This window comes from Deinococcus betulae, assembly GCF_020166395.1.
In the GTDB taxonomy this organism is placed as follows: Bacteria; Deinococcota; Deinococci; order Deinococcales; family Deinococcaceae; genus Deinococcus; species Deinococcus betulae.
Genome location: NZ_JAIQXU010000020.1, coordinates 54,991 through 99,008, shown reverse-complemented (window position 1 = coordinate 99,008; position 44,018 = coordinate 54,991). Strand labels below are relative to the sequence as shown.

General features: G+C 62.4%; 43 protein-coding genes. 2 read left to right on the top strand and 41 right to left on the bottom strand.

What is annotated here, in order from left to right; translation table 11 throughout:
* The 24 genes from K7W42_RS15290 to K7W42_RS15175 all read right to left on the bottom strand — a co-directional run.
* On the bottom strand, positions 1-1,495 hold a 1,495-nt coding region (locus K7W42_RS15290; RefSeq protein ID WP_224575689.1), incomplete at its 3' end, for an AAA family ATPase.
* Between the two features lie 30 nt (positions 1,496-1,525).
* Positions 1,526-2,134 carry a hypothetical protein gene (locus K7W42_RS15285; protein ID WP_157459584.1) on the bottom strand — a complete coding sequence of 203 codons (609 nt, stop codon included), beginning with the start codon at positions 2,132-2,134 and terminating at the stop codon, positions 1,526-1,528.
* A 35-nt stretch (positions 2,135-2,169) separates the two neighbouring features.
* On the bottom strand, positions 2,170-2,574 hold the full coding sequence (locus K7W42_RS15280; RefSeq protein ID WP_157459585.1) for a hypothetical protein: 405 nt from the start codon (positions 2,572-2,574) through the stop codon (positions 2,170-2,172).
* A gap of 31 nt (positions 2,575-2,605) precedes the next feature.
* The gene (locus K7W42_RS15275) at positions 2,606-2,968 is read right to left on the bottom strand and encodes a hypothetical protein (RefSeq protein ID WP_157459586.1); all 363 of its coding nucleotides are present in this window, start codon (positions 2,966-2,968) and stop codon (positions 2,606-2,608) included.
* Positions 2,965-3,162, bottom strand: a complete 198-nt coding sequence (locus K7W42_RS15270; protein WP_157459587.1) for a hypothetical protein — start codon at positions 3,160-3,162, stop codon at positions 2,965-2,967. The genes K7W42_RS15275 and K7W42_RS15270 overlap by 4 nt, the downstream gene beginning before the upstream one ends.
* A gap of 51 nt (positions 3,163-3,213) precedes the next feature.
* On the bottom strand, positions 3,214-3,501 hold the full coding sequence (locus K7W42_RS15265) for a hypothetical protein (protein WP_157459588.1): 288 nt from the start codon (positions 3,499-3,501) through the stop codon (positions 3,214-3,216).
* Positions 3,498-4,202 (bottom strand): hypothetical protein, encoded by a 705-nt coding sequence (locus K7W42_RS15260; protein ID WP_157459589.1) that lies wholly within the window; start codon positions 4,200-4,202, stop codon positions 3,498-3,500. Before K7W42_RS15260 ends, K7W42_RS15265 begins: the two co-directional genes overlap by 4 nt.
* 51 nt (positions 4,203-4,253) lie before the next feature.
* Complete coding sequence (locus K7W42_RS15255; protein ID WP_224575688.1) at positions 4,254-4,727, bottom strand: hypothetical protein; 474 nt, start codon at positions 4,725-4,727, stop codon at positions 4,254-4,256.
* Positions 4,728-4,838: 111 nt separating this feature from the next.
* On the bottom strand, positions 4,839-5,711 hold the full coding sequence (locus K7W42_RS15250; protein ID WP_157459590.1) for a ParB/RepB/Spo0J family partition protein: 873 nt from the start codon (positions 5,709-5,711) through the stop codon (positions 4,839-4,841).
* A 14-nt stretch (positions 5,712-5,725) separates the two neighbouring features.
* Positions 5,726-5,947, bottom strand: a complete 222-nt coding sequence (locus K7W42_RS15245) for a hypothetical protein (RefSeq protein WP_157459591.1) — start codon at positions 5,945-5,947, stop codon at positions 5,726-5,728.
* A 183-nt stretch (positions 5,948-6,130) separates the two neighbouring features.
* The gene (locus K7W42_RS15240) at positions 6,131-6,580 is read right to left on the bottom strand and encodes a hypothetical protein (protein ID WP_157459592.1); all 450 of its coding nucleotides are present in this window, start codon (positions 6,578-6,580) and stop codon (positions 6,131-6,133) included.
* 59 nt (positions 6,581-6,639) lie between these two features.
* Positions 6,640-6,822, bottom strand: a complete 183-nt coding sequence (locus K7W42_RS15235) for a hypothetical protein (protein ID WP_157459593.1) — start codon at positions 6,820-6,822, stop codon at positions 6,640-6,642.
* Between the two features lie 163 nt (positions 6,823-6,985).
* Positions 6,986-7,693 (bottom strand): single-stranded DNA-binding protein, encoded by a 708-nt coding sequence (gene ssb / locus K7W42_RS15230; RefSeq protein ID WP_157459594.1) that lies wholly within the window; start codon positions 7,691-7,693, stop codon positions 6,986-6,988.
* Positions 7,694-7,769: 76 nt separating this feature from the next.
* Positions 7,770-8,399: a hypothetical protein gene (locus K7W42_RS15225; protein WP_157459595.1), complete on the bottom strand. Its 630-nt coding sequence runs from the start codon at positions 8,397-8,399 to the stop codon at positions 7,770-7,772.
* A gap of 72 nt (positions 8,400-8,471) precedes the next feature.
* Complete coding sequence (locus K7W42_RS15220; protein WP_157459596.1) at positions 8,472-8,885, bottom strand: hypothetical protein; 414 nt, start codon at positions 8,883-8,885, stop codon at positions 8,472-8,474.
* Positions 8,886-9,276: 391 nt separating this feature from the next.
* Positions 9,277-10,224 carry an AAA family ATPase gene (locus tag K7W42_RS15215; protein WP_157459597.1) on the bottom strand — a complete coding sequence of 316 codons (948 nt, stop codon included), beginning with the start codon at positions 10,222-10,224 and terminating at the stop codon, positions 9,277-9,279.
* 16 nt (positions 10,225-10,240) lie between these two features.
* The gene (locus K7W42_RS15210; protein ID WP_198170632.1) at positions 10,241-10,621 is read right to left on the bottom strand and encodes a lytic transglycosylase domain-containing protein; all 381 of its coding nucleotides are present in this window, start codon (positions 10,619-10,621) and stop codon (positions 10,241-10,243) included.
* A gap of 421 nt (positions 10,622-11,042) precedes the next feature.
* Positions 11,043-11,579 carry a phospholipase D-like domain-containing protein gene (locus K7W42_RS15205; RefSeq protein WP_157459599.1) on the bottom strand — a complete coding sequence of 179 codons (537 nt, stop codon included), beginning with the start codon at positions 11,577-11,579 and terminating at the stop codon, positions 11,043-11,045.
* A complete protein-coding gene (locus K7W42_RS15200) occupies positions 11,576-14,683 on the bottom strand; it encodes a type IV secretory system conjugative DNA transfer family protein (protein ID WP_157459600.1) in 3,108 nt (1,035 codons plus the stop codon). Before K7W42_RS15200 ends, K7W42_RS15205 begins: the two co-directional genes overlap by 4 nt.
* A 66-nt stretch (positions 14,684-14,749) precedes the next feature.
* Complete coding sequence (locus tag K7W42_RS15195) at positions 14,750-16,318, bottom strand: hypothetical protein (protein ID WP_224575687.1); 1,569 nt, start codon at positions 16,316-16,318, stop codon at positions 14,750-14,752.
* Between the two features lie 41 nt (positions 16,319-16,359).
* On the bottom strand, positions 16,360-17,292 hold the full coding sequence (locus K7W42_RS15190) for a hypothetical protein (RefSeq protein ID WP_157459602.1): 933 nt from the start codon (positions 17,290-17,292) through the stop codon (positions 16,360-16,362).
* A gap of 11 nt (positions 17,293-17,303) precedes the next feature.
* Entirely contained in the window at positions 17,304-19,772 is a 2,469-nt protein-coding gene (locus K7W42_RS15185; RefSeq protein WP_198170634.1) for a VirB4 family type IV secretion system protein, read from the bottom strand.
* A 154-nt stretch (positions 19,773-19,926) separates the two neighbouring features.
* Positions 19,927-20,283 (bottom strand): hypothetical protein, encoded by a 357-nt coding sequence (locus K7W42_RS15180; protein WP_157459604.1) that lies wholly within the window; start codon positions 20,281-20,283, stop codon positions 19,927-19,929.
* Between the two features lie 22 nt (positions 20,284-20,305).
* Entirely contained in the window at positions 20,306-20,701 is a 396-nt protein-coding gene (locus K7W42_RS15175) for a hypothetical protein (RefSeq protein WP_157459605.1), read from the bottom strand.
* A gap of 1,578 nt (positions 20,702-22,279) precedes the next feature.
* Here K7W42_RS15175 and K7W42_RS15170 point away from each other — a divergent pair.
* On the top strand, positions 22,280-22,804 hold the full coding sequence (locus K7W42_RS15170) for a hypothetical protein (protein ID WP_157459606.1): 525 nt from the start codon (positions 22,280-22,282) through the stop codon (positions 22,802-22,804).
* Positions 22,791-23,363: a replication-relaxation family protein gene (locus K7W42_RS15165; protein ID WP_157459607.1), complete on the top strand. Its 573-nt coding sequence runs from the start codon at positions 22,791-22,793 to the stop codon at positions 23,361-23,363. The genes K7W42_RS15170 and K7W42_RS15165 overlap by 14 nt, the downstream gene beginning before the upstream one ends.
* Here K7W42_RS15165 and K7W42_RS15160 read toward each other — a convergent pair.
* The 17 genes from K7W42_RS15160 to K7W42_RS15080 form a co-directional block, all read right to left on the bottom strand.
* A complete protein-coding gene (locus tag K7W42_RS15160; RefSeq protein ID WP_157459608.1) occupies positions 23,269-24,021 on the bottom strand; it encodes a hypothetical protein in 753 nt (250 codons plus the stop codon). The genes K7W42_RS15165 and K7W42_RS15160 overlap by 95 nt on opposite strands.
* Complete coding sequence (locus K7W42_RS15155) at positions 23,970-24,518, bottom strand: hypothetical protein (protein ID WP_198170636.1); 549 nt, start codon at positions 24,516-24,518, stop codon at positions 23,970-23,972. Before K7W42_RS15155 ends, K7W42_RS15160 begins: the two co-directional genes overlap by 52 nt.
* A 2-nt stretch (positions 24,519-24,520) precedes the next feature.
* Positions 24,521-25,045 (bottom strand): phospholipase D-like domain-containing protein, encoded by a 525-nt coding sequence (locus K7W42_RS15150; protein ID WP_157459609.1) that lies wholly within the window; start codon positions 25,043-25,045, stop codon positions 24,521-24,523.
* Positions 25,042-26,427, bottom strand: a complete 1,386-nt coding sequence (locus tag K7W42_RS15145; RefSeq protein ID WP_224575686.1) for a hypothetical protein — start codon at positions 26,425-26,427, stop codon at positions 25,042-25,044. The genes K7W42_RS15150 and K7W42_RS15145 overlap by 4 nt, the downstream gene beginning before the upstream one ends.
* Before the next feature lie 55 nt (positions 26,428-26,482).
* On the bottom strand, positions 26,483-27,319 hold the full coding sequence (locus tag K7W42_RS15140) for a hypothetical protein (RefSeq protein ID WP_157459611.1): 837 nt from the start codon (positions 27,317-27,319) through the stop codon (positions 26,483-26,485).
* A 110-nt stretch (positions 27,320-27,429) separates the two neighbouring features.
* The gene (locus K7W42_RS15135; protein WP_157459612.1) at positions 27,430-28,491 is read right to left on the bottom strand and encodes a hypothetical protein; all 1,062 of its coding nucleotides are present in this window, start codon (positions 28,489-28,491) and stop codon (positions 27,430-27,432) included.
* Positions 28,492-28,584: 93 nt separating this feature from the next.
* Entirely contained in the window at positions 28,585-29,817 is a 1,233-nt protein-coding gene (locus K7W42_RS15130; RefSeq protein ID WP_198170638.1) for a bifunctional DNA primase/polymerase, read from the bottom strand.
* Positions 29,804-30,646, bottom strand: a complete 843-nt coding sequence (locus K7W42_RS15125; RefSeq protein WP_157459614.1) for a GspE/PulE/PilB domain-containing protein — start codon at positions 30,644-30,646, stop codon at positions 29,804-29,806. Before K7W42_RS15125 ends, K7W42_RS15130 begins: the two co-directional genes overlap by 14 nt.
* Positions 30,643-31,476 (bottom strand): hypothetical protein, encoded by an 834-nt coding sequence (locus tag K7W42_RS15120; protein WP_157459615.1) that lies wholly within the window; start codon positions 31,474-31,476, stop codon positions 30,643-30,645. Before K7W42_RS15120 ends, K7W42_RS15125 begins: the two co-directional genes overlap by 4 nt.
* Positions 31,477-32,818: 1,342 nt before the next feature.
* A complete protein-coding gene (locus tag K7W42_RS15115; protein ID WP_224575685.1) occupies positions 32,819-35,650 on the bottom strand; it encodes an AAA family ATPase in 2,832 nt (943 codons plus the stop codon).
* Between the two features lie 59 nt (positions 35,651-35,709).
* Positions 35,710-35,940 (bottom strand): hypothetical protein, encoded by a 231-nt coding sequence (locus K7W42_RS15110; protein ID WP_157459618.1) that lies wholly within the window; start codon positions 35,938-35,940, stop codon positions 35,710-35,712.
* 184 nt (positions 35,941-36,124) lie between these two features.
* Positions 36,125-36,820 carry a single-stranded DNA-binding protein gene (locus tag K7W42_RS15105; RefSeq protein WP_157459619.1) on the bottom strand — a complete coding sequence of 232 codons (696 nt, stop codon included), beginning with the start codon at positions 36,818-36,820 and terminating at the stop codon, positions 36,125-36,127.
* A gap of 125 nt (positions 36,821-36,945) precedes the next feature.
* Positions 36,946-37,836, bottom strand: coding sequence for a hypothetical protein (locus K7W42_RS15100; protein ID WP_157459620.1), 891 nt, complete (start codon positions 37,834-37,836; stop codon positions 36,946-36,948).
* Between the two features lie 1,207 nt (positions 37,837-39,043).
* Positions 39,044-39,352, bottom strand: coding sequence for a hypothetical protein (locus K7W42_RS15095; RefSeq protein WP_157459621.1), 309 nt, complete (start codon positions 39,350-39,352; stop codon positions 39,044-39,046).
* A gap of 145 nt (positions 39,353-39,497) precedes the next feature.
* The gene (locus tag K7W42_RS15090; RefSeq protein WP_157459622.1) at positions 39,498-40,061 is read right to left on the bottom strand and encodes a hypothetical protein; all 564 of its coding nucleotides are present in this window, start codon (positions 40,059-40,061) and stop codon (positions 39,498-39,500) included.
* 83 nt (positions 40,062-40,144) lie between these two features.
* Positions 40,145-42,640, bottom strand: a complete 2,496-nt coding sequence (locus K7W42_RS15085; protein ID WP_224575684.1) for an ATP-binding protein — start codon at positions 42,638-42,640, stop codon at positions 40,145-40,147.
* A gap of 1,008 nt (positions 42,641-43,648) precedes the next feature.
* Positions 43,649-43,966, bottom strand: coding sequence for a hypothetical protein (locus K7W42_RS15080; protein WP_157459527.1), 318 nt, complete (start codon positions 43,964-43,966; stop codon positions 43,649-43,651).
* Positions 43,967-44,018: the final 52 nt, after the last annotated feature.

Here is a 44,018-nt window from a genome sequence, read left to right as displayed (position 1 = left end):
GATCGCGGGCCACGCAAAACGGCATCAGGGTGGATTCGGCGGCGAGACGGAAGGCCTCGTGCCGGGGCCACCCATCTTCCATCAGGGCCTGCACGAGTTCGAGCCAGCTGATCACCACACGCGGGTTGGCCTCGCGCTCCAGCAGGCCTGAGCGGCTGACATGGTTTTCCCGCGTGTCCAGTTCGACCGCGTAGGCACTGGCCACCAGCGCGGCGTCTCCGAACAACCGCCCGTACAGGGCCAGGGCCACGTCGGCTTCGGCGTACTCCATATCGATGATGCGGGAGAAGCGTCCCAACAGCGCCGAATCAATGCCTTGGCCGGCCTGCAGGTAGCCGTCCCCGAGGTTGGTGGTGGCGATCAGGAGGACGTTGACGACAGGGGCCCAGACCAGCTCACCGTTTTTGAGGCGCAGCACGTAGTACCGCCCGTCCGGCAGTCCGGAGACGCCCATCAGGGCGGCTTCCTGGGCGCTGACATGATCCAAGTAGCCCACGGCGCTGGAAAGGTTGATCGGGTCGGTTCGGAGCAGCTCGTCGAACAGAAGCACCACCCCTTCCTGCTGGGCACGGACGAAGGCCTGGGTGAAGGGACCGTCGACCCACTGCGGCGCGCCGTCGAGCATCTGGTAGCCCCCCAGAAAGTCGCGGTCCTCCATGTCCGGACTGCCTTTGACCACGAACATGGGCCGCGCCAGCGCCACGGCGGTGGCTTTGGCCGTCTCCGTCTTGAAGGTGCCAGTCGGCCCCACCAGCAGCACGCGGCCACCCCGGCGCGCGGCCCGTTGCAGCTGCTCAGTGATGGTGTTCCCCGGCACCAGGGTGCGCCCACCAGACGGCGCAGGGACGCCGAGCACCGTCAGGCGGCCGAGTGGCTCCTCGGTGATGGGTGCAGGGGGCTCGCTGTCCTCGTGCGTGAGATCGCCCGCCATATAGACGGCCTTCAGGCCGTAGTAAACGCTGTCCACCAGGGCCATCAAGGCCTGTGTGGCCTGAGGATCGTTGCTGGCGTGCCGCAGGTCGGCGGCGCTGAAGCTCGGCTCGGCAGTGGTGCGAGCGCCGCGCACGCGCGTCAGTTCGCCGATCAGGGCCCACCAGCGTTCAGTGATCTCCTGGAGGGCCGGGGGCTGGGCCAGCACCGCGGTGGCCACGGCCAGCACGAAAGGGCCGGTGCGCCCGACGCCACCTTGCAGGTGCAGGCCGGAGGGCCGCGCCAGGTGTGCGCGCATCCGGCGCCTGGTGGCCGACGACGCTGCCGTTGACATGTAGCAGACGGTGACCTCATCGGCAGCCTGGCTGAGGAACACCTCGCCCCGCAGCAGGGCACAGATGCCCACAACCACGCCCAAGCCGACCACACTGGGCTGGTCCGTGTCTTTCAACCTGGAGTGGCACGCGTCTGGAATCGGGGCCTGATGCGCGAGCGAGGGCCAGACGGCCTGCGATTTGGTGTGGCTGTAGGCGATACGGGTCACGGCACCCCAGAAATTGGTCATGAAGTTCCTCCGCCTGCCCGGGTGCCCCCGTCAGGGGGCGACGCCTGGCGTCTGATCGAGCCACCGGCCAATGACGGCCAGGCCGCGCGTGACGCCCTGGTAGCTCAAGTACGTGCCGTCTGCACTGTGCGCCCCGAGACCAGCAAAGTGGCGCAGTCGCGAGGCGCTGTTGACCCGCCCGATGTGAACGTGGAGCCCCAGCGCCTCGCGGGCGTGCTGGATCAAGTCGGCGCCAGCCTGGCCTTCTCGCCAGGCGTCGTGGCCTGCCAGAAACAGGGCGCCTGCGTCGCCTGGAATATCCTCGGGCACGCAGCCGGTCTGGGCCACGAACGCAAAGGGATATGGGAACTCAAGGGCCAGGTGGGGCATGCAGGCCCGCCAGCAGGCCAGGGTGCTGTCCGGGTCACCCGGAAAGTCGGGGGCCGCGACAAACAGGCACCGCTGGGCATGGGGCAGCAGCCGCTGCAGGTGACGCCCAAAGCGCTCAGGGCAGAAGCGGCCGCTGTAGGCATCGTTATCCGAGGCCCAGAGGCGGCCTTCTCCCAGTGGGCGCAGGCCGCCCGTGCGTGGCCCGGTCATGACGTGAATCCGGGGGTGAGCCCCGTGCAGACTGCTGGACGTGGCGGCCAGATACATCATGGCCGTCCCCTGCCCCGTCAGGGGCGACTCTGGGGTCAGAAGGGCAAGTACTGCTCCATCAGGGCCAGTGTTTTCTCAGCACACAGGGTAGAGGCGACGGGAATGCCCTGAATCAATCGAAGGCCGTCCCAGACCAGGCCGCGCAAGGTATGAACGTTGCGCACGAAGACGGCCGCGTGGACGTCCAGCGTGGCCTGGGCGGCCACCACCAGCTCCGTGTCCTGGTCACGGGAGAGCAGCTCCAGCGCGCAGCCCTGAGCGTCACGCTCCTGGCCTGTTGCGGGTTGCACCAAAACGCTGCCGGGCCCGTAGTGCGTGTTGAGCACCGCGGCGGCGCGTTCGGCCAGGCCCTCGGTGGCGCAGTGGGCGAGGTAGGTGGTGTGCGGGGTGACCAGGACGAAAGCGGGTGCAGTGGAGACGGACAGCGCTGATTCAGACATAACATCCTCCTGTTGCCTTCAGGCCGCGCCGTCAGGCGCGACTTCTCTGGCCATGGGGTGAGGGCGACAGGATCTGGCTGACGGCCTGGCGACTCAACTGAGAGCGGGGCAACCAAGCGGCAATTTGCTGGCCCCGCTCGGTGTTCGGGAGAGTTACAGTGCCGTGGTGGGTGCCCAGGAACAGCAGCGCCGTCATGAGGTGGGATGCGATGTTGGGCCGGACGTAACAGGTCAGGTGTGTGTCGTCAGCTTCCGACTGCTCGGCGGAGAGTCCACTGGCGCGCAGGGCCTCGAGCCAAACGCCTTCCCTGGCAAGCGGCACCCTGACAGCGACACAGACGGCCGCGGCCGCGTCAAACGCGCGGTCAAATCGGGTGAGACCATCCACCGTCACGGTTCGCTCCGTCTGTCCAGCTGCGCCTGATACTCGTCCAGCAGGCGCCAGGTTTCGGCCTCGTACGCCTGCTCGGCACAGACCTCACACAGGTCAAAGGAGTAGTCCTGCGCCCCGCCACAGCTGCGGCAGGACCGCGCGGCTTGTGGGGATGAGGTTGGTGGTGCAGTGGCCGCGTCAGTGTGTAAGGGCATGCGGTGACGCCGCGCCCACTGGGCGCGCCTCCTGTGAAGGCGCACTCCCGGTCAGGGGAGCGGAAGAAGCTCGTGCAAGATCCGTTGCCGCGCTTCGGTTCGGAGAGCGCGCTGCTGGGCCTCGGGCTCGGGCGTGTGCTGCAGGACCTCGCCCAAGGAGGCCACCGAATCACCGACCGCTGGCCAGGCGGCGGCGGCCAGCTCGTCCAGCGGCGCGTTGTGGAAGAACGCACTGAGTTCCTGCACAAAGGCGCTGAGCCGCTGGCTGTCTGGCCGGGCGCCCTCCTGCCGAAGCGTGCTTGCGGTGAGGCGCAGCGCCGCCATGGAGGTCAGCGTCATACCGGCACCGCGTAGACCGGGAGGCCACTGTGCTGCGCCGCCGCAAACTGTCCCTGGTGGGCGCCCTGAAGGCCCGACTGGCCGACCACATGGCTGATACCGGTGATGGGCACCGAGGCAAAGATGGCGCGGGCATACCGGGGGGCAGGTGCCCCGGCCCGCAATTGTCCGCGGAGGGTGTATTCGCCCTCCGCCAGGAACCGGGTGCGGCCGTCTGTCCCCGCACCAGGTGTGACCTGCCAATGAAGCCCAGTGCAGCTGGTGTCGTGGGCGTGCCCTTTGTGGGTGGGACACAGGTGGGTGCCGTCCAGGTAAGGTGCTAAGTCCTCTGGATTGGCGATCAGGGCCTTGGCATGGATGAAGAGGAACCGGCTGGCTGCACTGAGTTTGCCCACCTGAAGAGTCGGCGAGACCTTCCGGGAAAAGCCCATGCGCCGCGCTTCTTCCCAGAAATCCGGCACAAAGGGATAGTGCTGCTCACCGACCACGTCGATCACATGCGTGACGTTCTGGGCATCTGTCCAGAGGGTCACGCCCAGGGGACTGATATGGAGATTCGCCGGCACCAGGGTGGGGAAGTCCACCAGAAAGTGATCCAGTGGGTGCGTGCCGCTGCGGCTCACCGCGCACTCCAGGTACCAGCCTCCGAGAATTCGTCCCTGGCCACACAGCCGCCGTCCGCCTTGAGCCTGTCCGTTCATGTCGCCCTCCGGCGCTTCACGAGCGCGCTGGGCGCGCGACCCTGGCCGAGATCAGTCGCACCAGTGAAGGGCGGCGACTGGGCCTCGTGGTGCCCGGTCCAACCTCAGTGTGGGCAAGAGGGTTCTGTGGACGGAACAGGGGCCACGGATGAGACGGTGGTACGCCAGGTCGCCTCGCAGTTCAACCGCCGCCCAGGGCCCGAGCAGCTGGCGGAGAGCTGAAGCGCGGCGCAGCGCGGCGAGCCCCGGAGGTTCAAACCGGTGTGACCACGTGGCGCAGACCTCTGGTGGCCGGGCTGCGAGCACCGCGCTGACGGCCTCGTCCGCATTGAGGTAGGTCATCATCACCCACGGCGATCTGTGGGTCGGCGTCTGCTGCCAGCTCAGGCACGCCCCGTGCAGAGTCAGGGTCAGCCCTGGACGGGCAGAGATGGGCAGCGCGGCCACAGTCGCCAGTAGGGTCGCCAGCGGGCCGCTGAGCAGGTCTACGTGCGCTTCTACTGGAAGTTGGGAAGGTCCGGTCATGCAGAGCTCCGGTGCGGTCACTGGCGCCGCCTGTGCGGGTCAGGAAGAGGCGGAAGAATGGTGCCCGGCGGGCAGGGAGGGGCCAGACGCGCCCAGGCCCCTTCCTGGCCCCTACGCCGCGCCTGGGCGGTTCATCCGAATGCGTGACGGCGGCCCGCCTACAGTGAGGGTGCTCGGGAGAGGAGTTTTCACCCCTTCCGGTTCTGGCACTGGGGGGCTGGGGCGCAGCGCCAGCAGCAAGTCTTCAAGTGCAACGCCCTCGTTGCGGGCCATGGCCTGGACGCGGGCAGCCAGATCGGCGGCGGCATTCACCTGGACCAACGGGGCCGGCGCGTCCAGCAGCGCCGTGCCGAGGAGTGCACTCAAGTCCTGTTCCTCGGCGACGCGGGTGGCTTTCAGATCATCAGCCGTGAACTGGGCGCTGGGGTCGGCCAGCTTCCGCTGCAACGCTTCGACGGCCTCGGTCCGGTAGGGCTCTCGCATAGCCGCCAGAGCCTCCACCACACTGACCGCCACCTGCTCGCCCACCGCCAGGAGCACCCAGTCTGGCAACTCCAAGAGCTTCGCCCGTTTCTTCAAGGTGCCTTGCGGCGCGCCCCATAGCCGCGCCACCGCCTTCAGGTCATAGCCCTGGGCCAGCTTCTCCCGCAGCGCCAGGGCTTCTGCAACTGGATTGTTGGAGCGGCCGAGGTTCTCGATGCCGGTGATGTCGGCCGCGGTCTGGGCATCGGTGCTGACGAAAGCAGGTACTGTCTCCAAGCCAGCGGCCACCGCCGTATGGAAGCGGCGTGTCCCCGCGGAGACGCGGTACCGGAAGGCGCAGTCAGGAGGAGCCGCGTAGAGTTCCAGTGGCGTGAGGATGCCGAATTCTTTGACACTCGGCCCGATGGGGTTCCGCGTGCCCCGCAGCGGCGGGGGCTCAATGTCGGCGAGCGGCACCGTGCAGAGGTGCCGCTCGCCGGACTGGACAAACAGTGGTTGCATCTACGCCTCCTGCACTACCTCTGCGCCGGGACGGCGCGACCTTCGAACCGCTTCACGACCGGCACGCCCAGCGCCCAAACATGCACCAGGGCCATGCCGCCTGCGAATTTGCCTAGCATCAACTCGACATTGGCCGGCCCCGCATGGAGTTGCCACACTGCCAGACCGATCAGGCCCAGGCCGCTGCACAGCAGCAGTGCCAGGAGGAACCGATAAAACTTCAACATTCCGCGCATGCGCACCTCAAAAAAAGAGAGGCCCACTGTTGTAGGCCTCGGGCGCTTAGAGCATCTGCCATTCCGAGCCGATGTTCAGCTCGGAGGGCGGCGACCAGAAGGGCATCCAGTTAAGCCACGTCCACATATCTTCACCTCCTCGCGCGGCCCCTGCGGCGGCCCCGTCCGCCGCGCCCTCTGCCGTCAGTCCGCGGCCGACGCGCTTCGGTGTTCGCAGGTCTGCCAGAACAGCGCGATATAGGCGCGTGCACCTTCAAGCCAGGCGCTGCGCTGGTCCGGTGCGATGTCCAGTTCTCGGCAGAGGGCCAGTACATTGAGGCGGCGGATGCCCCACCATTTGCGCCGGAAGTAGGTCTGCACGGCGGCGTATCCCCCTAGCACACCGCCGTTGAACACCCGGTGCTGGGTGGCGTAGTGCAGGACACCCGGCATGAGGGCGTGTGCCGGACTCTCCCATACCAGGTCACGCACTTCGGCCAGTGTGTTGAACCGCACGTCGACGGCCGCCACCATGGTGTTGGGGCGGCCGACGATGCGGTAATGCGTTTCGTGGAAGTTGGGGTTGGAATGCGTGAGGCGAAAGTCCGTGCCGCGAAAGGCAGCGATAACCTGCTCGGGCTCGTCGTGAATCATGCCCACCTGAAGCGCACCTTGTGCGCGACTTTCTGCGCGGAGGACCCCTTGACGCGCTCTCAGCCCAGAACTGCCCAGCCTTCCGTGAAGCTGAGACACTGCAGGGCCTGGTCACCCAGCACCACCACATCGCCAGTGCGGGTGCTGCGCACCTGTTCCTTAGAGACCAGGCAGTGCACCCCAGGCTGCTCTGCCCAATGGCGCAGGCCAAGTGCGCCGTGCTGCGTCAGGCGAAATGCCATGTCAGCATCGAGACACGCCTCAATTTCTGCCACCTGCCGGAACCCTGCGGGCCATACGGCTCCGGGCTGCTCGGAGTGGAACACTTTCGCTGTCGTCACGTGACCTCCAGTCCTGAAGACACCTGGTGGAGCGCTGCCCCTGGTGTCATTGTCCAGCGCCGCTTCACGACACGCGAGCGAGGTTGCCTTCGCTCGAGGCCACGGCGTTTTGTCGGTTGGCCGCCAGGGGCATCACCCGCTGCGCCTCCACCTTGGTTTCGGTCTGACGCTGACCGCTACTTCCCTCCCAACTGGCGTTGACCAGCTTGCCGGTGACGACCACGCCTGCTCCCTTCTGCAGGTGCTGGAAGCGGCGGGCCAGTTGCCGCCACAAGGTGACATTGACCCAGTGCGTCTGCGACTGGGCCTGCCCCTGCCTGTTGGTGAACCGGTCAGACACGCCGAGTCGGAGTTCCGTCACCGGCTCACCCTGCCCCCGCATCTGCGCGTTGCGGCCCAGGTGACCGGCCACCATGACCTGGTTCATACCGAACGGGCCGTCCGGCGTGACGTCTAGGACCGAGAGCTGAAGGCCCTTGACCCGGAGCGCCCGCCGGATGCCCTCTGCCGTCGGCCACTCCTGATAGTCGAGCATGCCGTCCAGCATCACGGCTGTCCCCGCACCGCAGGCGCGTTGAGCCGCGTATTTGGCGGCGCCACCGGCCAACTCGAACCGGTGGTACCACTCCACGGTGCGCGGCCCGGCCTCCGTGAAGAGATCCTCCTGCCCGTGAATGGTGCCCCGCAAGATCGTCAGGCCGCCTGGGGTCTCGTGAATCTCAACGTCCTGTGTCAACCGCCCGGCCAATGTCACTCGATTCAGTCCCACCATGATGACCTCCTGGGGTGAGCTGCTGCCCACCCTCTCTCCGCCCTTGGACGCGGTACGCGTCCGACCTCTGCTGGCTTCACCGCCGCCCGACCCGGCCACGGTTGCGTTCCGGCCGCACGTAGTGCCCGGCGCCGACCGAGCTGTTCGCCGGCGCACTGCGCCGGGCAAAGGGCGAGGGCAACTTGTATTCCCAGGAGCCCAGGGGGGTCTGTGCGGACTGAAGCAGCGCTGCGCCAGTCGCCGAGTCCTGAAGGACGGTGCGGAGCGCGCGCGTTATCGCCCGCACTTCAGGTGCGCTGAGGAAGAGGGTGTCGCGGCCGCCGTGGAGCGTGAGGGTGACACATTGGTCGCTGGTCGCCACTTCCAGCGTGCCCTGGGCCAAGCGGTCGCGGCGGCCGCTGTCTGGGACCGAGAGCAGCATGAGCAGCGTGACCCCTTCGGCCCAAGTCAGCTGAACGTCGGCGCTGGGCGACAAGAGGGCCACGCCGTTCAAGAGACTGGCTACAACTTCAAGGGCAGGGGCTTGCTGCGCCGACCACACACAGCGCAGGCGACCGTCCAATTCTTCCAGCACCTCGCCAGTGGAGCCGCAGTACACCAGCACCCGCTCGGGCGCTTGCCGAAACACCGCGCCTGCCAGGGCCAGGGGGTCATGAACTGTGATGGAGCGTCCTGTGGCGTACTGCACTTCGAACTGTTTCCGCATAGTCCTACTCCGCGCGCGGAGCGCGCGACCCTGAATGGAGGGCGCCGACCTCTGGTGAGGCCGGCGCGCTGCTTACACTTCCGGAGCGCTAGGCTCCCCTTTCGATTTTCGGCTTCGGGGGGACCTTCCAGTGGTGCGGGCAGCGTGACCACCAGCCCGCCTTGCCTTACACAGTTGCTCGAATCTGACCGCGCCGGATGTCAACTCATCGACAGAAGCGGCCAACTCTGAATGCGGCCCCTCGTCGTTGACCACGGCGACGGCCCTGCTGCGCCACAGGGTGAAGCCAGGCGTCACTTCAATCAGCTCGTCACGGCGCCCGCCCTGTGCGCTGGGCAGTGCGTCCCGCAGATACACTGCTTCGAACACCTTGCTCCGGTATGCCTCGTCGTAGGCCGAGAGCAGGCGCTTGACCCGTCCAGCGTCACTCTTCACTGGTTGCAGCACTTCACTCAGCCGCACATAGTCTTTGCCGTCAATCTTCATGGCCTGACAGTACGTTGGACGTGGTTCTTCCCAATGGTCGAGCGCTCAGGATCGTCTGGCGATGAGCAAGCCATGAGAGATAAAGCTTTATAAAGTCAACTGATTGGCGAAGTGAAATGGAAAGTGGAGTGAAGAGGGCATGCACAGGCGCGGTGTCGGTGCAGTCCATGTATCTCTTGAGTTCTAGGATTAGCGCTTAAATGTAAAACTCGCATTCTGGCCTCGCATCCCCGCCTCTAGCCGCATTCGCTTAAAATGAGATAGAGATGAGTCGGGTTGCTGTGCGAACACTTCGCTTAAATCACGCAACGTGCTGCGCTATTCCGCTGAATGCTGGTCTCTCAAACCATGACAAAACCGCCCAGGACGGGCGGCTCTGTGGCTGGCAAGATTAGGCCGATCTGGGGGTAATTTGAGGCGTACGCGTGTCGACACAGTAGTGCTCAATGGGTTCCCCTTCCAGCCATGATGTGACCGCTTTTGGCACGTTTTCAATGACGTTGTAGACCCCTTTGTCCACCACTTCAATGATCATGCTGAAAATGGGCAGACCAGTTTGTTGCCGCTGGGCATCAAGGCCCCAGAGAGGACGGTAGGTGAGGTTAGCGAACGCCTGGCCAGCGTCCCGGGCGTGGAGAGTTGCATTCATGAACACGCCTTTGTTCGCATATTCCACCACCAGTGGCACATCGTCGCGAGGCCCGATCTCATCCGTCAACAATTCCCGTGGGCTGTTGTTTTGGAGCGCGTAAGCGATCATGGATTTCTGCCGCGCCGGGTCACCGACTGACACCCGCTTAGCAGCGCCCACGCAGGGGTGAGGTTTGACATCTGGCCCCAGCAATTCGTCGCTGGTATCCACCACAGAAAGCCGCTTGCCTTGAAGTTCAGCTCGCAGACGCATCAGGTCACGGAGGGTGGCCGTCTTACCCTTGAACGGCTCACCGACAATAGCTACACCTCTGGCCTGCCTGATGACAGGCCGCAGCGGCTCCAGCATACCCATGAGATACCGGCCTACACGGATGGAAATAGAGGTGTACTCGCCCCCTGCGTTGGTAGCCGCACTGAACCGGTGCAGGGTACCACCGATCCCCTGCCGTCCATCGGCTCTTGGGCGCCCCACGTTGTTCAGCACCAGCTCGATATCTGGTGCCGTAATCACCCGGTCAAAGGTCACGCTCAAGTCGTCCATCAGGACGGCAAAGTGTTGTCCCACATCAAGCGCTATGTCATCCACCAAGTGCATTCGGCCCTGAAGGTAGGGCTTAAGTTCATCAGGCAAGGCGTCGAGAATCATCTGATATTCGCGCGGTGTGGTCAGGTCAAGCACTGTCATAAATGGCCTCGGTAAATCAGAACCGCAGTGGGGTTCGTTTGAGTGCGGTGTAGGTGCCTAGCACCTTGGCGACGTAGGTCTGAGTTTCGGGAATGGGTGGAACTCCACCAGCTTGACGAACGCGGCCAGGTCCTGCGTTGTAGGCAGCGAGGGCCAAATTCCAGTCGTGAAAGGTGTCCCACTGGAGGCGGAGATAGCGCGCGGCGCCGTAGAGATTCTGATTGGGGTCGAAGGGCTCCTGCACCCCCATTTCCTGGGCGGTCGCGGGCATCAGCTGGCCTAACCCGAGTGCGCCGTCTTCGCTCACTGCGCGGGCGCAGTACTGGCTCTCGACCCAGATCAGGCTGACCAGTAAATCCGGATCCAGGCCAAAGGCCCTGGCCTGGAAAACGGTCATGCGGTGCAGCGTTTCTGGAACCACACCACAGGCCGACGCAGACGCGCACAGGGCACTGGTCAGGAGCGCGACCAGTGCCCTGCTCAGGCGTACGGGAACCTTACCCGTGGTCATCCGAGGTCAGCACAGTTCGGGGTGAGCGTGCTGTACGCAAGGAGGGGTCTCCAGACAAAGCCGACATATGCGGTGCCGGCATATTCAGGAGCCGCACCCCGACCAAGATGCGGTGAGCGACACTTAGACCCAATCCTGTGCCCAGCACCACCATCCCGATCAGGACCCCCAGCGCTCCACCTGAAAAAGCGGCCAGAAAGGCAAGGACCACGCATAGGGCGCAGAAGACGTCTGCCAGATAAAATCTTCGTTTCATTGCATCACCTCGCTTTCACCGTAGGCGGTTCCTGGTTCCGCCCAGGCGCCTTCATGGGCGTTTCAAGCGCTGCGCCAGCCACTGCTGGAGGTCTACAGGCGGGTTGGCCCGCGCGTTGCTCTTGACCCACTGAGCCAGCGAAGCCACCACCTTGGGATCACGAACCAGGCTGACGCTGACCGGGTCGCCTGGAAGGGGAACCTGTGTCAGGTTCGTGCCAACAAGAGCGAAGGCTTCGTCCACTACGACAAAGGGCACACTCTCAGCTGCATTGGTGATCTTAGGTGCGTACAACTTTGCCACCTGGGTGTCGTACCCGGCAAAGGCCACCTGCACCACCCGCTCATTCCGTCCACCCTTCTGGACGGCTTGTGGGGTCGTAATGATGACGGTCGCCACTTGGCGCACCAAGGCTTTCCGGTATGCCGAAGTGACATCGCTGTTCTGCATCGTCGGGGCGTAGATCAGCAGGGAATTTTGCGCCCGTTCAATTAATGTGGCAGCCTGCAAAACGGGAACCTGCATAGAGGTTTGGGCGCTGGCGGTAGGACTCAGCAGCAAGGTCAGGACAACACCAAATCGCTTCATTCTTCACTCCTCAGGCGGTGGGTTTTGAACACATCGAAGGCGTCGGCCGCTTCCTGGTCAGGGGTGACTGCCTCACTGCTCGGCCCCTCGTTGGACAGTAGGGGAGATGTGGTTTGGTCGGCGGGTTTCGAGGCCTTTTTTTGACTTCTGGCTGCTTTCGGTTTGTCGCCTTTCGGCGCAGGCCCTGACCTTCTGCGTTTGACGGTTCCTGCCTCTTCGGAGGTTTCCAGAGATTGAATGGAGACAGGGGCTTGCGGCGCAGTGGCTGGCGCTTCAGGCACCAAGGGTTGTGTTTCAGCTTGAAGCTGAGGCAGCGGCAGAAACAGGGTCAAGGGTGCTGCAGGAGTGTTGTTCCGCTTCTTGCTGACTGGTGGCGGAACGGGCGCAGCCTGGTCTAGCGCGGCCGTCAGGGCGATATCGTCGGCCTCCTGCTGCTGACGGTGCGCGGCTTCTTGCAGAAGAGTAGCGCCCCTGCTTTTGGGCTTGCTCCCCTTCGGACTCTTGCCACTGCCCTTGCTGATGTTGAGGACGCGGTGCTTGGGCAGAGGCAGTTGTGCTGCCGCTACTTCGCGGGTTTTGCCCCATCCGGTGGCTTCGCCGGCATTCTGTTGCGCCGCCTTCTCTCGGGCTTTTTCCACGGCTTCTCGCAGGCGCGCAGGATCGTTCAGGGGTACCACCACAAGGTTCCGGGTTCCTACCCTGCGGGTGGGTAATTCAGGCACTACGCCCAAGAGCTCGCGCAGATCGGTCGACGGCATGGCCAGAGTTTCAAATTCGTAGTAGGCCATAGCCTCTTGCCGCTGATCATCTGGAAGTGATTCACGAACAGGGTGGTGCTCAATATTCTGAGCCCGCTGGCGCATCCAGCGGACAATCGGGCCCACGACTTCCGAATCCAAGAACCGCTGCATCTTTGCTTCGCCCAGGAGGGCCTGACCAGTGTCTGTAATACGCAACTCTGTGCCTGCAGCCCCCCGAGCCAGCCATTTGCTCTGATCGACTAGGAAAGTCACTTGGTCTTCGGCTAAAGGGCTGGAGAATGAGGCGATTTCTATGTACACCTTATGGGGTGTGGACGCGCGAACCAGACGCACCTTGGCCCCTTGCTCCAAGGCGGCATCGGCCCAGGCGTGCAGCATGGCCTCTGGTGTATCGGGTAGCGTTTCTGATGTCATGGCGCGCCCTTTGAGCCGGAAGGTCGGGTCGGCCAGAAGCTGATCGGTGAGGACGCCTGGTGCAGTGTCTCCCATCACGTTGCGGTACACCTGCGCGATGCGGTTGGGCACGGACTTGCGGCCCCAGCGCCCGCCTTTGACCACCTCCAATGCGTCGTAACGCGGCAATTTAATGCGGACTGGCGGGCACCCCATCATGATCAGAACGCCCTCGTTTTTGGTGTATGTGGCGAACTCTTCTGGCGGCAAAAACGCCTGCTTCTCGACTTTGACCCCCTGGGTCCGCCGGGCGTTGAACGGGTTGGGCATCAGGGCGTCACGGGTCACGCCTTCCGTCGGGACTACGCGGGTGGTGGTCCCTAGAAGCTCCGACCAGTAAATGGCGTCTTTCCCGGTGATGCCGTAGGGAAGCAGGATGGTGTGGCCCATGACGTTGTCGGTCATGGCGGCATACAAGAGTTCCCCATAGACCAGGCGGCCCTGGCTGCTGTTCTGTACCCCCAAGGTCATACCGATGTTGCGCTCACGGTTTGTGCCGGTCGAACGGAGCATGTTGCCAATCTTTCCGAACGATGCAAACTCGTCGAAGAGGTATTCGACATGGATAGGGAGTACGCCGCCCACCCGCGCCGCCTCCTGCTGCCCTATGCGGTCAATCAGGCGCTTGATCAACTTGATCAGGGCCTCGCCGGACCCGTTTTCAATGTGCTCCTGCTCGATCCCGATATACAGAAGCGTGGGTTCCCGGAACACCTGATGCAGGTTGAGATTTCGTCCTGCGCTGCTTGTGGTGGCCCGTTCCAAGATGGGGTCAAAGAAGATTTTCAAGTCAGCCACCAGACTGCGGAGCATGTCCGCGTTGGCAGCCGCACTCCGGTCAAACAGCCCCTTCATGGCCTCTTTGATTTCTGGGTTGTTGGCGCTCTCTTGCTTGTACCAGTGCTCGAGCTCGGTTTTGGTGGACTGGGCCACGCGCAGCACTTCGCGGAAGGTCCGTTTGGACGGCACAGGGTGATTGGCCACCGCAAGCATGATGGACGCCAGCGTGTCGCGCGCCACGTTCTTGTAGTGCGCCCCAACCTCGTTTTGGTGCTCTGGCGGTGTGATCAGACTCTCGGCCACTTCCAGCGCTGTTTTCCGGTCCACCACCGCGTCTAGGAGGGGCATATGGAGCGTGTCTTCGCTGAATGGGGTGAACAGCTGAATATTGCGCCCCAGCCGGTGCCAGAACGCGATCATGTTGTAGAAACCGCGCTTGTTCGGGTATTTCAGGTCGAACAGGATGACGCTGTTGCCCTGGATCGCGTCTGTCATCAGCTGAGGAATAAACAGGCCTGAAGTCTTCCCGCCGCCAACCCCCGAAATGATGATGGTGTTGGTGCACCGGTCTTCAACCGGCGGCATCATCATTTTCAGCTTGGAAAGGTCAAATTTTTCGGGGCCTGCAGGCGCCATGAAATAGCCCATGTAGCCACTGCGCCGGTTTTCCGGGCGCTCCTGATCCCCCTCGGTGTAGAGCTTGATCTTGGCGTCTTCGGCCACGGCCCAGCGCTGCTGTCCGGGCATCTTCACGTTGGGGTTGGTGGCGTAACGTCCGAAGAGGCCAGCCGCCAGGGCCAGAGGCATGACGCTGGCGAGAAAAGGGACATAGGGAATGGCCCGTTCAAGGGCTTTATTGGCGCCCGGCGCGCAGGTGCCGTCGCCCAGGCAAGCGCCAAATACCAGGAGGGGGTGGGTGACATTGTAGGTGCGTCCCCAGCCCAGCTCCACCAATTGTTTCCCGATTTCTGCCATGGCGCGGACCAGTTCTGCGCAGCTGTAGATCAAGCCGCCGAGAAACAGCAGCACGCAGGCAATCATGCAGGCGACCAGCCACGCTGGCAGGTTTTTGAGCAGCACGTTCTCGACGTTGTGGCGCTTTTGTAGCATCTCCCTCTCCTTTCAAAGCAAGGAGGCGGGCCCTGGTTACAGGCCACCCGCCTCTCTGCGCTGGGGTTATTTCTTCCGGCCGGTTTGCCCTGCTTTGGCGCCGACAGCGGCAGTGGTGCCCCTGGTATCGCCGTGCGTGCCCTGGTTGCCCGTGTAGGCGGCCTTTGGGCCAGTCTGGCGGCCGTTGCTGGGGTGGAGGCGCGCCGCCGCGTCAGAGTAGGAGCCAGCGGCCGTGCGGCCCGGCGCATTGTCCACCGAGTTGCTCATGGCGTTGGCCAGACGGGCAGTGCCGTAAGCTTTACGGCCTGCCGCGCCTGCTGCGGTCGCGGCGCGCTCGCCCGCAGTCGCCGCGCCCACCAGCCCGCGGCCGCCAGACGCTGCCAGGGCCATTGCGGGTCTGGACGCTGCCGATGCTGGACCGCCGATGGCGCGGGCCACCGCAGCGGCCCCAACGGCCTGAATGCCGGAGACCGCTGAGTCGATGCCCGTACTGAGTGCCGTGGCGAAATACGCCGGTACACGCCGCAAGAACATGGCGCCCATCGCCTGGCCGATGATCAGGGAAATCACGAAGATGATGAAGCCCCGAATCATATTGAAGAAGCTCTGCAACCCGGAATTGATCTGCAGGAAGAAAGCCTTGATGCCGCTACAGGTGTAGTCACCGCCCAGCCATTTCGGAACCCCCAGCTCGTTGCCGGTGCCTGTGACATTCGACATGCACTGCACCATGGCGTCGCGGTACTGGTAGGCCAGAGCTTCCAACTGCGCCGTGTGGTTTTCGACCTGACGTGTCAGCACGTGTTGGGGGAATTGCACCGTCGTTTTGGCGGCCAAGACCATGACAAAGGGCGTCAGGAGGGCGGTCAGCCACGTTCCAAGTACGGCCATCAGGGTCCACTTCAGCATCTTGCCGTCGCTGATGCCCCAGGCCACCACGGCCAGCACCAGCGTGAACCCGGTCAGCACCAGGGTCAGCGCCGACCCCATGATGATCGCCACGTAAAGGGAGAAGAAGCCCAGAATCAGCAGATAGCCCAGTTGCACGATCCAACTGGCCTGATCCACCGGAGAGGTTTTGCGGGCCTGCATTTCGGCTGTGACGAGGCTCTGCACCGTCGCGTCGTCGAGGGGGTTGCCGGGATTGTGCCACTGGGCGGTGGTGATGACTTCCGCAATACCAGATGCGGCACCGGCGGCCATCAGGTACTTGTGGGCCGCCTCCGCCATGGCAGCTGTTCCAGGTTCAATCGCATTTTTAATGAGAGGGTTTGCGAGGCCTGAGGCCTTGTCGTAGATCGCCACCCAACCGCTTGAAGACAGATCGATGGCGGCCCATACGGGGCCATTGCCAGCGCGGGTACTGCTCATGAGGGCGAGCACGATCAGGGTCCGAATCATGGTCATGCCCACAACACCCCAGTTGCTGCGCAGGATGCCTTTGAAGAAGATCGTGTATAGGCCCAAGCCGCCGATTAGGTACTGGCCAAACAGGGCCAGGGAGCCGTAGATGTGATATTTCCCGATGTCTGCTGCAATCAATCTGAGCCAGTCGCCCGGATTCTGAATGTAGTCACTGAGATCCAGAGAGAGGCCGGGCGTGGCATTGACTGCATGGGCCTGACCTGCCCACATGGCCAGCAGCAGGCCCAGGATCGCCGCTGTCCTGCGGGACATCAGTTGCCCCGCAGAAGGTCACCAACAGAGGTGGAACTTGGTGTCGTAGGCGCTGTCAGATTGCTGATGGTGACCCCGGTGGACTCGATGGTCTGGGCCGTCTGGTCAGCGCGGGCCACCGACTGCGCTACCTGCTCCTCGACGATCTGCTGCCGGGCCTGAGCCTCACCTTTTTTCTTGGCGATGATGTCGCTGACCACGGCGCCCATGGTCTGGTTCGTGATGTCCATGCTGCGGGCCAGCTGGGCGAATTGAGCGGCCAGGGCCGCGTCGCTCATGGCGCGATTGTTCATGTCTTCCAGGATGATCTGGCCCAGCACCTGGACGCCGTCACGGGTGCTGTCGACCCCGTTCAGGGTGTTGCCCAGCTCAAGCGATTGACTGGCCACGTCCTTGGCACGGTCTTGAAGTGTTTCGGAGGTTTTAAGGGTCTCTTCCACAGTTTTGGCGCTGTCAGCCGTGTTTTGAAGCTGGACTTTGGTCTGTTCATCGGCCTGGAGACGCTGCACGGCGCTGTCGCGCTTCATCTGTTGCAACGTAGGGTTGAAGGCGATGGACGTGTCGACATCCTTGGTGCCCGGTTTCATGAACGCGCCGGAAGCGATGTATGCTTGCCCCTTATTGATTTCTGCCTTGATGGCGTCAATCTGGGCCTGCATGTCATTTAAAAAGCCATCTGGATTGATGCCCAAGGTATTGAAGCCCTGATCGGCCAGGCGCTGGAGCATCACGCCAGCGATATTTTTCATGTTGTCTTCGTTGAAGATGCGGTCGCTGATGGACTGTAGGTCAGTGAGCGAGGTCAGCCAGGCCTTGTTCCGCTTGTAAAAGTCGTAGGCGTTGCTGATCTGTGTGGGTGGGGTAATCCCTGTCGCCTGCACGGAGCTGCCCAGCAGAGCAGCGGTCAACATAAACAGCCGGGTCGTTTTCATAGGGTTTCTCCTTAGGCGGCCACGATGCCGGCCAGCGCTTTGGCCGCAGCCACTCGGTTGCCGCCGAGCCGCTCTGCGTACGCGGCCAGCCGGGTGGTGTCTTCCTGTTTGGTGGTTGTCAGCCAGTATTTGAAAGGGTGCAAATGGTTCTGAATCACGTCGCCCACCAGAACGCCGCTGCTCAACTCCAGAAGCGCCACGTATTCTCGGAAGTCGCGGCCGCCGCCCAGGCTGTTGATTGCATCGTGTGTCGCCGGGCTCAGTTTCAAGGCCTTGACAATTTCTTCGGCCTCTTCCTCAGACACGTTGCCGATCAGGCGCAGGGCACTGTTGTTGATGATGCCTTTGACTTTCATCAGGTCGCCGATTTCCTGCGTTATGGCAACTGGCCAGAAGCCAGCCGAACGGCCGACTTTGAACATGTTTGCCACGAAAGTGGCGGCCTCTTCGATCTCGGCCATGGCCCCCAGCTCTTCGAAGACGGGGTACTTGATGACCCCTGGGCTCTCTAGACCGCTGCGCCAGATCAGGTCAACCAGCAGAATCATGCCGATTCGCCGGAGTTCCCGTGCGGACTCCTCGCGCATGGCCGAGATGTCAAAGCAGGTGACGTCGGCCTGAACGCGAACGGTCGTCGGTCCGTCCATGAAAGGGCCCAGAGGCGAATTGCCGGTGAAGGCCCCCAGGCGAGCGGCCAGCGTTTTGATGGCCTGCTGCATGGTGTCGTCGGGTGCGACGCCGGCCACAGTGGGCAGGTTCCGCATGATGCGCACGAAGTCTGAGAGGTAAAAAGGCTTGTAATACTCCGTCAGTTCTTCCATCCCTGGAATGCTGCCCACGGCCAGTGCATACGCTGATTCAATGGCGCTGGTGAGGATGGTGTAGTCCAGAGGTCCCAGGCCTCCACTGGACATCAGCATGGCTTTGAACATGCCCATCAGCAGGTTGCGTTTATCGGATGACGGCCGCACCTCGCCAACAGGCAAGTCGAACATGTTGATGCGGACATGATCGCCGTTGGGGAGCTTGGCCCCAGGTCGAATGGTGATTACTTCGCCTTCAACGGCCTGTACCAGCGTCTTGTAATCCTCTTTGAGGTCGAGAATATAGACTCGGCCCTTGAGTGCACAAACATTGAGCAGCATCGTCATGTTGAGGTTGGATTTGCCGCTGCCTGCGCCCCCGAGGATGAACGTGCCCGAGTTGTTCGTGCCCACGGCTTGATTGATTGGAGTCAAGCCGCCCTGACGATTGCGAAAGACCACCAGGGGGTCTTCTGTGCCGATCCAGGACCCAACCTGCGGGATCAGCGCTGCGACGTTCAGGGTGCGTCCGTCAAACAGATACTGGTTGTTCTGGCCGTTGAATGGCTCCAGAAGTTCGTACTGTTTGATGTTTTCCACGTTGCCAATGCGGGCAATGGCACCGCCCACCTGACCCATTTCAGTTCGCGCCCGCCGGGTGCTGTCGTGAAGCTGCTCAATGGTCTTGGCGTAAATCACCATAGCCACGCCAAACAGCACCATCTTGTCGTGACCACGCGTAAGGTTGTAGAGCGCTTCCTGCATCTCGTCGTTGATGGCTTGATTGGCCGATCCGCCGCCATCTTCAATGCTGTTTTTGGCGCCTTCTGCCTTGTAAGACAGTGCTGCTTTCTTGGTGGTGGGGTTCACCATCACGAAGTCGATCATGAGGAAGAAATCCACTTCACGCATGACTGTCAGCAGGTGCTCCAGCATCCCGCTCTGGGTGCCACCGTCCTCGATTTCCGTCCAACTGACCACATTGACCAGGTGGCTGCCGACGACGAGAAATCCGGGATTGGATTTGTCGACCGAAGATTCAGACATCTGGCGTCGGGGCGACGGCAGGTCATGATTGGGATTTCCTTGGAGTTCGCGGGCACCCAGGGCGCCCGTGGGGACCACACTCCGGAACGGCTTTGCCATGCGCCCGAATTGCCGGTTGCGGTACTTGTAGATGAGGTCGGCGATGTCTTGGGACTGCATGCGCAGAGGGCTCCAGCCGGCCGCGTCCAAGGCCGTGCCCAGACGATTGGCAAAGGCATTGGCGTAGTCCGTCATCAGGTCTCGTTCCCGTTCCGATAAACTCCGCCCCTTGGGAATCTTGCGGTCGAGCTTGACCAGAAGGTAGTAGCGCAGCACCTTGAGCTCTCCGGCCTTTCGGGCGCGGGTAAGGCTCGCATTGTCGGCCTCGATCACTTCGCTCAGGACGCTGGCGTCTTGGGGGACGGCCAAGGTGCAGCGCCTCAGTTCCCACTCCTCCAGATCGGCGTTGTCCACAATGAACCGTCCCCGTGCACCTACGGGGAGCGCCCGGCTGAGCAGCACGTTGAGGGTGTGTTTGATGGCGTCACGCCGAACACCGTCCACCAAGAGTGATGGCGGCAGGAACACCTCAAAGCCAATCTCGGATGTACCGTTCCGGGCAAAGTGCACGTTCTTATGAATGCCCAGCATGACGGACTTCTCAGTCCAGCTGGACGGGCGATGGGGCACGAGCCGACTTCGGAGCATCGCAATTAGAGACATGGATTTACCGTAGGAGCTTTCTGGTTGGCCCCAAGAACAAAGCCGACCCGTTGCTGGTAACGGGTCGGCTGCACTGTTGGACTTAAGGCTGGGCGGGGTGCAACGCCTTGGGGCGCTGAGGTGAGGCCAGGTGCCTGGGCACCGCGAGTGGCAGGGGATGACTGTCGTTGGTGACCGAGAAAACCATCGGCGTCGTCATGTAGTAGTAGAGGTTCTGGATGTAACGTTTGGGCACGGCCCGCTCATACGTGGCAATGGCGAGATAGGTCGCCACGACCACCCCCAGGAGGATAGCCAGCAGTGGAATGCCCTGGACCACGCCGCCAATCAGCAGGAAGACCACCGTGCCGACGCCAGCGGATTTTCCAAGTTTGGGCCAGGTAATGCCAAACCGCCATTCGGGCTCCTGATCAAAGCGGTAGATCCGGTCATATTCCATAACGCCCTCTACTTACGGTGAATTACAGCCCGCACTGGGGGGGCACGATGCCGAGGTTCTTGCCCAGCGGAATAGCCTGCAGTGACAAAATGCCCCCCACGATGCCCACCGCGCAGGTGGCCCAGCCGTTGCGCATGCGGGCTAGACCCATCACGAAGCCGATGATCGCCATCCCGAAGAAGATGATCCGCACCAGAATTGAGCTGACGAAAGACGCGACCCAGCCACAGCCGATCTTGCCCTGTGACTCAAAGGTGCTGTCGAAAGGGTTGGTGGGCCCCCCAGTGTTGCTTGCTCCAGCAACACACACCATCAACAAGATAGACAAAATGCCCAGCCAGATGACGAGGGTAAGGGGAGAGACGCCCAACTTCTGGCTGAACTGGGTGAAGCGACTGCGAACCATGTGTGCGTACATATTTCCTCCACGTTCGCGCCCGAGGCGAACTCCCTGACCGTAGGAGGATTCAGGTTCCCGCCGCGTCACCCTCCCGCTCTATTGCCGAAGAAGGGTGAGCGGTGGGCAGAACTTGGCCGCACCTAGGCTGCCGGTATGACAGAAGACACGCAGCCGCATTTCGTTTACGACCAGGAGCAGATCAACACGCTCCGGCCTCAGATTGCCGCTCACGGGCTCGAGCTTCCTGAAGATCCCAACAGCCCGGACTTCGCAACGGTTATCGAAGCCCTCAAAGGCCGTGATCCTCAGCTGGCTATCCAGGCCTCCCTGGCCCGGGTAGACGATGCCGAACTTCACTCGTCCGTGCTGCTTCAGGAACAGGCGGCCGCGCTTCAGGGCCGGGAGAATTTCATTGAGCGTGTCACCAGACGGTTTTCCCGCAAAACCACGAATGGCGCGCCAGTCGTCGATATGCGAATGGTCGGGGCAGCCGCCGCGGGCGTGGCCATTCTTGGGCTGGGTGCCTTGATGTTTCTGCCCAAGTCGGCTTCAAAGACCGCCGCGAAACCTATGCCCCAGACCGCAGAGACGCCCTCAGGAGAATCAGGTCAGACCGCGACAGCACCCTCTGGACTACCGCAGTATCCTTCGCAGACCACCAGTCCACTCCAGCCACCTCCACAGGGGCAGGGCACCGCGCCTACGGCGTCCGCTGTGGCACCTACAGCATCTGACTTGAACACACCGTCCTATTCCTCACCGGCCTACGATGATTCCAGCTCGTCTTACACCCCTCCTGCTGCTTCGACGGCCTATGCGCCCCCGCCCACTTCCGTTTACACGCCCCCCCCCAGCAGCGCTGCGGTGCCAGACAGCAGCTACAACGACGTTTCAAGTGCCCGGATGCCTGATCCGGTCGCGCCGGTCACCGTAACGGCGGCGACCCCTCCGTCCTCTACATCGACACCACCACAGACCGCCGTGAACTGGGACGATATCTACGGGCAGACAGCTGCTTCCGGCGTACCCGTTCACGTGGCCGAGCCGTCCACTGCCACAGTTGCGGCGCCGTCAACAGCCGTGCCGACCACTCAGCCAGGCCGTGAAGCGGTGGCAGCGCCTGCAAAGCCCAGCATCAACGTCGTTTACGCGGCCTCGGCGTCACCAGCGGTTCAGAAGACTGGACGGATGTCCGTCTGGTCAAGTGGCGCAGGGCAGTCGGCTGATTCGTCGAATGCCGGCGCTGCTGAACCGTCCACTCAAGCATCAGCTCCGGCAAGTAATACCCCAGCCCCGAGTGCGACCGGGGTACGCCCGGCCACAGGAACAGCCTTGAAGGTCATCTATGATCCGAAGGCCAGTGCTGGCTTCAAATCTCTCGGTCAGTCGGGTACCGCTGCCCCATCAGAGGCGCGGCAAGTTCAGCAGCAGGCGAACGGTTCGACTCCGGAAGCGCCGAATGTCACGGCACGGGGCGGCACCCGGGTTCTGTTCAGCGCCGCCCCCGCTGCACCTGCGCGGGAGGCAGCGCCAGTGGAGGTCAGTGCTGCAGGAACCCAGCCGTCGGCTGGACCAAGCGTAGAGGCGCCGTTTCAAATGGGCCAACTGATTCCTGCGCGCATGGTGGTGGCCTTGGATCTGATTGAAGGCGGAACGGTCGAGTTTTTCGTGACCACCCCAGCCGCGCAGGGCAATTTTGTGTGGAAAGGTACGGCGACCCTGGACGCCACCAAACGGGTGCAGATGACCTTCACCGAACTGGCCCTCCCTACCGGGCAGGCCCTTCGGATCCGAGCGACTGGAGTCTCGGCAGACGGCACCATCGGCCTGACGCCGTCCTACCGTGCATCTGCTCCCTCGGCGGCCATTGACGCGGTCCGTGGGACTTTGACCGGAGTTCAGCAGGCTGCCAACGCTCAGTTGCAGGCGGGGACGACGGTGATCGCCAACGGCCAGACCACCGTGAGTAAAACAGCCCCCCCGTTTTGGATGACCCTGCTGGGCGGCGCTGTCAATAGTTTCAAGTTGCCGGAAAGCACGGCGTCAGTGGTCACTCTGGGTCACATCGACCGCGGCGCACCCCTGAACATCTTGTTCGTAGGCTTTGATGGGGGCCGGTAACCCCCTGCTCACCAAATTGGCCCGCCTGCGCGCCGCTCTTCGCACCGACCGGGTGCTGAGCGGCGCGCAGCTTGAGCGCCACTTTGACCTGAGCCCCTCGCAGTTGCAGCCCCTAAAAGACTTCACCCAGTTCAGTGCGACCTTGCAACCCGTCTACCGCAGTGTGCGTTCTAGGACTGTCGTCCCTTTCGTTACCTTGGAAGCGTCGATGGAGCGCCGGCTGAGTGCAGAGCAGGTGGGGCACCTGGCTGGCACAGCTGAGATTCGGCTTCAGCTGGCCGCCGCGCCTCAGGACTGGCAGTCTGGCGCGGCGGCCCTCGGCCGGTCGAACAAGCCCGATGCAGTGTATCTGCTGGGGGAGCACCGGGTGGCCATCGAATACGACGCCGGGTCGTACCGTGCGCGGGTCATTGAGCAGAAGCTGGAGCAGTTCTCTCGGGACTACGCTGGTTTGGTCTGGGGGGTTACCAGCGGCGTGCGGGCCCGCCGCCTCCAGGACCGTCTGGGCGCCCATGGGGTTCAGGTGCTGCACTTGAACTGGTGGTCGGATCAAGGGTGACGGCCGTTTGCGCCGCCACCTCATCTACCGAGAGCCGGGCCAGTGTGACCAGATGTGGTTCGGCCTGCGCCACCTTGCCCAGCCGCACGAACTGGGGCGTCAGGACCAGCAGGCGAGCCTCTTTCGACAGTAGGTAGGATCGGTGTTGAGTGAGGACTGTCCGGATCGCCCTCGGACTGAAGCCGCCACCGACACACTTGCCCATAACGAGCAGTGACTGCCCCTCTGGCGACACCATCCAATGTCGGTGGTGGGCGGCCGCCTGGTCGTAAGCGTGGCCCTGCGCCAGCAGCCCTTTCACACCTTCGCGGACGTATACATGGTTGATGGCTTCGGTGGTGCTCTGTACCCAAGGCCGCTGCTCGGGGTGAATATGGCGCTGCGCCGCAGGACCCAGCGTGACGACGCCGCCGATCAAGGTAGGAGCATGCAGGAGGTAGTGGTCTTGAATCAGCAGTCGGGTCTCCGCTGTCCCCAAGGCCTGCGCCACATCTCGAATGCTGACAGCCGACCAGCGGTCAATTTCACGGAAAAGGGCTACATGATCATCGCCCACCGGGCGACTCGGTGGGCGTGACAGGTCACGGTAATGGGTGGTGTAGGGAATTAGGGCTGGGTCAATGACCCGATCAGCGTTGGTCCGGACTTGACTGCCCACTGCTGTCCCTCCCAAGAAAAAGGAATGTGGTCCAGAATGAAACTGAGAGACTCGACTTGCCCAGTTTCAATCTGAGCCTTGGCGTACCGGTTCTTTTCCAGTGTGATGGCTTCCGGTGTGGCTCCTGGTCCTAGGCGGGCTGCTGCTGCGGCTCGCCCACTCGCGTTCAGGAGGGGCCACGCCTGTGCGCGGTGTACCACGATGACCGTTCCGTCTTCGCTGTTCCTTTGGGGTGTGGCCCGGTAACCAGGAGCCTGGAGCGTGGCCAGCATGACCTCGTATTTTCCAGGCTCAGTTTCGTTCGGTACGGCCGCCTTCAGATCTTCCATCGTCCACGTCGACATCGTGGTCAAAAACGTCGTGATGGCGCATTCGGCGTCATCTTCGCTGGGCCGGGCCGCGTGCTCACCACTCTGCCTGCACGTGCCGGTCTGGCCTTCAGGCGTTCCGGCACAGCCGCACAGGAGGAGGAAGGAGAACCAGGCCGCAGTCTTCATGGTTATAGCTTGACACTGATTTTGAGGAGGGTCGGCCAGGTGGCCCGAAAGGTTTCTGCGGTCGTCGCCGAGGTGTAGGCCGCACTTTGCCGTTCAACCTTATTGACCAGTGTGCCAGTCAGGACGGTGGAGCCGTACACCACTACCCCCTGGTCAACAGGTGAGGCCGTCTTGTAAAGCGCAATCCCTGCCTTCTTCAAGGGAAGGAGAAGCGGCGCGCCGCGCTGGTCCGTCAGGACGGTGACCCGCGCGCCGCCGCGCGCCGCCTTGACTAGGGCGTCGGCCAGCGCCTGGGGCATCTGATATGTGATCACCAGAACCTCGCCCTGGACGCGGCTCAGGCTGGCGTACAGTTGCGGTGCCTGCACGGCTAGTTTCTGGGGCGGCGCGTTGTACTGCTTGGACAGCTGTGTGGCGGCGGCGCGTTCAGCCGAGGTCAGTGGCCGCGCGTTCGTTGAGGTCTGTGCGCCGGCCACCGCGGCCCACATGCTGGCGACCAGGAGGACCCCGAGGGGGAACCGAATCACGGTGCCCTCAGCGTGGGGCTGCCTGCCAGCCCCGGAATAGGCATCCCTTCCGGGACAGCAACCCAGGCGAAGTGCGCGGCGGGCAGGGCGAATGTCATGGTGCCGAGACCGCCATTGGCAGGGGAGACCGTGCAGCCGGCAGGGGTGACCACCGTGTCTGGCATCAGCATAGGCACGGGCACATTCACGCACCCCTGTAAGGTGCAGTAGCGGGCATGAGCGAAAAACGTCTGTGGCCGCTTGTCGAGCATCGGTTCAAGTTGCTGCCAGGTCTGAAACAGATTGACAGCTCCTTGGGTAGAGGCGTCGGCCAAGGAGCCCACCTCCAGCCACCGCTTGAGTTCCTCCAGCTGCACCAGCTTGCCGCCTGAACGCGACTGATTGCTGATCAGCTGCGACGCTGCTGTTTGGGCCGTGAGGTAGGTGGCGAACTGAGGAAGTTGGGCTTTCTGAGCCACACTGGCTACTTTGGTGATGTTGGGAATCAGTCCAGCCACCGGGGCAAAAATGATCCCGCTCTTGTTGCCTGACCAGTTGGTGTAGCCGTTCCAGTGCATCGCCTCAGGCATTTTCGTGGCCAACAGCTTCAGAACGTTTTCCTGGTATTCGCGGTAGTACTGTTTCACGGCCTCGTTGCAGGTATTGCGAATGCGGCTGCGCACCTCATCCCAGTTAAAGTATGCCGGCATGGGGTAATTGGGGCCGGAGATGCCGTAGAACGATGAGCTTGGCATGTAGACGGTGCCCGGCAGGGGATATGCCGAGTCTGGAATCAGATCGGGTGCTTCCCGTCCCGCGCAGTATTCGCTCCGGGGCACGCGGGGGTAAACGTAGTTCGGCAGCTCGACGCCATCAGCCTTCATCTCGAACTTAAGGCCGCTTGGCAGCTTGAAGTCTTTGTGGGTCACGCCTGAGGGCACGCTGAGCTGATAGGTCGCCAGTTTCTTGGTGATGTCTTCCGGATTGCCAGCCAGCACCTTGGCTGCGGCGATAGCCAGTTCCCCAGCGCTGTTCAAGATGGGGGTGCACCCCAAGGGCCGAGTCGCGTAAGGCAGAAGGGGGAAGACAGTGGCCGCCGAGACGCTGCGGTTGAGATCGACACTCACCGCCCACCGAGTCTTGTCCTGAAAGCGTTGCCATTCATACTGAAGCGCACCGGCCACGTCGCGGCTCACGTCGAGGGAGGAACGCAACGGATTGGTCGGATCAAGTAAGAAAGGCACACTGAACTCGAAGGTGGGACAGCTTGAACTGGCCTTGCTGCCCAGGGCGCACTTGTTGTCGCGCCATGTCTTCAGCTGCGCCAGGTCTATGACTTCGATCAGGGACCTATTGCGGTACACCTGGGCATTTGGCCGGACGCGCGCGTCGATCAGTGACACGATGCCTTGTGCGGCGGCCCCACCACTCAGGACCGCCGCCAGCAGGATCAGATGTTTACCGGTCATTGCCTGTTCCGGCCAGCACGAGTGTCAAGGGCCCACCTACTTCGTACTGCTGTGCCGTGTTCAGGGTGGCACCGATCCAACTCCAGCTCACTGGCGTGCCCACTTCACTGCCCGTGGTGTCAATCGTCAACTGGCCGTACACCGTTTGTCCGGCGTTGATCCGGATGACGGTGTTTTGTTCGCCTGTCACATTGACTTTCATGGGCTTCGAGCCCGCTTGCATGCGGACATTTTTGGGGTCGAACACCAGGGCTTCGGTTCCTGCATTGGTGATGCGGTAGCCCAAGGTGACTTGATTGCCCGAACGGGTGCCGTTCAGGAAACCGAAGCGCAGCCAGTCTGGAGCCGTCTGCGGCCCAGTCACTTCCGGCGTAGGCGTGGCCGCGCTGGTGCTCACCGCCGGCGTACTGATCTCGCCGTCCGCCTCCAAGGTGTCGGTAGGAGCCGGATATTCAACCACTACCCGGCGGATTTGGCGGCCACTGGCGCTGGCCAGGCTGTAGACCACCTGAATGAGGTCACCGTTCGCCAGTCGCACCGTCATGCTGCCCCAGCCAGAGTTGGTAATGGCCTTCAAGAAGATGACGTTGCTGTCGACCTGTACGTCAAGCTGGTCATCACGACCCGACGTGATCTTTGCGACAGCATCGGGCATCTGAAGCTGCCAAGTCTCCCCCTGGTGGATCTGAAGCATCAGGGGCCGGTCTTTAAGGTCCAGCGCGTTGAACGTGCTGGTGATGTTGTTCCCCAGTGCAGGTGTCGCAGGGATGGCAACGGCGAGGGAGGCGGACGAAAGCAGGCAGAGGCCGAGGAGGATTTTCTTCATACCTTCACCCTAGGTGGAGGCAGGTTCACGCCAAAAAAAGAACCTCATCTGGCAACACAACGTGTTGGTCAAATGAGGTGACCGGAACGGTCAGACAGCGCCGCTGTCTCTCAGATGTCACTCCACAGGCGCAGGTGGCCAATGTGACTGACGATCTCAAGGGCAACGTCTTGCTTCAGGTTGAATTGCTGGCAGAACACAGAAAGAGGCTGAGTGCCTGCTTCCGCTGCCTGCAGCAGTTCATTGAGAGGCAGAGACATCGCCAAAGGCCAGAGTCCTTCGCGTGCCAAAGCGCGCGCAGCTCGTCCGGCTTCCTGATGCATGCTGGTCGTCTCGAAATCATTCTCGACGTCTGCATTGGCAGGAAGGGTTTCACCGTACATCCTGTTGTCGTCCTCACCGCTGTAGTTCAAAGACCACACCGGCTCGTACTGCGCTTCAAGCAGTTCGGCAACATTGTCCAGCGTCCAGAACTTCGCCACAGACTCTCCACGTGCTTTGGCTTGGCTTCTGATCTCACTGAGAATCAGATCTGGAGTGATCATGGCCTGATCAACTCCATATGCCAACAGCGAAGCGCGTGCAGCCCAAATGGTGCGAAGACGCTGGTCAAGGTGTTGACCACGTCCTCTGAGAAATGCAACCCCCTTCGGCAGTTCGGCGCGGTTGGCCTCTTCGAAGTACTTCAGGAATGCAATTCCTCCGGCGGGCTTCCAGCGGTGAATGATATCCACGCTGTTACTCGCAATGAAGCTGAAGGCCTCCGACCACCCTGAGAACTGCGGCGCAGCTTCCACGCTGAGCTTCAAAGCAATCGGCGCTGCAAACCTCCAGAGGTTGTCTGCAGCAGCCTGGGCTTCCGTGTGCCAGGCCTGCACGTGCTGATACCAGTTCAGGCACGCGAGGTAAAGCAAGTAAGGCGGCGTGGCCGACCAGACATTCCACCAAGTGTCATGCACACCCTTGTAGGTGGCCATCACATTGGCTTGCCACACCACATCGGTCTGGGTCAGGGCGACGTACTGCCGACGAATCTCATCCCGCGTCAGCTGCAACTGATCGCGAACGACCAGCTCCGACGTAGGGGACACGTTCCCTTGAACGGTGAACGTAAGAGCCTCCACTGCAACAGCAGAAGCAAAACCAAAGGGCCGACGCACTAGGTCTTTCATATTAACCTCCTGAGATTTGGAAAACGCACGGTCAGCATAACAAAAAAATCCTCCCACTCACGTGGGAGGTGCGTTTTCCAAAGGCTCAGCAAGCTAATCCCTTTGGTGGGGTTCAGTGTGACCGATTGTCGTGCGGCCGTCAACTCCCTGCCAGGCTGGCAGGAGCCGGTTGGCGAGCGCTGTGAGTCCAGGCGGGAAAAGGCCAAGTTGCCGCTGGACCGCAACTGTCCGCGCTGCCTGCGCTACGGCATCGGCGGACACGCCAAGGCTGGACAGCTCAGCCAGTGTCGTCGCGGACACCCCCCGGCTTGCCACAATGCATGCCACTGCCAGGGCCCGCTCCCCATCGCCAAGGGTTGGCCACAGCCGTGTCAACCTCTCCATCACGCTCACAGGCGCAGGCTTCGGGGGCGGGTTCCATGCAGGCTGCGTGAACGCGCTGTCCACGCTCGCCGCCCATTCTCTGGCCGTGTAGGGTTCAGGCTCCCCCTTGGTGTTGTGTGGCGGCACACGCCGGTCAAACGCAATGGCCTTGACGTCCTCCACACGGCCGCCTAGATCTCGCAGTCGGCAGGCCAGCCAGAATCCAGTCGCGTTGCGCCCCAGTCCGGCATGGGCGCGCTGGACAGCTTCGTCAATGGCCGGCGCCCAGTCGGCTGAACGGAGGGGGGTGGAGATGACCGGCGGCCGCGGCGACAGTTTGGGGATAGAGGATGGCCTGGTCACGGGTTCGATCAGGCCCAGCATGACGCGTGCTGGCAGTGGCAAGACTGCCAGGTCATCCAGTTCTGCTAACGGACGCGCCCAGCTGTAAGGCCCAGCGCAGCTGACCGTTGGGGGCAGGATGGCGTAGCCGCCGTCGCCGCGAATATCCAGTCCAGGATAAGCCTGGCCCAGGGCGCGTGCACTTTTGCCATTGAGCGTAGGAACGCGCCAAGCTGGTGCAGGCAAATGGAGGTGCCAGCCGCCGCTGCCTGTCCGGACATGCGGTTGAATGTTCCATAGAATCCGGAGTGCGTCGCCGGCCGGACCGTCCAGATCGATGACGATGCGTTCAGAACACCGGCCGGTGACGAAAGCGAGTCCTTTCCCCAGCGGCCGCCTGAACCACACTGCAATCATGTCGTCTGTGGCGGGCGTATCCATTAGGGGCTGCCAGGCGGGAACCCAGCGCCCCGGCACGCCTTCCTTGGGTCGGCGGTGACCGGTCTCCATCAGCACCAGATGGGGCCGCTTGTCGTAGAGGCCGCCTGCATTCACCGGCATAACCGACAAGCCGGCAGCCCGCGCCTCCAACGCCTCGTCCATCAGGTCACGTCCGGGCAAGCTCCGTCTCCTTGGCGTGGGTGGGGGCCGCCTCATCTGCGTCTTCTTTCAGGAGGTCCCGGATGGTGGTGGCCGCCGTGATGACGGGCCGGACTTCCCGCTGCATGGTCATAGCGAGAAGCCGCAGGGCACCGGGGTCAGGCTGCTCCATAAGGACCGTCAGGGTCCCGTCTATCAACTGGTACGGATAGACCCGGAGGTGGCGCTGCGTTTCAGGAGGCAGAAGGGCCCGTAGGGTGGGGTCAGGTGGGCTCCGGCGCACATCGGCGTAAGGCAGCCGCAGCACGGTCGCTTGTGCGCGTGCAGCCTGGTCATGGGTAATGACTTTGCTCTCCAGACACCCTTGAATGGTCATCCCGAGGTACAGGCCGATGTGCCTGGAAGTGGCGAGTGCCAGCGCCTCGGTTTCAGTCAGCCTGCCCCAGAGGGCTGTCGGGTAGGTCAACTGTGACACCCGGTCATAGACTGACGGGGGGACCAGGCAGAGCTTGACCTGTGGCCCCAGGGCTGCGTAGATCGGGTCCAGTGGCACGTCCGGGTCTGGAGTCAAAACGCAGCAATCGGTGTATTCCTGCCGGTGAGGGGTGATACCCAGGTGAAGGGCCTGCTTCCGGCTCAGCAGGTGGCCTTCAATACTGCTCAGACTTCGGTGGTCTGAATAGAACGTCCATCCGCGCTCGGCGGCCAACTCGCTCCAGACCGCCTGCACCTCATCAGCACTCAAGGTCGCCTCCAGGGCGCCCAGAAAGTCCCCACCATGAACAGCCTGATAGGCATTGGCGGCCTGCTGGCGTTCAACGGTCAGGGCCCGGTCTACCTGTCCGCTCATGGCCGCTCTCGCGCCACATCGGCAAACTGCGTTCCAGCCAAGAGGCACGCGTGCCGCCGGTAAAGCCCGGTGGTCATCACCTGCTTCGGCGTGTGAAAGCGCAACTGCTTTCCCTGTATCAATTGCGCGACTCTGAGCATGTACGGTTTCAGGCTGTCTGGAATGGTTTCTGGTTCTTGCCAGAGCTGCTGCGTTTTCGGACTTTGGTTGTGCAACTCGATACTGCTGCCGTCAGGTAGAGCGCTGAACGCCCAGCGGGCAGCTTGCAGCTCAGAGTGTAAAAGGCTGTCGCCTTTAACGGTGTTGCGCCAGGTGTGAATGCGGTTGACCCCCACCAGAACGGCCCCCACGTAGGTCTGTAGACCGTCGGTCAGACAGCTGGTGTGCAGCCGGTAGTCGATCATCGGTGGCAGCGGCGGTACGGTATGGGCGTTCAGCGCCTCCGCGTATTCTGCGAAGAGCGCGACGCCATTGATACGGCGCGCGAGTGACAATTCGAGGTTTCGGCTGTTCAGCAGTTGGGTCAGTTGAGGGGGTCGCTTGCTGCGCCGGTCGGCCAACCGCACATATTCGGTGTGCGGGGTGTGGAGGTTGACGGTCGTGTTGACCGTGCACCGTTTGAGCGCCTGAATCAACGCGACCGTCAAGGTGGTCTCCCGGTCCACATTGGCCGGCAGGCAGTACTGGAAACTCCGGCCCACTCCGTTCAGCACGATCAGTTCCGTTACCTCCATCTCTGCTGATTCCGTCAGAGGTTTCAGGTTCAACCACAGGTGCTGAAGAGAGGGTGTTCGAGGCTTGGATGGGCTCGGCGCTGGAGATTGAGTCATGGGTGGGGCACTCCTGGGTGGGGAGAGGGGAAGCAGGCTGATTCAGTTCAGCGGTCATCAGTGACAACACCTGCTCGATTACATTGCTGTGGTGAGCCAGGTCGCTGTAGATGGCGTAGGTGACCCCCTGACGATCACTGGTTCGCAGGCCGATCAGACCGTAGTCGGCGAGACGCTGGAGTGCGAGAGCGATATCCGCCGGGTCGCCCAGTCGAGTCAAGTCAGCGTGGCTGGCTAGAGCATTGCGGAGCCGCTGAAGGATTTTGATGATCCGGCGCGCCAGATCACTGCAGAAGGCTGGCGCCAGCGGCGCTGCCGGTTCCAGGTAGGTCGCCTGATACAGCCGCTTGCCCAGGGTGCTGTCCACGGGCCAGGCCACGCCCGTTTCGACAAGCTGAGACAGCGCGAGGGTGAGAGAGGTTTTGTCCAGTTGCAAGCCTGTGTAAATGTCGTTGTAGGTAACTGGATGGGGATGGCTTTGTAAAAAGCTGAGCACACGCGCTTGCAGAACGCGTTGCGCTTCGTCCAGGCGTCCCGGCAGAAGGAAGCGTCCTCCGTTGCCGCCACGGCGCTCAATCAGGCCTTCGGCACACAGCGTTTTGGTGACAGCGGCCAGTGTGTCGTATCCGACAGGCGCAGGGTACTTCGTGAGTTCACGCATCTCGGCCAGTGAGAGGGACGGATGCGTCGTCAGGAGATTCAGCACCAGACTGCGGTGCTCTGTTTGGCGTTGAAGGCTGGCGACTCCCATGCCGCGCACCTTAGAGACCCGCCTGCTTAGTTCTGACTATGCCGTGATTAGTTGAAGCGTAGGCTTGTGACGACAACGTAAGCCGAGGGTCTTATGCTGCTTACCATGCTCATGCCTGGCCGTCTCAATCGCCGACTGGCTCTTGAGGTGGACCGGACGAAAGCCCTGAGCCATTCTCAATTCCTGTCTCGCCGTGAACTGACGTGATCCACGCTGCGCTCGACCTGCGCTCCAGTGTTACCTGGCAAATGGAGAGTGCTGAGCAGACAGCGTTGGCCGCTTTGCAGTTGCAGCGTGATGCCCACCCCCGGGCGGCAGATCGGCGGAACGTCACTCGTGCGCTACAAGGTGCACGTGACAGTCGGCCTGAAGCGTGGCGCGCTGTCTATCTGGGTCACGCTGCGCCTTGCCGTGATCAGGGGGGCACCTTCTGGATGGTGTATCAGTCCTATGCAGCTCCATCTGATCTGGAGGCGTTCACCGCCCTGTTGCCGCCACATGGCCTTATCGGTCAGGTCGCTCCTGATTCACCCTACGGTCCTTTCATTCAGGTGCTGATGGTTCGGCAGGCCGCGGCTACAGATTGACCATTCAACGAGCGAAAAGGAGCTGGATGTCCCGCTCGGCATGCGCCAACTGGGGTTCGTTGCCCATGCTGCGGTGGATTTCGACAATGGTGCGCAGCACGTCTTCGGTAGGCGCGAGCAGCTGCATATGTTCGAAGTGCCGCAGCGCCTCGGGGAGGGCGCGCCGCTCCAGCGCTGATTTGCCCAGGACACCGTACGCACTGTAAAGGACGCCTGGGATCTCAGTATCGCGGAGGTCAGCTGCCCATACACTGTTGACGCCAGGCAGAAAATCCGTGCCGTCACTCAGGAGTTGCCGGATCTGCAAGAGGTTGTTCGTGCGTACCGCCCGCCGCAGCTCGTCAACATCCGTCCGCACGTCCAGATCATCGGAAAACACATAGCGGCGTGTGCTGTCCTGCACGATGGCGTCGTTTACTCCCGTGGCTTTGGTCAGGCTGGCCCGCAGTGTGTTAAGGGCGTTGCGGTGATCGCCTTTACCCTCGCCAATCAGCGTGCGCTGCAGTTCTTGGGAAGTGGCTGGTGGCAAGAGCGCCATCAGGGCGATCAGTTCCTGGGCCCGCGTGACATTCGATCCGCTGAGAGGCAAGGGCTTGCCGTCCAGCGAGACACTTAACTTGCCCAGTGTACGGATCGACAGCCGCTGCCGGGTGTCAGACCGGCCAAAGGCATACTCCTGCAGCTCCCCTGCATACCATCCCTGCCTGACGGCTTCGCGCAGGGCTTGGCGCACCATGGTCAGGTCTGGGGTGAGGTATCGCCGCGACTTGATCTTGCTATGAAGCGTCATGAAATCCCGGATGTGCGCCTCAGCCAGGGTGCCTTCCTCAGCGTGAATTTGAGCAAGGTAGGCGCGGCTTCTGACCGCCCACTCGGCCAACTCGCCCAGGTCGGTCGGCACCTGTTCAAACCATGCGCGCGCTTCAGCCAGATTGCCCATGGCGAGGTCTCGCTGACCCCGATGAAATTTCAGGAGATCCACCAACATAGTGCTCTGGGCCAGCTGCGGATGGATTTCCAGTAGGCTTTCGGCCAGCGCCAGCCGCCGGTCCGCCTCAACGTGCTGAAACTGCGCACGGAGAGCCTCAGACAAGAGGGCCTCAGCCATGTACTGACGGTCTGGTCGACTGCTGGCCCGCGCGCGCTCGACCGCCTGCATCAGGTGGGTCACGGCCTCGTCGAACTTGCCCTCTTTCATCCTCAGGTGGCCGAGCGCAAAGTGAATGGAGGTCGTTGTTCTGACCTGCGCCTCCTCGGCAATACACAGGGCGCGCTGGAGAAGGTCGTTGGCTGGAGTCAGTTCATCTGCGGCGCCGTGAAGAATCGCCGCATTCAAAAGGGGAATGGGGAGCCGAGCAGTCATGCCCAGCTGCTCGAAAATCACATGGGCCTGGCGCACCGCCATCATGGCTTCGTCAAGCCGGGCCAGCCGCAGATAGGACACGTTGAGGCCAATCAAGGCCACCCCCATGACGTAATCGAGGTGGTGCTGTTCTGCCAGCCTGGTCGCTTCAAGGAGCTTTTGAAGGCCTCCTTCGCTGTCTCCCCGCTCCCGGCTTACATTGCCTGCCATGGTCAACAAAATGACTTGCTGTTCGGCTGGATAAGCGTTCCAGTGCTGCCAGGCTTCGTCCAGCAGCTGAGCTGCATCGTCCACTCTGGCCTGAAGGAACAGACCGTGGGCCAAAGGCGGCAGCACCGTCATCCGGGTGTCGGGGCGTTCTGCCAAGGTGTGCAGGATGGCCATACCAGCCTGCAACTGCTCGGTTTCCATGAGACTGATGCCGTACATGCGCGCCAGGGAAGGCGATGCCTGGACCGCCTCACTCGGAAGACGGTCCAAGATGGACCGAATAACGAGGAACTGGCTCCGGCGGAACAGGGGCGGAATCACCTGCTCGGCCATGTCCAAGGCGTCATTTATCAGATTTGCGTGCAGCAAGAGATCCAGTGCGTGGATTGGCCGCTCATCGGTGAGGGCCCGCTGCGCGGCTTCGCGGTAACTGTCGGTCCACAGGTCAGGCGACTGGCGCAGCTGCTCATTCAGAACATTCAGCACCAGATCATGTGGTTGTGCGCCCACCGAGTGATGCAGGAGAGGCAGGCGGTGCAGGATTAACTGCCCCAACCAGTCGTCCGGCAAATCCAGCCCCAACGAATGAGGCAGGTACGACGTCCATGTGTCGTACGGCGCCAGTTGAGGCAGGGCACGCTGCAGGGTCGGAGGAAGCGACCGCAACACGGCTTTGATCAAGTCAGGGGCTGAGTGGCCGTACGCGCCGGCGACCGTCAGGGCAACGCCCATCGGCCACCCTTTCAAAGGGGTGAGGTCGCTGACCGCTGTCGCCTCAGCTTGCGTAGACAGTTGCGCGACTTCGGCTTCGTCGAAGGCCAGCTGCTCCGGCCCCAGAACCATCAAGCTTTGAGTGGCCACCAAGTAGGCCACCTCGACCGAATCCAACTGCCTCGAGGAAATAAGCAGACGGTGCTGTTCAGGAAGCGCCCGGATGAACCCCACCAGCCACGCCTCACTCTCGGCGCTCAGCCGTTCGGCATGGTCCAGCAAGAAAGTCGTCCGCTCCAGGGCGGCAAGGTGCTTCGCCAATTGACGCGCAGAGAGCGGACGTGTTTCGTTGGCGGCCGTGATATCGGCACTGACCTGTGGCGCCCTGCCCTGCAGGCTGTGCGCGAGGTCTTCAATGAGTGAGTACACGTCATTGTCGAGTTCCCGAAGATCAAGGCGCACCACGATTTCGCCAGCTTCCAGCGCGGCCTGCGCCACTTGGCCCAGAAGCACCGATTTACCGTACCCTGACGGACCCAGCAGCAGTGCCACATGCGGAACGTCTGTGCGGCGCATTTCACGCAGGAGGCGCTCACGCTGAATCGATAATTTCAAAGCACGCCTCGGCGCGTGCCTGGCGCGCAGTAGCCCCCCTCGGGCGCGTAATAGTTCAGGCCGAGCACGCCCATCGCCACGATGGCCACCAGCATGACAGCCACGTAGCCGACGCCAATGACTGCGGCCAGAGCCAGCGTCAAGATCACTACACCCGTCGCCACGAGATACCGCAGGAGGTCCAGTGCCCCGCACAGGAGATACCCGCATGCCAGCAGCAGCCTCATGCCGCCTTCCGTACGGTGCCACCGAGCAGGCGCGCCTGCCCAGAGCCCCCAGGGCGTGAACATTGGGCGAAGTGCTGCGTAGAGCGACTGGGTACGTGTACGGTTGGTCAACATAAGGCCTCCTTCCAAATTCAGCTTAAACGAAAAGGCCGGGGGTGGGTATAGGCATTTGTGGCAGACCTTCTCAGGGCGTCACCGTCAGTGCCGGAAGATCTGTTCGGCGATTGACCTTGCCCTGGGCGACAAAGATATGGGCGGCTTCAACAGCTGTGAACGTCGTGCGCGCGCCGCTGGCGAGGATTTTGTTTCGGTTCCAGATGCGTCCTTCGACACCCACCAACTGCCCCCGAGCGATAGTCACGTCACTCCCGTCACCGTACTTACAGACGTCCACCCAGTTCACCTCGGCGCGTTCAGGATGACTGACGGCTAGACTGACGTTCAGCACGGCCGTGTGGTCGACAAAACCCCGCTGGGCATCTGCGCCGGCGCGCCCGCTCAACACCACCCGCTGGAAACCGTTTCGCAGTCGGAAGCCCTGACCTACGTCCCGAACCAGATCCGAGGCGTGCCGTTCAATCGGCATCACGTTGAGAATCTTGACCTCTGTGCGTGGGGCCCGCGTGATGGTGTTGCGGGTTTGGTGTAGAAAGCCGGCCACAGTTAGGGCCTGCCCTTTGATGACGTGCACCGCGTCAAGGTGAGAACGTTCAATGAGACAGCGCTGGTAAAAGGCCATCGGTTTCGTGTTGCCGTCGGCGAAGGTCACGAGTTCCTCGCCGGCTACCACGAAGCTCAAGCAGTCACCTCTGGGCTCCGGCATCTGGGCCACACACCCGATCAGGTCGACCATACTGCCAAATTTGGCGGGAAGAATCATGGATTCAGCGTAGGCGACCCCTGGTTTGGCCCCAAAAAGGCCAAAAAAATAACCCTCAAAGCGAGAACCAAACGGTTCAGGCAATAAGGGCCGCGAAAGCAAACTGCTTTCGCACACTGACATCGTCAGTGCATGGCGGATTTCCACGGCAGATGCGTGGATCCGACGTACTCACCGGGGTGACTGGATGTATGCCAGGCCACCTCTTCTGCCACACGAATATCACTGTGTGGGAGGTAGTACGCTCGCGCCTGGTGTGCAGTGCCACTGACCTGCAACGCTGCCCTTAGTTGAAAGGCCAGGGTCGGGTTATAGGCACGCTCCAGATGCTCAGCCAGTTCCATGATGTGTCCTGGATCAGCCGGGTCATATACGTCCACAAGACCAAAGTGCTGGGCTTCGCGAACGGCCAGTTGAAACAGGCTCATGGGGATGAGCGATGCTTCGTCGTGGCTACTGACGACAGCGTCTTGCGGGTCAATGACCTGCATGACACCTAAGGAATCCAGCCAGTCCAGCGCCTCCTCTGATCTCGGATCTACCTGGTAAGACTCCACCAGAAGTTCACGGACACTGGGAGACAGACGGTCTGCTGGCGTCAGGCGGGCGAGACGGGTCCGGAAGGACATCGTCATCCGCGGTGAACCGACAGGACCCAGTGCCTCTTCACGTTCTGAAGTCAGGAGACGGACCGTGGCGTAGACAGCGTCGCGCACCCGCATGAGATAGGCGTCGTTATTGGCAAACGGCACCTTTCCACGCAGAGCACCGACAGGGCTAGAAGCCTGCTGCTGGCACTGGATGAGACGCTCGATCCACGTCTTCACCACCACATGCTCCAGACTCAGGGTGTACACCGCGTGCTTGAAGGCGCGGTCCGGGTGATTCACCTTCACCCGCTGCGCTGCCACAAGGTCAGCCAGCAGGTCGAGTGAACGTCCCATTTCGTCCGCCAGGGCGTTACGAAGGGTGCGGAGGGCCATCAGCGGTGCAAGCAAAGTCAGGGTACTGGTCATGGGTATTTCCTTTCCGCGCGGCTGTGGGGGGTCCCTCAGCCGCGCGAGCGGTGAGGGCACAGAGTGTGCGGAGAGGCTGCGTTTCCGAATCGCCGACGAAACTGAACGAACTCAAGGCCCCTTCAAATGGATGAATCCGTCAGCTGCCAACAGAAATGCTGGCGCTGTCTTCAAACCATGGAGGGTCTTTCTGCCTTCACTGGTGGTGATAGGCGTAGAGAAACTCCCGGGAAGCCTCTCCAGTTAGAAACAACTGGAAGGCTCCGGGTTCAGGCACGGCAACAACCGGCCGTGGCTCGCTGCGAAGGCGGCCATGGGGATGGTCACTGCTCTGGTACATCTGCGGGCGGAACGCTGTAGTAGCAGGGCGCGCAACGATAACGTTGTGCACCTGACCGTACACCAGAAGACGGTGACGGTCCTGCCCTCCTTCGCTCTGCACATCGAGATGCGCCGCTTGAACCCGTCGGGGTGCCCTGAATACGTCCGTGAAGACGTCCAGGTCAACCAAACGCAAAAAAACCCCCTGCCCCTGCGTCTCACGACGCCAGAGGCGTGTGAGATGCGAAGTGCCGAAGGTTGTGCAATGACCTTGACGGTCAGCAGACCGACCAAGGCCGGTAGGCAATACACTGTGCGCAGTGGGTGTCGCTGCAGTGTTGCCCCAACTATACGCCGTCAGCGCTTGGCCGTGTGTCAGGTCAAGAGGCGCTCAAGCCGGTGTGCCTGGAGCGTCAGGCCTGCTCCAGCGCATGACACTGCACCCATAACGTAGACGCGGTGACCACACCGTAGGGAAGTCAGCCACTCCCGAAGGTGCGGTGCCATCACGACCATCGTAAGGCCGTTCACTGTTACGTGCACCTGTGGCTCACCGTCATGATCCGTGGGCCAGGCGCTGACTGTGCCAGACACACTGAACATGTTCATGGAACCGTGGTGCGGTGCAAGAACTTCGAACGCGCTTGCCACAAGCCGGTGTGTGGCGGCGCCCTGCACCTGTACCAGCACCATGTTCCCAGGTTTCACCTGCCGAGCGGCTTTGTTCGCCAGTTCGTGCGTCACAACAATCTCTAAGGAACAGCCACTCACATCCACCGCAAAAAAAAGGCCGCCAGCGCCTGTCAACGGAAGTGGTGTTGACGTGACCTGGCCGACCAGAGCTCCATGCATCATGGCTTGACTGTAGAAGGGATGAGGTTCTGGACTAGCGGTTGCGTGCCAAGAGAATTGAGGTGGCGGCCAGAAAGCCGAGAGTGCTGACACTGGGCAGTGCACAGACGGCACCGATGACCAGGGTGCCGCTCCCCATCAGGGCAAGGACCCCTAGGCCTACGATGCCTGCCACCCGCTGCGCTTCGGTCTGTACAGGGAGGATGGCGGCCACGGTCAACACCAGGGCCATAGGAAGCCAAATAGGGGCGAACAGGGCCAGTGATGCAGCGGTGAGGGCGACAACCACCCACAGGAAGAGGCGGCGGTGGGCGGCAAAAGGCTGGAATCGGGCAGTCAGCATAGCTTCCTCCAGGAAAGAGAACTTGCCGGGACCAGCCTTGGGGTGGGTGCAGGAGGTTGGCTCTTTCAGTATGAAGTGAATCTGCCGGGGAAGGTGTGGCAGGCCTAAAGTCAGCTCGGGAATGAGATGGTCGCAGACCTGACTGTCAATTCCACTGCTGCTCACGCTCGGGCTCCGACGGGTTCTCTTCGTGGCCCTCTCGATGCCTCTGCTCAACCTCACTGATCAAGAGCAGTTCTGACAGAATCTGTCCCAGTTGATGTTGCAGTTCTAAGCGCCGGTGGGCCGCGTTGACCAGGACCTCAGCACTCTCCGTAGTGGCCGCTGCCGGTTTCGGAGGTACGTGAGTCGGCGGAGACTCGTCCAGACGATCTCTACGCTGCGGCGCTTGAAGATCGTCTACAGATCCACGTGTGAAGAAGCAGATGACGCGTGCTAACTGGTAGCCCCGCTGGGTGAGGCGGTAAGTGCGTCGGCGATGACGCTTGTACGCCGTCCATGAGTGATCCAGCCAACCGCGATTTTTCAAGGCATCCACCGCACCGTAAAACTGCTCAAGCGTGAGCTGCGTATCTATCAGGATGTGGTTGGGTAGTACCGGTTCGGGATAATGGTGAACCAGGCAAGTCAAGAGAACTCGCTGCGCCTTATTGCGCAGAAGATGCGCGGCGCTGAGGTGGGGAAGAATGATACGTGGCTTCCAGCTCATGCAATTTCTCCTGCTTGAATGGGACGCGGATCGTGTGTCGGTCCAGAATGACTTCCAGCTGGGTGGGGTATTTAGGTTCTCGCCTATGCGAGAATTTCTGTCGAAGAGGGTGGTGAGGTATCGATCTGGGCCAGGTTCTGCGGTGGTGGGTCGTCTTGACCCAGCAGCGGCGTTTCTTCTAGCGGTTCTGGGTCAGCGGTTGCCGCGTCACGGCCCTGCGCGTGTAGCCACGCCCGGGCCAGTTCAGCGAGGCGTTCAGCCGCCGCGAGAGTCGGCGCGGCCGTCAGGTGGGTCGGGGTCACGCTCCAGTACGCGTCCCGGGCGGAGGGAATGTGCAGGCCCACCCGGAAGCGGGGACCGGCGCCCTGGACCTTGCAGCTGACGTGCACCTCCACAGGTCCAGTTCTCCCCTGGGTGTACGTCCTGAGCCGCCCCTGCACCGCCCTAGACAGCGCCTTCGGCAGGTGGACTGGCGGTGTTGGTTGAAGCGTCTTGGGCGGTGACTCTTCAACCCAGACGGCCAGGTCCACCTCCTCGGTCAAGATGAGCTCGCCCAGGCAGGCCCCATCCTGGGCATACAACGTGCCACGCACCAGAGACGCTTGCCCCCACCAGCGCCGTTCCTCGGTTCGGCGCAACTCGTGAATCATTAGGACCCGTCCCGCCCAAGTGTGGTGCCGCACGGTGCAGGCCCAGGGACGGTTCCTCCGCTCATGCTGCGCCAGCCAGTCGGGGAGGCTCCGCACTCTGTACTGCAAGCTGGAGGTCTGGAGAGCGGCCCGACTCAGCGGCAGCCGCTTGTCCAGTAGCCGGGTGACGTACACGTCCAGGGCGTCTTGCGGTGCGGGGCCAAACGTGTCCGTCAGGCTCGCGTCGTGATAAGCCGCGTAGAAGGCCGCGTCGTGATAAGCCGCGTAGAAGGCCGCGTCGTGCACGTCGCTGCCCATGTTTTCCTGCGCGTGCGTCATCTCGTGCAGGATCAGCAAAGCTAAGCGGGTGAAGCCGGGCAAGCCTCGCTGGGCGAGCGGGACCAGGCGCCGGTCCAGGGCGATAAAGCTTCGGCCGTCGGTCCAGGCCTGAGCGCCCGTGCTGTCGCCCAGGACCACCTTGCGCTTGCCGTTCCGGAGCCGCAGCGCCTGGGCCGCGCGCGGCACGATTTTCTGCAAGCCCGCCAGCACGGCGCGCTCTTCGACGGTCCACTCTCCGCGGGGCACCTGGGCGTGCCGGAACACGCGGTCATCCACGTGCTGAGCGAGGTCCTCCGTCCAGACGCCGTGCTGGATGGCCTCAAAGAAGTCCTGCTCGGCTGCGTCCCTCGCGTCCCACTGGTCAGCCAGGGTGGCCTCGTCGTTGGGGAGAACGGCGCGGCATAGAGCGGTTTTGAATCCGGTCACGTTGGACACGCCCCACCGGGTGAGGGTGCGCTCGGCGAGCACCACCGCCAGCCCGTGCTGGGAGGCCTTGTCCGCCAGCGCCTCGCCCCGCGTGGCGGCCCCCACCAGCCCCCGCTGCGCGACCAGATGGGCAAAGGCGCTCAGGGTGTGGTCGCGGTCGTCAACCGTGGTGATGAGCTTGAGGCCCTGCACCTCGGCCCACGCCACTTCACCCTTCAGATACGCGCGCGCGAGGAAGGCCCGCTCACCTTCCGAGAGCTTGGCCTGCGCTTTGACATGCGCCAGGACCAAGCGGTGCATGGTGGCCAGGATGCGGGTGCCCAGCTCGTCCCGTTCAATCGTGCGCGTGCGGGTCAAGTTGAGGCGGAGGGCCTTCTTGCTCACGATCACGCCGCCGCCGGCAAATTTCTCGTCCACCTCGCCGATCAGGACGCCCAGGTTGTAGAGGTGGACGCCACCGCCGGGCCGCAGGTCGTAATACGCGTCCTCATCTTCAAAGGTCCACTGCGCCTGGCTGGGCGGCTGGTTGATCTGGGCGCCATTCACGAACAGGGGAACGTCGACATAGCGCAGATGGTCTTCGAGATGCTCCTGAAGGGTAAAGGTGGGGGCGTGCTTGAAGAGGGTGGCGTGGATCTGGGTGCCGGCCTGCTGGGGCAGGTCCGCTGTCAAGGTGAAGGCGACGCCGTGCTCTTGGGTATTGACGCCGAGCTCAAAGGGGCCGGTGCGCCACTGGACGGCGCCGAAGGCCCAGAGCTGCGCGCGCCCGATGCCGAACCGGCCGTATTGGCGCCGGCCGCGTTCAGCGTCGGTGTCGTGGTCGAAGCCGAAGGTGCGGAAATACTGCTCGACATCCTGGCGGGTGGTGAAGCCGCGGCCGTCATCTTGAACGGTCAGGGCGTGCATCCGGTGATGCTGGTCGGTGTGCAGGGTGACGTCGATGCGGCCAGCGCCAGCGTCCACGCTGTTCATGACGCACTCGGCCACGGCGCGTGGCAGGCTGGTGGCCTGATGATCAATGAGTAGGCGCAACAGGTGGGGACTGAGATGAAAATCCAAGAGCCCACTCTCAGGCGCCGCCTGATCGGTGGAGCACGGGTCGACTACGGCGTCGGACGGGGCCGAGGTGACGACGCCTGACTGCCCAAAAAGAGCGTGGAGACGGTGCAGCCAAGAGGGTGTCACCGCGTCTCCAACCAGCGCGGATGTCGCCACTCCTGGTGGAACGGCGCCAGCGTCAGCGGTGGTCGAGTGGCGTCCAGTGGTGGCGCCGTCATCTGAGCCTCCTGCGCGACAGCAGGAGTGGCGCACTGGGTGGAATGGGTCGCGGGGTCATGGTCTCGACACGATCAGAGGCCCGCTGCTTTACAGGTCGCGTGTGAGCCGCGACCCAGAGGCCAGCATGAGGTCCTTTGACCACATGAGGTGAGCGGCGCAGGCCCGCTCGCAACGTGTCATCCAGAACGTCAGGTGCGCTCGGCAAGGCTCGGTAGGCCCTGAAGAGAAGTACTTCATCCCACGCGCAGACCCCGGCCTGGTCGAGAGCCGTAATCAGGAGATTCAACCAATGGGCGCTAGACCAGTGGGTCAAGGCGCTGACGTACTGGCCATTCTGAAGCCGCTGTACGCCGGTGAATGGCCAAACTGCTTCCAGTTGGGCCGGGGTCAGCCCCAGGCGCGTGGCTGTTTGGTCAACTGTCAGGGCGGCGCCAACTGGCAGTGTGACGTTTCGGAAGGTGTATGGAGCGGCCTCACTCCGGTACAGGGCCCAGCGCCCTGGCGCTAGTTGGACGGTGCGCAGGGCTAGGCGTTCACCGCCTTGAAACGCATTCACCAAGAGTGCCCAGGAGTGGTCGCTGTCAGGCACTGAGACGACTCTAGGCACCGCAGCCCACGCCCACAGCGTTTCACCCTCTGGTCGGTTCTGGGCCGCCCACCGCAGCTGCCGTTGAGCACGGCGGAGGGTCTGGCGTACCATCTCCTGCGTACGGCGCAACTGGGCAGCAGTGTGCGGAAGCGCTTCTTGCCGGGCCTGAGCCTGCAACACTTCCCACCCCATGCGAACGGTGAGCAGAGGTTGTAGGTCGGCCAACACGCTGTTCACGTCGATGGGCGGCGCCTCTCCGGTCGGCAGCCCAGCAGGGCGGAGGGTATAGACAGTGGTCAACCAGGCTGCTGGAAGTCGAGTTGTGGTCATGGGTGGTCCAGTAAAGGGATGAGAGCTGGCACCTTGCGCCGGATAACACTCAAATCAGCGCCGCAGTAGGCGAGGGCCTCGGCCAGCCGGCGCCCCTCTTGGTGCAGCACATCGTCGCTGGCCGCCGTGGCGTCAAACAGCTGACCGAATGTTGGGGCGTGCAGGTTGCTCCGCTCCCGCAGACCGAGTGCGATGCCGCCGAGCACAGCTTGGCGACCTTGAAGGACATGGGGACCAGTCACCCAGTACCGCAGCAGCAGCAGATCCGTGAGCAGGAGCGCCCGCCACAGGACGTACAGGGTGTCGGGTCTCACGTCCGTCAGCCGAGGACCGAGTGCAGCCAGACGCAGGGCAGGGAGTTGGTGA

Bases quoted from the DNA above. Each gene is read 5' to 3' on its own strand.
- K7W42_RS15285 (WP_157459584.1), bottom strand. From the start codon at position 2,134: ATGATGTATCTGGCCGCCACGTCCAGCAGTCTGCACGGGGCTCACCCC.
- K7W42_RS15280 (WP_157459585.1), bottom strand. From the start codon at position 2,574: ATGTCTGAATCAGCGCTGTCCGTCTCCACTGCACCCGCTTTCGTCCTG.
- K7W42_RS15270 (WP_157459587.1), bottom strand. From the start codon at position 3,162: ATGCCCTTACACACTGACGCGGCCACTGCACCACCAACCTCATCCCCA.
- K7W42_RS15265 (WP_157459588.1), bottom strand. From the start codon at position 3,501: ATGACGCTGACCTCCATGGCGGCGCTGCGCCTCACCGCAAGCACGCTT.
- K7W42_RS15260 (WP_157459589.1), bottom strand. From the start codon at position 4,202: ATGAACGGACAGGCTCAAGGCGGACGGCGGCTGTGTGGCCAGGGACGA.
- K7W42_RS15255 (WP_224575688.1), bottom strand. From the start codon at position 4,727: ATGACCGGACCTTCCCAACTTCCAGTAGAAGCGCACGTAGACCTGCTC.
- K7W42_RS15250 (WP_157459590.1), bottom strand. From the start codon at position 5,711: ATGCAACCACTGTTTGTCCAGTCCGGCGAGCGGCACCTCTGCACGGTG.
- K7W42_RS15245 (WP_157459591.1), bottom strand. From the start codon at position 5,947: ATGCGCGGAATGTTGAAGTTTTATCGGTTCCTCCTGGCACTGCTGCTG.
- K7W42_RS15240 (WP_157459592.1), bottom strand. From the start codon at position 6,580: ATGATTCACGACGAGCCCGAGCAGGTTATCGCTGCCTTTCGCGGCACG.
- K7W42_RS15235 (WP_157459593.1), bottom strand. From the start codon at position 6,822: ATGGCATTTCGCCTGACGCAGCACGGCGCACTTGGCCTGCGCCATTGG.
- ssb (WP_157459594.1), bottom strand. From the start codon at position 7,693: ATGGTGGGACTGAATCGAGTGACATTGGCCGGGCGGTTGACACAGGAC.
- K7W42_RS15225 (WP_157459595.1), bottom strand. From the start codon at position 8,399: ATGCGGAAACAGTTCGAAGTGCAGTACGCCACAGGACGCTCCATCACA.
- K7W42_RS15220 (WP_157459596.1), bottom strand. From the start codon at position 8,885: ATGAAGATTGACGGCAAAGACTATGTGCGGCTGAGTGAAGTGCTGCAA.
- K7W42_RS15215 (WP_157459597.1), bottom strand. From the start codon at position 10,224: ATGACAGTGCTTGACCTGACCACACCGCGCGAATATCAGATGATTCTC.
- K7W42_RS15210 (WP_198170632.1), bottom strand. From the start codon at position 10,621: ATGACCGTTTTCCAGGCCAGGGCCTTTGGCCTGGATCCGGATTTACTG.
- K7W42_RS15205 (WP_157459599.1), bottom strand. From the start codon at position 11,579: ATGAAGCGATTTGGTGTTGTCCTGACCTTGCTGCTGAGTCCTACCGCC.
- K7W42_RS15200 (WP_157459600.1), bottom strand. From the start codon at position 14,683: ATGCTACAAAAGCGCCACAACGTCGAGAACGTGCTGCTCAAAAACCTG.
- K7W42_RS15195 (WP_224575687.1), bottom strand. From the start codon at position 16,318: ATGTGGGCAGGTCAGGCCCATGCAGTCAATGCCACGCCCGGCCTCTCT.
- K7W42_RS15190 (WP_157459602.1), bottom strand. From the start codon at position 17,292: ATGAAAACGACCCGGCTGTTTATGTTGACCGCTGCTCTGCTGGGCAGC.
- K7W42_RS15185 (WP_198170634.1), bottom strand. From the start codon at position 19,772: ATGCTGGGCATTCATAAGAACGTGCACTTTGCCCGGAACGGTACATCC.
- K7W42_RS15180 (WP_157459604.1), bottom strand. From the start codon at position 20,283: ATGGAATATGACCGGATCTACCGCTTTGATCAGGAGCCCGAATGGCGG.
- K7W42_RS15175 (WP_157459605.1), bottom strand. From the start codon at position 20,701: ATGTACGCACACATGGTTCGCAGTCGCTTCACCCAGTTCAGCCAGAAG.
- K7W42_RS15170 (WP_157459606.1), top strand. From the start codon at position 22,280: ATGGGCCAACTGATTCCTGCGCGCATGGTGGTGGCCTTGGATCTGATT.
- K7W42_RS15165 (WP_157459607.1), top strand. From the start codon at position 22,791: ATGGGGGCCGGTAACCCCCTGCTCACCAAATTGGCCCGCCTGCGCGCC.
- K7W42_RS15155 (WP_198170636.1), bottom strand. From the start codon at position 24,518: ATGAAGACTGCGGCCTGGTTCTCCTTCCTCCTCCTGTGCGGCTGTGCC.
- K7W42_RS15140 (WP_157459611.1), bottom strand. From the start codon at position 27,319: ATGAAGAAAATCCTCCTCGGCCTCTGCCTGCTTTCGTCCGCCTCCCTC.
- K7W42_RS15135 (WP_157459612.1), bottom strand. From the start codon at position 28,491: ATGAAAGACCTAGTGCGTCGGCCCTTTGGTTTTGCTTCTGCTGTTGCA.
- K7W42_RS15125 (WP_157459614.1), bottom strand. From the start codon at position 30,646: ATGAGCGGACAGGTAGACCGGGCCCTGACCGTTGAACGCCAGCAGGCC.
- K7W42_RS15120 (WP_157459615.1), bottom strand. From the start codon at position 31,476: ATGACTCAATCTCCAGCGCCGAGCCCATCCAAGCCTCGAACACCCTCT.
- K7W42_RS15110 (WP_157459618.1), bottom strand. From the start codon at position 35,940: ATGAGGCTGCTGCTGGCATGCGGGTATCTCCTGTGCGGGGCACTGGAC.
- K7W42_RS15105 (WP_157459619.1), bottom strand. From the start codon at position 36,820: ATGATTCTTCCCGCCAAATTTGGCAGTATGGTCGACCTGATCGGGTGT.
- K7W42_RS15100 (WP_157459620.1), bottom strand. From the start codon at position 37,836: ATGACCAGTACCCTGACTTTGCTTGCACCGCTGATGGCCCTCCGCACC.
- K7W42_RS15095 (WP_157459621.1), bottom strand. From the start codon at position 39,352: ATGCTGACTGCCCGATTCCAGCCTTTTGCCGCCCACCGCCGCCTCTTC.
- K7W42_RS15090 (WP_157459622.1), bottom strand. From the start codon at position 40,061: ATGAGCTGGAAGCCACGTATCATTCTTCCCCACCTCAGCGCCGCGCAT.